Raw genomic sequence first — 49,693 nt, 5'->3', positions numbered from 1 at the left:
ACCGTCCGCCGCGCCTCGTTGCGGCTGCTCACCAGGCCGGCCGCGATGAACAGGTCGGCGACCGTGGACCCGGCCGGCGCCTGCACCAGGCCGGCCTCGACCAGGGCCGCGCGCAGCGTCGACGCCGACAGCTCGCCGAGCGAACCCCGCCCGAACAGCGCCTGGCTGGCCGCGATGACCTGCGCGGTCTCCTCCGGCCCGTGCACCAGCTTGGACATCTCCTCCGCCAGCCGCCGCTGCCCGATCCGGGCCGCGGGCCGCTCGGCGGTCTCCTTCTCGATCGCCTCGATCTCCTCGCGCTCCACGAACGTGAGCTTGCGCAGCAGCCCGCCGACCAGCGAGTCCTCGAGGTTCACGAAGTACTGGTACAGCGCGTACGGGCTGGTCATCTCCGCGTCCATCCACAGGCTTCCGCCGCCGGTGGACTTGCCGAGCTTCTCCCCGGCCGAGTTCACGAGCAGCGGCGTGGCCAGGAGGTGTACCGAAACACCTTCCACGCGATGGATCAGGTCGGTGCCGGCGGTAAGGTTGCCCCACTGGTCGCTGCCGCCGGTCTGCAGCTTGCAGCCGTAGCGCCGGTAGAGCTCCAGGAAGTCCATGCCCTGCAGGATCTGGTAGCTGAACTCGGTGTAGCTGATGCCGGCGTCCGAGTTCAGCCGGGCGCTCACGGCGTCCTTCGTGAGCATCTTGTTGACCCGGAAGTGCTTGCCGATCTCGCGCAGGAAGTCGATTGCCGACATCGGCGCCGTCCAGTCGTAGTTGTTCACGATCCGGGCGGCGTTGTCGCCGGTGAAGTCGAGGTACGGCTCGATGTGCCGCTTGATCCGTTCGACCCACTCGGCAACGGTGTCCGCCGAGTTCAGCTGGCGTTCGGCCGACGGGCGGGGGTCACCGATCAGTCCGGTCGCCCCGCCGACCAGCGCGAGCGGGCGGTGGCCGGCCATCTGGAGCCGGCGAACCGTCAGCACCTGCAGCAGGTTGCCGATGTGGAGGCTCGGCGCCGTCGGGTCGAAGCCGCAGTAATAGGTGATCGGCCCCTTCGCCATCTCCGCGCGGAGTTCGTCGAGGTCGGTCGAGAGCGCGATCAGGCCGCGCCACTGCAGATCTTCGAGCACATCGGTCATAGCCGCGATTGTCCCACTCCTCCCCGCTCGAACCTGACCGGGTTTTGTCGTACCCGGCGGCTAGGGTTGGGTCATGGCAGTCGTGAAGATCAACGCGATCGAGGTTCCCGAGGGCGCCGGCCCTGAGCTGGAGCGCCGCTTCGGTGCAAGGCACGGCGCGGTCGAGGGCGCCCCGGGCTTCCTGGGCTTCGAGCTGCTGCGCCCCGTGGCGGGCGAGACGAGGTACTTCGTCTACACGAAGTGGGAATCCGAGGAACATTTCCAGGCCTGGTCCACCGGCCCGGCCCGCGAGGCCCACTCGGGCGAGCGCGCCAAACCCGTCGCGACCGGCTCGAGCCTGCTCGAGTTCGAGGTCGTGCAGCACGCGGACCCACAGGCCTGACCATGGCGCGCTTCGTCCTCTTCCCCGGCCGGCACCACCTGGTGACGCGTTTCCAGGCGGTCTATCTGCGCGGCCTGGCCGAGGGCGACCAAGCCAAAGACCTTCCAAGCCCCGGGTTCGGTACTGCGTATCCGGCGCCCGATCCCGCAACGATCGTCTGGGCGGTCACCAGCGCGAACCACCAGAACACCAAGCGAAACCCCGTCGCCTACGACCGCCGCGAGGCCGCGATCGAGCGGTTCAGCCTGCAGGAGGGCCTGCGCTCCCTGGTCGTGCCGGTCTTCGACACCGCACACACCGACCGCTTCGCCGAGGTGACGCTGAAGAGCGTCGAATCGGTCCTCGGCCGCCGCCTCACCCCGCAGGACACCATCGTGGCGTGCTCGACCCCGGAGGTGGCGGCCCTCTACGAGACCATGGGCTTCGAGATCGCCCTCGTGGAGGCCGACCCCGCCTTCTCCATCGCCGCACCGGTCCCGGAGGCGGCCGGTGTCACGCTCTCGGCCCACGCCACTCCCGCCGCCGGATCCGCGGGCGCCGTTGCCACGGCCTCTGCGGCTGGCGCCGTTTCCGCCACCTCCAACGCGTCCACTGTGCACTCGGCCATCGCGGACCCGGGCGGCGACGTGCGCGGCGACACCGCTCCGTCGGCCACAGCGAGCTCCGCCACCGGCCCGGGCGAGGGCGCGGCCGATCGGGCGGCGAGCCCGGAGCGGCCCTGGGACGTGCTGCTACGGCTCGCGGCCGGCGACCCGGCATGGCGGGGGCTGGCGCACCCGGCGACCTTGGACGTGTACGACCGCTATCGCCTCGACGAGCAGGTCGCCATGGTCGTCAACGACCCGGTCGTCGGCGAGGAGGGCGGCCTGACCACGACCCGCGACTACCGCACCTATGCGGAGGCGTTCGAGGCCAGCGCCGAGCGCAAGTGGGACATGGTCCGCCGCCACGTCCGCCCCGGCCGCATCGTCGACATCGGCTGCGGCGCCGGCGCGGTCCTCGCCCTGGCCGACCGCGAGTCAACGCTGCGCGAGAGCGACCTCATCGGCGTCGAGGTCGCCCGCCACCTCTACGAGGAATGCGTCCACCGCAAGGCCCAGGGCTGGTTCACCAACCCCAACGTCTACTTCTACTGCCGCAACGTCCTCGGCGGGGCCGTCTTCCCGCCGCGGTCGATCGACACGACGCTGACCTTCGCCCTGACGCACGAGATCTGGTCGTACGGCAAGCGAATGTCCTCCCTGCGCGCCTTCGCCGAGGCGATCTACGAGCACACCGTTCCCGGTGGCGTCTGGATCAACTCCGACGTGTGCGGCCCCGACGGCCGCGACCGCCAGGTCCGCCTCACCCTCCAGGGCGCCCCCACCCACCGCCCGCCCGCCGGCGCCCCGGCCACCACTCCTATGCCGACAGCCGCGGCCACGCTCACGCCGACCGTCGCGGCCACCGCCCCCGCGCCTACCGCGGGTCCCACCGCCGACCCGTCCGCCGCCGTCACTGCGAACCCCGCCGCCGCGGTCGCCTCGCTGGAAGGGCTGTCGCGGGACGAGATCGCCGCGCTGGTCGAGGCGCTGCCGACGCGGGCCCGGCTCGACCGGTTCGCCGCCGACTTCCACTTCCCGCTCGCGTACAAGGATCTGGGCGACCCGTCCGATCCGGGCGCCGTCGAGATCGCCCTCGGCGACGCCATGGAGTTCCTCACCCACAAGGACTACCCCGACAACTGGCTGTCGGAGGCGCACGAGCAGTTCTGCGGCCTGGAGTTCGCCGACTGGAAGGCCCTGCTGACCGACGTCGGCTTCGAGGTCGACCCGTCCTCCCACGCCTGGCGCAACGACTGGATCGTGGACAACCGCATCCGGCCCTACGCACAACTGTCCACACTGGACGGCGCCCCGCTCGACTGGCCGGACACCCATGTCCTGCTCGTCGCCCGCCGCCCGCTCAACACCTGACCCGCTCACCTACGACGTCACCCGCCGACCGACATCACCCGGGCTCCGCACGCACATCGCCCCTGGACAACGGACGGGTTCCACACCGGCACCACGCTGCGAAACGACAGACTGACGACTGGGCGCGTTCATCAGCCGGCGCGCGGCCAACAACTCACGATCCGGAGCAGATCTTGAAGGCGTTGCAGTATTCCGAGTACGGGCCGTCGAGCGTCCTGCACGTCGTGGACCTGGACGAGCCGCAGGTGGCCGCCGGGCGGGTCCGGATCGCGGTCCGGGCCGTGGGCGTCAACCCGTACGACTGGAAGGTGCGCAGCGGGGCGTTCGGGGACACCAGCCCCACGCGGCTGCCGGTCGTGCCGCACTCGGACGCGGCCGGGGTGGTCGACGCCGTCGGGGACGGGGTGGAGGGCGTCGTCGTCGGTGACGAGGTGTTCGGGGTGGCCGTGGGCGGGGCCTCCGCCGAGTACGCGGTGCTGCGCTTCTGGACGCCGAAGCCCGCCGGGATGTCGTTCGCCGAAGCGGCCGGGATGCCCAACGTGGTGGAGACGGCCGGGCGCGCGCTGGCGCTGCTCGGGCTGGAGAAGGGGCAGACGCTCGTGGTCAACGGCGCCTCCGGCGGCGTGGGCATCGCGGCGGTGCAGCTGGCGGTCGCGCGCGGCGCGGCGGTGATCGGCACGGCGAGCGAGCGCAACCACGAGTTCGTGCGCGGCCTGGGCGCGGTCCCCGTCACGTACGGGGCGGGCCTCGCCGACCGCATCCGTGCCATCGCGCCGCAAGGCGTCGACGTCGCCCTCGACACCGCGGGCCGCGGCGCCGTTGCCGAGCTGGTCACGCTCACCCCGCGGCCGGCGGACGTCGTGAGCATCGCCGACTTCGAGGCGCCGAGCCACGGCGCCCGGGTCACGAACGGCTCCGAGGGCCGCTCGTGGTCGACCCTGACCGAGGCCGCCGCGCTGTACGTCGAGGGACGCTTCACCATGCCCGTCGACCGCACGTTCCCGCTGGCCGAGGCCGCCGCGGCCCACGACCTGAGCGAGTCCGGCCACGTCCGCGGCAAGATCTTCCTGACGCTCTGACCAGCACGCGGACGGCTCCGGGGGCCGCGACGACATCGGCCGGATCCTGAGGGCTCACGCGGATCGGCGGCGTCACGCCGGCGACCGCGGCCGGGCGCCGCGTTGTCGCGGTAGCTGCCGCACGGGTCGGCGGCCGGCTGATCGGCGACGGCGAAGGAGCCGCGCCGAGGATCGGCGGCGTCTGCGGGGCCGCCCGCGATCGAGCGCCGGCAGAGCCGCGGGTCAGCCGCCGCTGCAGGGTGCGTCAGGGGTCGATGAGGACGACCGGGGACGGGGTGGCGCGCTTGCACACCCGGTTGTCGCCCGACGAGCGGCCCAGCAGGTGGCGGCCGGCCCACGGCAGCATGTGGCGGCGCATCCACGCGAGCTCGGCGGCGACGGTCTGGTGGCGGCGCACCCGCGGCGGTGGCGGGAGCTCGGCCGTCCAGGACTCGTCGAAGCCGGGAAGGCCCAGGGTGTACGCCAGCGCGGCGCCGATGCGTTCGTGGCCGGCGCTGTTGGCGTGCAGGCGGTCGTCGCTCCAGAGGCGGGGGTCGGAGGCGACCGCGTACGCGCCGAGGTCGAGCAGCGTCGCGCCGCTGTCCGCCGTGGTCTTGCGGATCGCCTCGTTCAGGGCCAGCACGCGGCCCCGCAGCGGGCGGGCCATCGGCATGACGGGGGCGGGATCCGGCAGGGTGAAGGTGAGGACGGTGGCGCCCTGGGCGACGAGGGCGTGCTGCATCGCGTAGATGTCGCGGGCCACGGCGGCCACGTCGAAGGAGCCGCGCATGATGTCGTTCATGCCGGCGACGACCGTGGCGAGGTCGGGGGCCATGTCCAGGGCCGGCTGGAGCTGCTCGGCGCGGATGCGGGACGTGGTGCGGCCGCGGATGGCCAGGTTGGCGTACTCGAGCGGGGACTCGGGCTGGGCGGCGGCCACGTGGTGGGCGAAGCGGTCCGCCCAGCCGCGGTAGCCGCCGGCGCCGTCGGGGTCGTCCATGCCCTCGGTGGTGCTGTCGCCGATGGCGACGTATCGGCGGTACCGCTGCGGGATCATGGCGGGCGTCATGCCGTGCGCCCGGCGTAGGAGGCGCGGGCCGCCTCGAGCGCGGGGAGGTGCTCGGCCGCCCAGGCGCGGCAGGCCTCGATGGCCGGGAAGAGGGTGCGGCCGAGGTCGGTGATGGCGTACTCGACGCGGGGTGGCATCTCGTCGTACTCCGTGCGGGTGATCATGCCGTCGCGCTCAAGGGCGCGGAGGGTCTCGGTCAGGACCTTGGCGGAGACGCGGTGCAGCGGCACGCGGAGCTCGCCGAAGCGGCGCGGGCCGTCGGCCAGGCAGACGAGGACCATGCCGCCCCACTTGTCGCCGATCTGGAACGGGGTCACGGCCGACGGGCAGGCGGGGTCGAACAGGTCCGGCGGGAGCGGGGCGCGCATCGGCCCACGGTAACGCGGACATCAGTAACGTTGCAGTTACCGAGGTCTCGGGTTCTACGGTCCGGCACATGACTTCACTGGTGGTGTTCGGGGCGGGCGGCAGGGCCGGGCGGCGGATCATGGCCGAGGCGGCGCGGCGCGGGGTCGATGCGACGGGCGTGGTGCGGGATCCCGCGAAGTATCCGCACCTTTCGGGCACGATCGTCGCCGGGGACGCGACCGACGCGGACAGCGTCGTGCGGGCAGCGGACGGGCACGACGTGGCGGTATCGGCGGTGTACGGCGCGGACCTCGACCCGGCGCAGTACGCCGAGGCGATGAAGGCGCTGCTGCAGGGCCTCGAGCGGGCCGGCGTGGGGCGCCTGCTGATGATCGGCGTCGCCACGACGCTGCCGGCCGAGCACGGGGAGCACCGCCTGTTCGAGGCGCCGGACTTCCCGGCCGAGTGGCGCCCCTTCTCGCAGGCCCGGGCCGACGAGCTGACGGTGCTCGACGCCTATACCGGGCCGATCGACTGGGTGGTGTTCACGCCGCCGATGGAGCTGACGGACGAAGAGGCCGATTCGCGGTACAAAATCGGAAATTCCGGGAATCGCCTGACCTACGCCGCCCTCGCCGCCGCCATCCTCGACGAAGCGACTGAGAAGACCCACCAAAGGGTCCAACTCGCAATTTCCGGCATCTAGCCGATAACCGAAAAATCCGAAATATCCGGATGCGCCAGCATCCGGATATTTCGGAACACAAGCGATCACAAGAGCGCTACACCGACTTCTGATACGCCCGGAACGTTCGCGAAGACAAGTACACCAACGCCGCGGCCAAGAGCAGCAGCGCGGCGCCGTAGGACAGAGCGTGCGGCCAATTTGCCGAGCCCAGCAGCGCGGTCCGGCAGGTCTCCAGCGCCCAGTTCACCGGGTTCGCCTTCGCCACCGTCTGCATCCACGACGGCATCAGGCCGGGGGCCATGAACGCCGAGGACAGGAACGTCAGCGGCAGCAACAGCAGCGTGTTCAGGCCGATGATGCTCTCCCGCTGGCGGACCAGCATGCCGGCCGTGTTCGACAGGGCGCTGAACACGACGCCGAGCAGCGCCGCGGAGGTGACGAGCAGCAGGACGCCGCCGAGCGGGTACCGGGCGCCGGCCGCGAGACCGAGCAGCACGATGATGACCGACTGGATGGTGACGCTGAGCGTCTGCTCGATGACCACGGCGTCGAGGACGGCGCCGCGGCGGACCGGGGTGATGAGGAAGCGGTTCATCGTCCCGCGGTCGATCTCCTCGAGCACGCCCATGCCGGACCACATGCTCGACGAGACGGCGCTCATGACGACGACGCCGGGGACGAGATAGGTGAGGTAGTTGCCGGAGCCGAAGCCGGGCAGGTCCACGATCTTGCGGAACAGGTTGCCGAACAGGAACAGCCAGATCGCGGGCTGGATGAGCGTCACGAACAGGAACGCGGGCTGCTGGACGAAGACCTTGAGCCGGCGGCCGGTCAGGTAGGCGAGGTTCACGCCGCCACCTCCATCCGGCGGCCGGCGTGCTTGAGGTACACGTCGTCGAGGCTCGGGCGGGCGACCGTGACCGTGGCGACCCGGATCCCGCCGGCCTCCAGCGCGGCGAGCGCGGCCGGCACGGCGGCCGCACCGTCGTCGGCGCGCGCGGACAGGCGCGAGCCGTCGAGCGTGACCTCACGCAGTCCGGGGAGCCCGGTCAGCGCCGCGCGGGCCTGCGGCCCTTCCGGAGTTTCCAGGATTTCGATGTGTACGGCATCCCCGCGCAACTCCCCCTTGAGCCGATCCGGCGTCCCCTCGGCGACCACTCGCCCGCCGTCGACGATGACGAGCCGGTCGGCGAGGCGGTCGGCCTCGTCGAGATAGTGCGTGGTGAGCAGGATCGCCATGCCGGTCAGGCCTCGGATCTCGCGCCAGAGCGCGGCCCGGCCCTCGGGGTCCAGCCCGGTGGTCGGCTCGTCGAGGAAGAGCACCGCGGGGCGGTGGACGAGGCCCATGGCGACGTCGAGGCGCCGCTGCATGCCGCCGGACCAGTCGCGCGTACGCCGGCCGGCCGCCCCGGTCAGGTCGAAGCGCTCGAGCAGCTCGTCGACCCGCGCGCGCAGCCGGGCGCCGCGCAGGCCGAACAGGTGGCCCTGCAGGGTGAGGTTCTCGCGGCCGGTCGCCGCCGGGTCGAGGCCGGAGCGCTGGGCCACGACGCCGATCGCGGTGCGCACGCGGTCCGGGTCGCGGGCGACGTCGTGGCCCATGACCTCGGCGTGGCCGGAGTCGGCGCGGGCGAGCGTGGTGAGGATCTTGACGGTGGTGGACTTGCCGGCGCCGTTGGGGCCGAGCAGGCCCACGATTTCGCCCGGTTCCACGGTGAGCGAGAGGCGATCGAGGGCGCGCACGCCCTTGGGATAGGTCTTGACGAGGTCGCGCGCCAGGACGGCGGGTGGCATGAAGGTCTCCGATCGGTTCGGCAACCGTTCACGCGGGTTGGGTATCCTGGCGTGTGCAGACACCAAGGCCGGATCCGTTCCCGCGGATCGGTTGAGGTCGTTTCCGGGGTCACGGTGTTCCCGCACCGTGACCCCGGGTCCAGCTATTGGTGGTACTGCCGCCAGATGTCCAGTCCGGAGAGCTCCCCGGACTCGATCTCGGCGACCAGGCCCCGCAGCCAGTCCGCCTCGGCCCGCAGCAGGGCCAGGCCGTATTCGGCCTCGACGGTGAACAGGCGCGGCACCGTCTCGGCGGACGCCTCGAGGGCGGCCACCTCGGTCTTGATCTGGTGGTCGAGCACGTCGATGCGCTTGCGCAGCAGGTACAGCGCCTCGTCCGGCGGCAGGATGCCGAGCACCGACAGGCCGGAGCGCAGCCTCGGGTACTCCCGCTCGGGCACCCCGACGATCTCCCGCATCCAGTCGACGATCTCCTCGCGGCCGGCCTCGGTGATCTCGTACACGGTCCGCTCGGGGCGACGGCCTTCCCGGGCCGTGTGGGCCGCCTCGACCAGCCCGTGCTTCTCGAGGTTCTGGACCACGGTGTAGAGCGAACCCCACTGGATCTTGACGTCCTGCTCCTTGCCGCGGCCGCGCATCTCCGCGGCGATCTCGTAGGGGTGCATCGGGCGCTCGTACAGCGTCGCCAGCACGTGCAGCCCGAGGAGGTTGCTCACCTTGCGACGCTTCGCCATCACACCTCCTCGGCCACGGGTACTCGTCCACGAGTATAGGCAAATACTCGCGGACGAGTAAAGCGGCCCAGCGAGCCGAGCACGTCGACCGGCCCGCGCGCAGGCAAAAGCGGGCAACGTGCTCCCCGCGCTCCGGCGCCTCGCTCGGCAGCCGCGCCATGTCGCCCAGGTTGCCGATGGCAAGCGTCGTCCTGGGCGACGTAGAACGTAAAGCTCGCAAAGCTGGCAAAACCGGCCGGGAGGGCGCATAAAGCGCGCAAAACAGGCAGGCGAAAGCGGGTGACCGCGGCAAACGCGCGAAAGCGCTACGCCGCGGCGCGGGGACGGGTCAGTCGCTGGCGGCGGCGAAGGCCTCGAAGCGCTCGGCCACCGCCGTCAGATCCTCCCGATCCTCCTCCGCGCGGGTCTCGTCGCCCACCGTGGTGGAGACCCGCCACGTGCGCTGATGCGGCACGAACGCGACCCGGATCGACGCGCCGTCCTCCCGCCACAGCTGCGCCGTCGTGTTGTCCTCGTCCAGGCGCCCGATGAAGTCGCGGATGTCGTCCCCGGTCGGGTGGTGGGCCAGGGAGCCGTCCTCGGTCGTCATCCGCGGCACCGGTACACGCAGCAGCCGCCTCGGCTGCCACAGCGCGGCCGGCTGGTGGCGCCCCGGCCGCTGGAAGCACAGCAGCTCGCATTCGTCGGCGAGCTTGTGCAGGAACTGCAACGCCTCGTCGGGCGCGTCGCCGTGCAGGGCGAGCAGCACGTGCGTGCCGCCCCCGGCGATCGGCTCGGCCCACAGGGCGGGGTCGACGCCCGCGCGCGCCTCGCGCTCGAACCGTTCCACCCCGGGATTGACCACGGCCCATTCCGCGTCGCCGCGCCGTAGCGCTTCGTATCGGTCGACGCCCTGGTCAACCGTGATCGGTCGGGCCTCGTACCAGACACCAACCTCGATCAACTCCGCCATGGAACACCACCGTACGGAACCGCCAGAAACCGGCGCAACTCAGCCACGCTGGGTGCCGACTCAATCACCCGTTCCTCTTTTCACCATCGGCGCCCCGTCCGGTCGTCTATCTTGTGCGCCGCTATCGAATCGACGAGCCCGGCGGCGTCGTGGGTTGTCACGACGATGGACCCGCCCGCGCCCGGCGGCAACTCGAGCGTGACGGCGGTCAGCGGCAGCACGGCGACGCCGCCCCACTCAGTAAACCGCCCGGCCGGCTCGGCCCGCACGCCGACGATGTCGGACCACAACACAGTCACCGGCGGGTGACGCCGCGACGCCGGCCGGCGCAGCCCGATGGTGAGCCCGCCCGGCCCGGCGGTGACGGCCACCGGCACGCCGCCGCCGAACAGCAGCGCGAAGCCGGCGCCGAGGTCCCAGATGACGGCCGCGCGGGGCAGCGGCAGACGCCCGATCCAGCGCTGAGACCCGGCCGCGTGCTCGGCGCGCTGGCGCCGCCGCGCCCACCACTGGGCGAGGAAGAGGGGTCCGATCGCGGCCGCGGTGAGGCCGGCGAAGGCCATTGCGGCCCGCCACCGGCCGAGCAGCGGCAGCAGGACGGGCACCGCGGCGGCGAGGAACAGCCACCAGCCGCGCCCCCGCACCTTTTCCAGGCTAACGCGGCCCCTGGTGGTGACGGGGTTTGTGCCTGTCGCCCCGGCCGGTCACCATGGTGCGATGCCCTCCGCGACCGCCGTCCGCCTGCTCATGGTGGCCACGTTCCTCGCCCTCGCCGCCGGTGTGGCCGGCTGCGGCGGCCAGGGGGAACCGCCCGCGTCCGCGCCGCAGGCCGCGTCGGCGGCCGAGCCTTCCGCCGGGCCGCCGCCGGGCGTGTCGTCCGTGGGCGCCGCACCGTCCGCGCCCGCTTCCGCAGTTTCGTCGGTACCCGTACCCGCCGGGGTGACCGCGGGCATCGTGATCTACGACCGGCAGGCCGGCGCGTACGTGCTGCAGCAGAAGGCGAGCTGGCGCTTCCGGTCGGCGTCGCTGGTCAAGCTGCTGATCGCGCTGGACTACTTCTGGGACAAGGGCCCCTCCTACGACGTGCCCGCCGACGACGAGCCCAGGCTGCAGATCATGCTGCGCAGCAGCGACGACGCGGCGGCGACCGCGTTGTGGAAGGCCAACGGGCAGCGCGACATCGTCACCCGCATGGTGGGCCGGCTCGGGCTGCAGGACACCGCGCCGCCGCCCGTCAGCCAGCCGGGGTACTGGGGCTACACGGCGGTCAGCGCCGCCGACCTCGTCCGGGTGTACCAGTACATCCTGGACAAGGCGCCCCCGGCCGTCCGCGACTTCATTATGGGCAACCTGCACGCCACCACGAAGTGCGGCACCGACCAGTACGACCAGTCGTTCGGGATCCCGAGCACGTTCAAGGCGCCCCGCTCGGCCAAGCAGGGCTGGTCCGGCTTCGGCGACAGCCCGGCAACGCCGTGCGTGGCCAACGCGGACCTGCCCGCCGCCGCGGCGCCCGCGTTCGTGCCGGCGGCCGCCGAGCCGAACAAGCCCGACATGCTGGGCGACGTGCTGCACACCACCGGCACCGTCGGCGCCGACGACCGGTACATCGTCGCCGTGCTGAGCGTGCACCCGGACGGCACGCCGTTCGCGAAGGCCGCCGCCAACCTGACGAAGATCACCAAATCGCTGCCGTTGCCGGCGTCAACGAAGCTGTGACTCCCGCAGTACACCTGGAAGCTCGAACGCCTCGAACAGCGCCGCGTCGAAGGTGGTGAACTCGGCGACCCGCCCGCCGTCCATCCGGATCACGTCGAGCTTGAACGCGCGGAACTCGGTGCCGCCGGGCTCGCGCAGGTAGCTGGCGGCGGCCGGCAGGCGGTTGGCGCTCGTCGGCACCAGCCGCCAGTCACCCATGCCGGATTGGAACGCCCGCTCCAGCAGCGGACGGAACTCGGCGAGCCCGTTGTACTGCATCGGCAGCGGCGGCATCGTGACCCGCACGTCCTCGCGCAGCAGCGCGACGGTCGCGCCGACGTCGGCGCGGTCGTGCGCGGCGATGAGCCGGTCGAGCAGCTCCCGTTCCTGTCGGGTGGGCGCGGCCGGCCGGCGGTCGCGCTCCGGCGTCGCCTTCAGCGTCGCCCGGGCCCGCTGCAGGGCGCTGTTGGCCGCGGGCACGGTCAGCTCGAGCGCCTCGGCGGTCTCCGCGGCCGACCAGTCCAGCACGTCGCGCAGCAGCAGGACCGCGCGCTGGCGGGCCGGCAGCATCTGGATCGCGGTCAGGTAGGCCAGCTCGATCGTCTCGCGGGCCACGACCACCGCGTCGGGCTGCTCGTCGGGCGGCGCGACCTGGTCCAGGAGGCGGTCGGGGTACGGCTGCAGCCAGCTGACCTCGGTCGACGTCGACGGCGGGCGGCGGTTGTTGCGCCGGATCGCGTCGAGGCAGGCAGTGGTGGCGATACGGTACAGCCACGCCCGCGCGTTCGTCCCCGGCACGAAGTCGTCGCGGCCCCGCCAGGCCCGCAGGAACGTCTCCTGCACGGCGTCGTCGGCGTCCGTGAACGAGGCGAGCATGCGGTAGCAGTGCACGTGCAGCTCCCGCCGATGCCGCTCGAACAGCTGCTGAAAATCCACGTCCCCAATGTAGAGATCGGCCCGGCGGCTCCGACCACTGGCTGAAACCGACGTCACGAAGGAGTTTTGCCATGAAGTACCTGCTGCTGATCCACATGAACCCGGACGTGTGGCAGACCCTCACCCAGGCCGACATCGACGAGGTGATGACCGGGCACGAGGCGTTCATCAAGACGATCAAGGAGTCCGGCGAGCTGATCCGCACCGACGCCCTCGGGCAGCCGGCGGAGAGCGCCGTCGTGCGCGTGCGGGCGGGTGCGCAGACCGTCACCGACGGGCCGTACGTCGAGGCCAAGGAGTTCCTGGCCGGCTTCTACCTGGTCGAGTGCGCCTCGAAGGAGCGGGCGTACGAGCTCGCGGCCATGATCCCGGACGTGAAGTGGAACGCGATCGAGGTACGGCCGATCGTGCACACCGAGGAAGCCTGACGCAGCGTGTCGACGCGGCGCCGGTCCGTCACCGCACGGATCGGCCGCCGCGGTTTTGTCGGGGGTGGTCCGTAGAATCGCCGGCGTGGACAGCGGGATGGGTGCGCTCGATGTGTTACGCAGGGTGTTCGGCTACGACGAGTTCCGGGGCAGCCAGCGGGACATCATCGAGCACGTGATCGGCGGCGGCGACGCGCTGGTGCTCATGCCCACCGGCGGCGGCAAGTCGCTGTGCTACCAGATACCGGCCCTCGTGCGGCCCGGCACCGCGGTCGTGATCTCCCCGCTCATCGCCCTCATGCAGAACCAGGTCGACACGCTGCGCGAGCTCGGCGTCCAGGCCGGCTTCATCAACTCCACCCTCGACCCCGACGAGCGGCGCGTCGTCGAGGCCCAGTTCGCCGCCGGCGAGCTCGACCTGCTCTACATCGCCCCCGAGCGCCTCGCCACGCCCGCCGCCCTGCGCCTGCTCGAGCGGGGCCGGATCGCGCTGTTCGCGATCGACGAGGCGCACTGCGTGTCGCAATGGGGCCACGACTTCCGCCCCGACTACCTCAACCTGTCGATGCTGCACGAGCGCTGGCCCGACGTGCCGCGCATCGCGCTCACCGCGACCGCGACCTCGGCCACGCACAAGGAGATCGCCACCCGGCTGGGGCTCTCCGAGGCGCGGCACTTCGTGTCGAGCTTCGACCGGCCCAACATCCAATACCGCATCGTCGCCAAGCAGGACCCGCGCCGGCAGCTGCTGGAGTTCCTGCGCGGCGAGCACCGCGGCGAGGCCGGCATCGTCTACTGCCTGTCCCGCAACTCGGTCGAGAAGATCGCCGAGTTCCTCAAGGACAACGGCATCCCCGCGCTGCCCTACCACGCGGGCCTCGACGACCGCACCCGCGCCGACAACCAGGACCGGTTCCTCAAGGAGGACGGCCTGGTCATGGTGGCCACCATCGCGTTCGGCATGGGCATCGACAAGCCCGACGTCCGCTTCGTCGCCCACCTCGACCTGCCCAAGTCGATCGAGGGCTACTACCAGGAGACCGGCCGCGCCGGCCGCGACGGCGAGCCGTCCGTCGCCTGGCTGGCCTATGGGCTGCAGGACGTCGTCCAGCAGCGCAAGATGATCGACACGTCGGAGGGCGACGCCGCCCACCGCCGCAACCTGTCCCAGCACCTCGACGCGATGCTCGCCCTCTGCGAGACGGTGGCCTGCCGCCGGCGCCAGCTGCTGGCCTACTTCGGCCAGGAGCTCGACGGCAACTGCGACAACTGCGACACCTGCCTCGCCCCGCCCGAGTCCTGGGACGGCACCGTCGCCGCGCAGAAGCTCCTCTCGACCGTCTACCGGCTGCAGAAGGAGCGCAACCAGAAGTTCGGCGCCGGCCAGTGCATCGACATCCTGCTCGGCAAGAAGACCGACAAGGTCGTGCAGTGGCACCACGACGAGCTCAGCGTCTTCGGCGTCGGCGCCGACCTGCGCGAGGCCGAGTGGCGCGCCGTCGTCCGCCAGCTGCTCGCCCAGAGCCTGCTCGCCGTCGAGGGCGACTACGGCACCCTCGTCCTCACCGACGCCAGCGCCGACGTCCTCGGCCGCCGCCGCCAGGTCATGCTGCGCCGCGAGCCCGACCGCCCGATCTCCGCCGCGAAGGCCGCCAAGACCGCCCGCCGCGACGCCACCGCCGGCGCCGACCTCTCCCCCGAGGCCGCCCCGGTCTTCGAGCACCTGCGCGCATGGCGCGCGGCCACGGCCAAGGAGCAGTCCGTCCCGGCCTACATCATCTTCAACGACGCCACACTGCGCCAGATCGCCGCCGAGCGCCCCCGCACGCTGGCCGAGCTGTCCGGAGTCAACGGCGTCGGCGAGAGCAAGCTGGCCAAGTTCGGCCAGCAGATCCTGGACATGCTGTCCGCGCTCGACCTCCCCTCGTCGCCCGCCTCACCCGCTTCGGCCACGCCTCCGCGCCCGCTTTCGCGCCCGGCCTCGGACCCGGCTCCGCGCCCGCTTTCGCGTCCAACCTCGGACCCGGCTGCGGGCCCGCCTTCGCGGCCGGCCTCGGAGGCGGCGCTGCCCGGCTTGGACCCGGCTGAGGCCGCCTCGGATCCGGCACCCGCCTCGACATCGGCGTCCGCCTCTGCGCCGCCTCGGAGCGCGCCTGCTCGGAGCGCGGCAGTGCCCGCTCAGAGCGACGCCGCACATGCTCGGAGCGCGGCCGCACCCACCCGGAGCGAGGCCGCTTCTGCAACGAGCGAGACCGCCCATGCTCGGGGCGGGACCGCACTCACCCGGAGCGAGACAGCGCCTGCTGGAAGCGCGCCGGCTCCCTCGCGCGGCGGCGCCACGGACGACGCGGTGTTCGAGCGGCTCCGGGCCTGGCGGGCGGCGACGGCCCGAGCCCAGGCGGTCCCGGCCTACGTCGTCTTCCGCGACGTCACCCTGCGCCAGATCGCGGCCGAGCGACCCGGCACCGTCGCCGCGCTCGCCGCCGTCAGCGGCGTCGGGCCGGGCAAGGCGGCCAAGTTCGGCGACGAGGTCCTGGCCGCGCTCGCCGAGTTCGACTCCGCCGCGGCCTCGGGGACCGCTTCGTCCGCGTCCGCTTCGCCTTCGTCCGCGTCCGCTTCGCCTTCGTCGGCGTCCGCTTCGTCCACGTCCGCTTCGACCGTTGCCATCCGGGGCCGCGCCGCCGCGCCCGACCGCACCGCCGGCACCGCACCAGCCGCCCGGGCCGCCGTCCCGGGGCGCGACGGCTCCGGGGCTCGCGGCGCCGTCACGGCCGTGCGGCCGACCGGGTCCGTGTTCGACGAGAGTCCGCTGTTCGACGACGAGGAGCCGCCGTTCGACGACGAGCCGCCCTACGACTACGAGCCCTGACGGCCGAGGGCCATCGCTCCCTATCCCGCCGCCACGCCCGCGCCCTGACGAGCCCGGGCCGTAACCCCGCCGCCGCGCCCGCGCCTTGACCCACGCCCGTGCCGTAACCCCGCCGCCGCGCCCGCGCCTTGACCCACGCCCGGGCCGTAATCCCGCCGCCGCGCCCGCGCCTTGACTCGCGCCCGGGCCGCGGCGTGCCGTGACGTGCTCACGCCGCGACCGGGCCTTGGCTTGATCCGCTGCCGGCTCGTGCCTCAGCCCGCTGCCGTGCCCTGGCCCGCGACCGTCCCGGTGCCCTGGCCGGTCATCGTGCCTGTGCCCTGGCCCGGCATCGCGCCCGTGGTCCGGGACGGCGCCGGCTGGCCTTGCGCCGGCGGGGTCGCGGGGCGGGTGCGGGGCTCCGCGTGCGGTACGGGGATCGAGCCGTCGACGAAGATCCCGTGCCACAGGCAGAACGACAGCACGATCCACAGCTTGCGGGCGTGGTCGGCCTCGCCGCGTTCGTGGGCCTTCAGCAGGTCGTGGGCGTATTCCAGGTCCAGGAGGCGGCCGGCGCCCGAGGTTGACAGGACGTGGTGGGCCCACTCGGCCAGGTCGGTGCGCAGCCAGCGCTTGGCCGGGGTCGGGAAGCCCATCTTCGGGCGTTCGGTGATGAAGTCGGGGACGATGCCGTCCATGGCGCGGCGCAGGGCGTACTTGGTGGTTTGGCCGCGCTTCGGGACCTTCAGGCGGTCGGGCAGCCGCGACAGTACCTCGAAGACGCGGCGGTCCAGGAATGGCACGCGCAGCTCGAGGGAGTGGGCCATCGACATGCGGTCGGCCTTCGTGAGGATGTCGCCGGGCAGCCACGTGTTGACGTCGATGTGCTGCATCGTGGCCACCGGGTCCAGCGCGGCCGCCTCAGCGTAGAGCGGCGCCGTCACGTACGGGTGGCCGACGGCGGGGGCGCCCCGCAGGAGCCGGATCTTCTCGGCCTCGCCCAGGACGCGGGCGTTGCCGAAGTACCGCTGCTGGATCGGGGTTGTCGCCCGCTGCAGGTAGCTCTTGCCCCGCACGCCGTCGGGCAGGGCCCGGGCCAGTGCGCGCAGGCCGCGTTGCAGCGGGGCGCCGAGGCGGGCGACCGGGGCGAGGGAGCGCGGCTCGCGGTAGATCGTGTAGCCGCCGGCCAGCTCGTCGGCGCCCTCGCCGGAGAGGACCACGGTGACGTGCTCGGCCGCGGTCCTCGCCAGGAAGTACAGCGGCACGATCGACGGGTCGGCGACCGGGTCGCCCAGGTGCCAGATGATCCGGGGCAGCGCCTCCATGACCTGCTCGGGGCGCACGACCGTCGGGAAGAGCTCGACGCCGAGGTGGCGGGCCGAGCGCTCGGCGGTCTCGATCTCCGAGAAGGCGGTCGAGGTGTCGAAGCCGGCGGTGAACGCCTGCAGGCGCGGGTGCAGCTCGGCGGCCAGGGCCACGATCGCGGTCGAGTCGATGCCGCTGGACAGGAACGCACCGACCGGGACGTCGGCGCGCATGTGGGCGCGGACGCTGTCCCGCAGGGCGGCGCGCAGGTCGGCCACGACGGCGGCCTCGTCGGCGGCCGGGTCGGGGCGGAACGTCGGACGGGCGTAGCGGCGCACGCTCGCCACGCCGCCGAACTTGCGCACGAGCAGGCCGCCGGCGGGCAGGCGCAGGACCTCGCGGTGCAGGGTGTACGGCTCCGGGACGTACTGCATGGTGAGGTACAGCGACAGCGCCATCGGGTCGAGGTCGGGGGCGGCGTGCTCAAGCAGCGGCGCCTTCTCGCTCGACAGCCACAGGCCGCCGGGGATCTCGACGTAGTACAGCGGCTTGATGCCGAACGGGTCGCGGGCGGCGTACACGGTCTCGGTCACGTCGTCCCAGATCGCGAACGCGAACATCCCGCGCAGCCGGTCGAGGGACGCCTCGCCCCAGTAGTGGAACGCGGCGGCGAGGACCTCCGAGTCGCCGTCGGTGGCGAACACCGCGCCGTGCTCGCGGACGAGCTCCTCGCGCAGCGCCTCGAAGTTGTAGATCTCGCCGTTGTAGACCAGCGTCCACCGGCCCGCCTCCGGGCCCGACGGCGGGTACGTCAGCGGCTGGCGGCTGCCCTGCCGGTCGATGATCGCGAGCCGTTTGAAGCCGGCCGCCACGCCGGGCCCGACCCGCTCCAGCGCCATGTCGTCGGGGCCCCGATGGTCGATGAGGCCGAGTTGGCGCTCCATGGCGCCGAGGAGTTCCGCGGAAATGGTGGCGTCCGCGGTGTACATGAGGAAGCCGCACATGACGTCGTGTCCCTTCGCTCGTTCGGCCACGCTGCGTCGCGCTTCCAGCCGAACAGAGGCCCCGCCGCCGGACCGGCGGATGTGCGACCGGCCATCCCCGGACTCGCCCAGCCGGCGGCATGGGTGATCTTCGCCAGGCGGCGGTTTACGGCACGGCGGCCGGGTTACCGGTGCTCGGCCAGCGAACCGCCCGCCGTTGCCAGGGAGACCACCGCATGCGCCTGCGCCGCCGCCCCCGCCCGCGTCCCCGGAAGCGGTTCCGGTTTTTTCGCGGCGTACTGAAGCTGCTGCTGTGCGGGGTGCTGGCCGGGCTCGTGCTCTCGGCCGCGTCGCTGCCGCTCGCGCTCGCCGGCGGCGGCCTGGCGAAGGCCGGGGCCGACACGTGGGAGAACCTGCCGACCCAGCTCGCGACGCCGCGGCCGGCGCAGACGACGTACGTGTACGCCAGCGACGGAAAGACCCTCCTCACGACCTTCTACGACGAGAACCGCCGCGATGTCGGCCTGGCGCAGATCTCGAAGCTCATGCAGCAGGCGGTCGTCGCCGCCGAGGACACCCGCTTTTACCAGCACCACGGCGTCGACGCGCGCGGCGTCTTCCGCGCGTTCGTGTCCAACAGCCGCGGCGGCGCGCAGCAGGGCGCGTCGACGCTGACGATGCAGTACGTCCGCAATGTGCTCAAGAACGACCCGAGCCTCACCCCGCAGCAGCACCTCGACGCGCTGGCCGACACCCCGGACCGCAAGCTGCGCGAGATGAAGCTGGCGATGGCCTTGGAAAAGAGGATGAGCAAGGGCGAGATCCTGCAGCAGTACCTCAACATCGCCTACTTCGGCTCCGGCGCCTACGGCATCTACGCGGCGAGCCAGACGTACTTCGGCAAGGAGCCGTCGGACCTCACCCTCCCCGAGGCCGCTCTGCTGGCCGGCCTGCTGCAGTCCCCCGACGCCGACAACCCGCTCACCGGCGACCGCGCCACAGCGCTGGCCCGCCGCGAGTACACGCTGGACGCGATGGCGAAGACGAAGGTCATCACCCCCGAGGCGGCCGCCGCGGCGAAGGCGACCGAGCTGACGCTGACCCAGCGCCGGCTGCCGAACGACTGCACCGCCGTACCGCAGGAGCACAACGACTGGGGCTTCTTCTGCGACTACTTCCGCCTGTGGTGGAACTCCCAGCCCGAGTTCGGCGCCACCCCGACCGACCGCGACGAGCTGCTGCGCACCGGCGGGTACACCATCGTGACGTCGCTGGATCCCGGGGTACAGGCGGCGGCTCTTTCGCAGTCCCTCGGTGTCTACGGCTATGACAACGCCCGCTCACTCCCCCTGGCCGTGGTGACGCCCGGCAGCGGCCGGGTCCTGGCGTTGGCGGTGAACCGCCACTACAGCCTGGAGGCCAACCCGCCCCAGCACCCGAACTACCCGAACACCGTGAACCAGCTGGTGTCCGGCGGCGCCGGCGTGGCCGGCTACCAGGCCGGCTCGACGTTCAAGATGTTCACGATGCTGGCCGCGCTGGAGAGCAACCGCCCGCTGAACACCCACTTCAACGCCCCGGCCCGCCTGGTGACCCACTGGCCCGGCGGCGGCACCGGCCCCGGCAACTGCGGCGGGCGGTGGTGCCCCGGCAACGACACCCCGAGCTGGATGGACGGCGACCGCACGATGTGGAACGCGTTCGGCCGCTCGGTGAACACGTACTTCGTCTGGCTCGAGGAGCAGGTGGGCGCCCGCAAGGTCGTGGAGATGGCCCAGCGCCTGGGCATCACGTTCCGCGCCGAGTCGGACACGACCATGGCGGCCAAGGCCGACGAGTGGGGCTCGTTCACGCTCGGCGTGGCCTCGACGACCCCGCTGGACCTGGCCAACGCCTACGCCACGGTGGCGGCCGGCGGCGTGTACTGCCAACCGCTGCCCGTCCTGTCCATCACCGACCCGGACGGCAAGCCGGTCGACGCGGCCGGCCCGAAGTGCCGCCAGGTCCTGGACCCCGACGTGACCGCCGCCGCGACGGACGCCGCGAGGTGCCCGGTGGGCAAGGGGTCGGCGTACAACAAATGCGACGGCGGCACCGCCGAGGCCGTGTCCGGCATCCTCGGCGGCCGCCCGGTCGCCGGAAAGACGGGAAGCTCGGAGTACAACGCGACGGAGACGTTCGTCGGCTTCACCCCGCAGATCGCGGCCGCCGCCATCGCGGTCAACGTCGACAACCCGAACGACCAGGTCGGCGGCGGCGTGTCAAACTCGGTAGACGCGGCGGTGGCGCAGACCATGGCCGCCGCGCTACGGGGCCAGCCCGTGAAGCAGTTCGTGGCACCGAGCCGGGCCAGAGCGCTGGGTTGACGTGCCGACACGGACGGTGACCGCTTTCGGCCACGATTTGGCGACGTCCGGTACCGTGAGAAGGGCCAAGACCGGAAGCGGCGCCGCCTCGTGACGCTCGATGCGCACCTCGGCAGGCACCTCCGGGACGGCAGTGCAACGACCTCAACGAACCACGAGCCGGAACACGCGCGCGTACGTGTTTTCCGGTCTCGCCCCCAATCACGCCCTCGCGGAGGCCGCACCCAGCGAGCCGCGGCACCGTCGCCCAGCCCGGGTTCGCGACACGGTCCGTGGACTCGCGACGAACGAATCACGGACGCGCGAGGACGAGCTCGCGAACCCGCGAAGGCGAACTCGCGGACCCGCGAGGAAGACGCGGGTCCGCGGGCGAGGCTCGGGAAGGGTGTCAGGCGGCGTAGCCGCGCTGGGCGATCCAGTCGGCCATCTTCGTGACGGGCAGGGTGTACGAGCCGACGCCCTGCGCGTCGGCGGGATCCGCGATCTTCACCGTGGCGCCGCCGTCCCGGTAGCCGACGATCGTCAGGTAGTGGCCGCCGTCGTACGAGTGGCCGTGGCCGGCGTCGTCGACCGTTGAGCCGGCGATGTTCGCGACGACCGCGTAACCCTGTGAGATCGCCGACACCACCGACGACCGCAGCTCGTCCACGTCCGCCGGCGTGGCCGTCGAGCCGCGGATGAAGTGGGCCTCGTAGAAGTTGGTGCCAGTAAAGGCGTTCAGGGCGCGGGCCGTGTCCTCGGACGAGTTCGTGCCGCTCTCCGTGGTGCCCAGGCGCTGGGCGACCTCCGACTGCGACGGGAACAAGCCGCGCGCGGTCAAGGCGATCCGGGTGGCCGCTGGGCCGCAGAAGTAGTAGTTTTCCTGCCACGCGAACTGGTACGAAATGTCCTTTTGGACCGGAGGTGTTGCAGATTGCGAAGCGGACGGCGACGGGGATGACGAACCCGCGGCCGACGTTGGCGAGGACGGCTTCGTGGGGGCCGCATCGGCGGGCTGCTTCCCGCGAGCGGCGCCGGCGGCAGCGCCCGGAGTCGAGCCGCCGGATGTCGACGATGCGTCGACCGAGGACTCGGCGCCGACCAGTGCCTGGGCGTCCGCCGGGGTCGGCGAACCCTGCTGCAGCGCGACCACGCCAAAACTCGCGGCCGCGGCCAGGCAGGCCGACGCGGCGACCACCGGCAGCCGCCGGCGGACGAAGGACGGGGTGCGTTGCGAGTGCCGGGATGTGTAGAAGTACGACAACGGGGGTACCACCCTTCCGCAGCCGCCTACCGGGTTAGCTGACGGGTTCGGACGGGAAGGCCGCCCTACCGCGCGACAAGCGCGCGGATTCACCCCAACTGGCGCGTGGGTCCCCGGCTCGTGCGCAACACGGACTCGCCGTGCGCAACACGACTCAGCGGATTCGCATCGGCGTCACCCACCGTGAGTGACTTCAGGGCCGAGGCGAACGGATCGACGGTAAACGCGCCGCTCAGGGCGCTTTTAACCACCCGCGAATTCAGCCACAGGGCGTGACGCCCGCACGAAGGGTGACCGTGCGCACACCGCCCGGGCGCCATTTCTCATGCCCAAAATCACCCCCTCGCCGGCCCGGTCCTAGTCTCGCCGGATGCTCGACGGTGCCGACGAAAACCCGCATCCCAGCGCGGTGGGAACGACCGAGACCGAGTCCAAGTCCGGTCCGCGCCATCTACGGCCTTCCCGCGGCCGCCATGCGGCCCACCTCCGCGTTCTTGCCGCCTCGCTCGCCACACGCCTCACGGAGGCGCGACGCGAGGCGCACTCATTTGCCACGCGCCTGACGGGGGCGCGACGCGAAGCACACTCACTCGCCACACGCCTCAACGGGCCACAGCGCGAGGCCTACCTGTTGCCGGTCGACCCGGGCGACCGGCGACCCCGCGGCCTGGCCGCCGCGGCCGTGCTCGCCGTGGCGGCGCTCGCGCTGACCGCGGTACCGATGTCCGAGAAGCAGAGCCCCGACGGCGGCACCGCGATGAGCCTCGCCAACGAGTCCGAGCGGCCGACGAACGACTCGGTGGCCTCCCGAGGCCGGGAGCGGGCCCCGCGGCCCGCCGCCACCACGAAGGCCCCGAAGGCGACGCAGGGCGCCAAGCCCGCGCAGAGCCCGAAGGCCGCGCCGAGCAGCAGCCCGGCACCGAAGGCGCCGCCCGCGCCCGTGGGCGGGCTCAGCCAGATTGAGATGGACAACGCGATCGCCATCGTCGACGTCGCCAAGCGGGAGAACCTGCCCAAGCGCGCGGCCATCGTCGCGCTGGCCACCGCGCTGCAGGAGAGCCACCTGCGCAACCTGGCCAACGGGAACCTGCCGCAGTCGCTCAACCACCCGAACCAGGGCGTCGGGTACGACTACGACTCCGTCGGGCTGTTCCAGCAGCGCCCGAGCTGGGGCTCGATCGACCAGCTGATGGACCCGCACGAGTCGGCCCGCCGGTTCTACGCGGCGCTCCTGCGCATCCCGGGCTGGGGCGACTACGCGGTCACCGTCGCTGCCCAGATGGTGCAGGGCTCCGCGTTCCCCGACGCGTACGCGAAGTGGGAAGGCCTGGCGACCCAGATCGCCGACGCCACAATGCAATAGCCCCCGAAGTCATTCGTTTGCCGGCCCAGGCTCGCCCGGGCCGGCACGACGATGCGGGGATAGACAGAGCAATAGCCCCCGGAGTCATTCGTTTGCCGGCCCAGGCTCGCCCGGGCCGGCACGACGATGCGGGAATGGACAGACAACGAAGGTCCGTGGCCGCGCTGCTTGCGCTCGCAGTCGCCGCGGCGCCGGGGTTGGTGGCCTGCGACGGTTCGTCGCACCGAAAACCCACCGCGGCGAAGAACACCGCTCCCCCGCCGACACCCGTCGGCCTGACGATCACGCCGTCGACGGACGGCGGCAGCGGCGACGTACCGATCAGCACCGAAATCGGCCTGAAGGTCAGCGCCGGCAAGGTGACCGGCGTGACGCTGACCGACGCGTCCGGCCAGCCGGTCGCCGGCGCGCCAAGAGACGACGGCAGCTCCTGGGTGCCCGCCACGGCGCTGCGCTACGGCACGAAGTACACCGCGAAGGTCACCGCCGTCGGCGTCGACGGCAAGCCGGTGACGAAGGAGACGACGTTCACCACGGCGGCGAAGGCGCCCGGCCAGCAGATCAACTCCGACCTGCAGCTCACCAACGGCGGCACCTACGGCGTCGCGATGCCGATCGTGGTCGACTTCGGCAGCGACGTACCGCCGGCCGATCGCGCGGCCGTCCAGCAGCGACTGTTCGTCACGAGCGATCCGCCGCAGCCGGGGGCGTGGCACTGGTTCAGCGGGCACGAGGTGATGTACCGCCCGGAGCACTACTGGCAGCCGGGCACGAAGATCACCGCGCGCAAGGCCCTCAACGGTGTGCGCATCGGCAACGGCCACACCGATGAGGACATCACGGCGTCGATCACGATCGGGCGCAAGCTGACGATCGACATCGACAACGCCACCAAGAAACTGACGGTGTACCAGAACGACGCACCCATCAAGGAAATGCCGGTCAGCCTGGGCAAGTCGTCGACCCCGACATCCAGCGGCACGACGGTCATCATGTCGCGCGAAGCGGCGACGGTGTTCCGCACGGCCGAGTACGTGGCGCCGGTCCAGTACGCCATGCGCCTGACCTGGGGCGGCCAGTACATCCACGCGGCGCCGTGGTCCGTCGGCGACCAGGGCGTGCGCAACGTCTCGCACGGCTGCACCAACGTGTCCACCGCCAACGCCCGCTGGCTCTACGAGTCCGTGCTGGTCGGCGACCCGGTGACGACTCGCGGCACCGAGGTGGCGCTGGACCCGGGCGACGGCTGGACCGCGTGGGACATGTCGTGGGCGGACTACCAGAAGGCCTAGAGGGGAGTCATCGCATGGAGGTCATACGCGCACCCAGCACGAGCCGCCCGGCGCCGCAGCAGCGGTACTCCGGCGTGGCCTGGATCGGCCGGGACGTGACCGCAATGGAGCCGTCCCGCCTGGCGACGTTCCACGCCCAGTTCAACCCGTGCGCGCGCACCGCGTGGCACCGCTGCCCGTACGGCCGTGTCCTGCACGTCCTGCACGGCGTCGGCCGCGTCCAGCGCCGTGGCGGCCCGGTGCACGAGGTCCGCGCCGGCGACACGATCGTGGTGTCGGCGGGCGAGTGGCACTGGCACGGCGCCGGCCCGCACACGTTCGTGGCGATGGTGTCGACGCACGAGATCGACCCGGACGGCGCCGAGACGGAGTGGGGTGAGCAGGTCACGGACGGGGAGTACGCGCGGGCGCCCCAGTCGTCCGCGATCCGCCCGCCGGACGGGGATCGCCTGCCGGACCGGGAAGCCTGCTGGTGATTCGTGGCCCCGCCGCCGTCGCGCGGCGGGGCCTCACCATGCCCGAAGAGACGCAATCCGCCGACACCGATTTAACATATCAACCCTATCGGTGAAGTAGGATATGCTCCATGTTGGTACTGTCGCGAGCCTCATCGCGCCCGCAGCGGCGCCGCGCGGTCAGCGTCGGATCGCTCCTGCGCGTCGTCCTGGAGCACGGGCCACTGCCCCGCAGCACGATGGCCCGCCTCACGGGCCTGTCGCCGGCGTCGGTGACCGGCCACACCGCCGAGCTGCTGGCGCTCGGCCTGCTGACCGAGCTGCCCGAAGCCACGGCCGCGAACGGGATGGGCCGGCCGTTCCTCCCGGTCGACCTGGACACCTCGGTGGGCATCGTCGCCGGCATCCACTACGCCATCCCGCACGCCACCGTCGCGCTGCTCGACATCCGCGGCCGCGTGCTGGTCGAGCGCCGGATCCCGCACGGCGACGCCGGCGCGGACCGCATCATCGAGCGCAGCGCCGACGCGCTGGCGGGCCTGCTGTACGAGCATCCGCAGGGCGACCGGCTGCTGGGCATCGGGATCGCGACCGGCGGCTGGGTCGACCGCGACCACGGCACGATCATCGAGCACCCGATGCTGGGCTGGCGCCAGGTCCCGGCCGGCGCGATCTTCTCCCGCCGGTTCGGGGTGCCGGCGCTGGCCGACTCGCACTCCCGGGCGCTGGTGCGCGCCGAGCAGCTGTTCGGCCATCCCCGCTCGCGGGAGAGCGTGCTCGCGGTGTTCGTCGGCAACGTCGTCGACGCCGCCTTCGCGCTCGGCGAGCAGGTCCACCACGGGCCCCGCTTCCAGGCCGGCAGCATCGCGCACCTGCCCGTCGCCGGCAGCACCGAGCCGTGCTCGTGCGGGCGCGTGGGCTGCCTGCAGGCGACCGTGTCGGAGCGCCGCCTGGTGCGCCGCGCGCACCAGGCGGGGCTGATCGCCGAGCGGTCGGTGTTCGAGCTCGTCGACATCGCGGCCGCGGGCGACCCGGCCGCCCGCGAGCTCTTCCGCCGGCGGGCCGAGGTCGTCGGACGGGCCATCGCGCCGATCGCGGACCTTTTGAATCCGGAGTTGGTACTCCTGGTCGAGCCCGGCCTGGCCCGCCTGCCCGACTGCCTGGCGACGCTGCGCGAGGCGGTCGCCCGGCACAGCGCGACGGTCACCGACCCCGACCGGACCGTGCTGATGTCGAGCTTCATGGACGCGCCGCTGGCGATGGCCGGCGGCGCGGTCATGCTCGACGCCCTCTACACCGATCCGTTCACCGTGCTGGCGTTCGCCGAGGCGTCCTGATCGGAGTACCGGTTCGCGGGGCGGGCCAGCCCGTAGTGCTCGCGCAGCGTGGTGCCCTCGTACTCGGTGCGGAACAGGCCGCGCTCGCGCAGGATCGGCACGACCTGGTCGACGAAGTCCTCCAGCCCCGACGGCAGGGCCGCGCCCATCACGTTGAAGCCGTCGGCCGCGCCGTTGCCGAACCATTCCTGCAGGACGTCGGCGGTCTGCTCCGGGGTACCGATGAAGGTCCAGTGGCCGCGGCCGCCGCCCAGCCGGCCGATGAGCTGGCGCACGGTCAGCCGCTCGCGGCGGGCCAGGCTGACGATCAGGCCGGACCGGCTCTGCGCGCCCTCGATCGAGGCGCTGTCCGGGATGTCGTCCGGCAGCGGCTCGTCCAGGACCAGCCGGTCGACCGGCACCTCCAGCGTCTCCGAGAGCTGCCCGAGCCCGAACTCCGGCACGATCAGGTCCTCGAGCTCCTGGGCCTTGCGCTGCGCCTCGGCCTCGGTCGAGCCGAGGATCGGCACGATGCCCGGCAGGATCTTGACCGCCTCCGGGTCCCGGCCCAGTGCGGCCGCCCGCGCCTTCAGGTCCGCGTAGAACTGCTGGGCGTCGGCGATGGTCTGCTGCGCGGTGAAGACGGCGTCGGCGTAGCGGGCGGCGAAGTCCTTGCCGTCGTGCGAGGAGCCGGCCTGCACCAGCAGCGGGTGCCCCTGCGGCGGGCGCGGCACGTTCAGCGCCCCCGCGACCCGGTAGTAGTCGCCGCGGTGGCCGATGGCGCGCACCTTGGCCGGGTCGATGTAGCGGCCGCGGGCCTTGTCGGCCAGCCGGGCGTCGTCGTCCCAGGAGTCCCACAGCTTGCGGGAGACCTCCACGAACTCGGTCGCCCGGCGGTACCGGTCGAGGTGGTCCGGGCGGTCGCCGAGGCCGAAGTTGCGCGCGGCAGCCCGCCCGGCCGTGGTGACGATGTTCCAGCCCGCGCGGCCGCCGCTGACGTGGTCCAGGGAGGCGAAGCGGCGGGCCAGGTTGTACGGCTCGTTGTACGTCGTCGAGGCGGTGGCGATCAGCCCGATCCGGCTCGTCGCGGCCGCGAGGATCGCCAGCAGGATCGTGGGCTCCAGCTGGCCGGCGGGGCGATACTCGATGCCCTGCCACAGCGCGGGGCCGTCGGCCAGGAACAGCGAGTCGAGCCGGCCCCGCTCGGCGATCCGGGCCAGGCGGATCCAGTGCTGCACGTCGACGTCGGCGTACGGGTCGCTCTCGGGCAGCCGCCACGCCGCCTCGTGATGCCCCGAGCTCATCAGGAACGCGTTGAGATGCATTCGCCGGGTCATGCGCCCTCCGCTTCGCTCCGGCCGCACGACCTCCGAACTGAGCCCATGATGCCCGGCCCCTCCGCTCCGCTCCGGACCGGTCATGCTCGCCACCTCAGGACCTTCGACTCGATGAACACCAGCAGGTAGTTGAACGCGACGCCGAGGATCGACACGGTGAGGATGCCGGCGTACATCTCGGGGATCTGGAAGTTGAACTGCGCGGAGATGATCATGTAGCCGAGGCCGGCCTTCGCGCCCACGTACTCGGTCGTGATGAGCACCAGCATGGAGGCCGCGCCGGCCAGCCGGACGCCGGTGAAGATCGTCGGCAGCGCCGCCGGGACGATCACCTTGGTGAAGAGCTTGAGGGGCGGCAGCCCGAGCGAGCGGGCCGACTTGATCAGCAGCGGGTCGACGTCGCGGGCGCCGCTGATCGTGTTGTACAGCACCGGCCAGAAGCAGGCGTAGGCGATGATCGCGATCTTCGACGTGTCGCCGATGCCGAGGATCAGGGTGAAGACGGGCAGCAGGGCCACCGCCGCCGTGTTGAGGAAGATGGCCAGCAGGGGCGAGAGGACCCCGGCCACCGCGCGGTACCAGGCGATGAGCAGCCCCAGCGGCACCGCGATCGAGATGGCAATCGCGAAGCCGGCCAGCGAGCGGTGCAGGCTGGCCCAGACGTCGGTCCACAGGTCGCCGCCGGACGCGAGCCGCCACCAGGTTGCCAGCACCTCGCTCAGCGGCGACAGGAACGCCGGGTCGACCCAGCCGACGCTCGGCGCGATCTGCCACAGGGCGAGGAAGGCGGCGATGGCGACGCTGCGCCGCAGGCCGGAGCCCAGCAGCCGGGCCGCCCGCCGTCCCGGCTTGGCCTCCGGCGCCGGTGGGCCGGCGGCGCGCGTGACGGGCTGGTCGATGACCGCGATCGAGGTCTCAGACACCGGCGCCGACCTCCTTGCGCACCTCGTCGTGCAGCAGCTGCCAGATCTCGCGGCGGTAGCGGACGAACTCCGGCGTGGTGCGGGGATCGCCGGCGCCGCTGTCCGGCAGGTCGATGTCGACGACGCGCTTGATGCTGCCCGGCCGCGCGGTCATCACCGCGACCCGCTGGCCGAGGTACACGGCCTCCTCGATGCTGTGGGTGATGAACAGCACGGTGGTGCCGGTGCGCCGCCAGATCGAGAGCAGGTCCTCCTGCAGCGCCTCCCGCGTCTGCGCGTCCAGCGCCGCGTAGGGCTCGTCCATCAGCAGCACCTCGGGCTCGTAGGCCAGGCTGCGGGCGATGGCCACCCGCTGGCGCATGCCGCCGGAGAGCTCGTGCGGGTACCGGTCGGCGAAGCCCGTCAGCCCGACGAGCGCCAGCATCTCCCGGGCCCGCTCGGCCCGCCGCCGGCGCGGCACGCCCTTGACCTCGAGGCCGAACTCGATGTTGGCCTGCGCGGTCCGCCACGGGAACAGGGCGTACTGCTGGAAGACCACGCCCCGGTCCAGGCCCGGCCCGGTGACGGGCCGCCCCCCGATGCTCAGCTCGCCCGAGGTCGGGCTGGTCAGCCCGGCGATCAGGTCCAGCAGCGTGGACTTGCCGCAGCCGCTGGGGCCGACCAGCGCGAGGAACTCCCCGGTGGCGATGTCGAGGCTGACGCCGTCCAGGGCGGTCAGCGCGGCCGCGTTGCGGGCGGGGAAGGTCTTGGTGAGGTTGCCGATCCGGATCATCCGCCGCTCCTCGAGGGAGCCGGGAGCGCGGGCGAGGTCGCGTTCGGGTTGAACTCGTTGGTGTAGAGGTCCGACGGCTTCGGGGGCTGCTTCACCGACCCGGTGGTGAGCAGCCAGTCCTGCCACAGCGTGAAGTCGCCGTCGACGATGTAGCCGTGGCTGGACGGCACGCCGACGCTCTGCCAGTACTTCAGCGTCGCCGTCGTCTCGTTGGGCCGGGCCCGCCCCTCGACGATCTTCGTGAACGTGGCGATGACCTCGTCGCGCGGCGTCGTGCGCTCCCACTCGATCGCCTTGCCGACGCCGTCGACGAAGGCGCGTACCGCCGCCGGGTTCTTCTTGATGAAGTCGTTGCGGAACACGTACTGCCCGCCGTTGAACGCCCCGTACAGGTCCACCTGCGTGAACAGCGGGCGCAGCCCGCCGGCCGCCTCGGCCCGCTGGCGGAACTGCCCGGACAGGGCGACCGCGTCGATCTGGCCCTTGCGCAGCGCGTCCTCGGCGTTGGGCGGCGGCAGCGTCACCAGCTCGACCTTCTTGGCCTCCGCCGGGCTCGTCCCGGCCTTGTGCAGCACGTTGAAGATGTCCGCCTCGTTCTGCCCGCCGAGGGTGTTCACCCCGACCTTCCGGCCGATCAGGTCCCTGGGCTCCTTGAGCGGGCTGCCGTCCAGCACGTAGTAGCCGGTGAACTCCTTGTTGTCGCTGCCGTAGTAGTTGATCACCGCCTTGATGCCGGCGCCGGAGCTGACGAGCTTCTCCACGGCGCCGCCGAAGGCACCCCCGAACTCCGTCTCGCCGGTGGCCGCGGACTGGATGTCCTGGGGCCCGCTGATCGTGTTGCCGACCCACTTGAGCCTGACCTTGCCGCCGAAGAAGCCGAGGTGCTCGGCCACCTCCGGCAGCGTGACCTGGTTGGCCCAGCCCTGGTACCGCAGCGTGGTGACGCCCGAGGCGTCGGGCGCGCTGCCGCTGGCCTCGGCCGAGCCGCACGCCGACAGCGCGGCCACCGCGGCGACGGCGAGGACCGCCCTGTACCCCGCGCCGGCCTTCATGCGGCGGCCGGAACAGCAACGGCCGGCGTGTAGTGCGAAGCGTCGCCGGAAATGGAGTAGCTCGCCTTTCCGTCCACGCCGACCGGGATTTCACCGGCGACCGTGACGCGATTCAGGCGGCGCGGAAGGCCGTCGTAGTTGTCGATTGCATAATGCTGGGTGATGCGGTTGTCAAAAATGACGAGCTCATTCGGCGACCACCGCCACCGCAGCACGTTCTCGGGCCGCGTGACATACGACTGCAGCAGCCGGAGAATGTCGCGCGACTCGGTGCCGGAAAGCCCGATGATCCGGCTGGCGAAACCGCCGATGAACAGGCCCCGTTCGCCGGTGAGCGGATGTACGCGCACGACGGGGTGCACCGTCTCGTAGCGGATGGAGGTGAACTGGGCCCGGCGCTCCCGCGCGCCCTCGTCCAGCGACTCCGGCGGCACCGCGTAGTCGTAGTCGTTGGTGTGCACCGCCCACAGCGTCTCGGCGAACGCGCGCAGCGGCTCCGGCAGGTCCCGGTAGGCAGCGGCCGCGTCGGCGATCAGCGTCTCGCCGCCGTACGGCGGCAGCACGATGCTGCGCAGCGTGCTGACCTGCGGCGGGCTGAGCACGAACGTGACGTCCGTGTGCCAGTGGTTGGCCCGGCCCCGCTCGCTGTCGACCGGCAGCACGTTGGGCGCGCCGGGCTCCGCCGGCACCGTCGGGTGGGCGGTGGTGAGCTCGCCGAAGTTGCGGGCGAAGCGCTCCTGGGCGGCGTCGTCGAGCTCGACGCCGGAGAACACGAGCGCCTTGTGCTCGTTCAGCGCGGTGCGGATCGCGGCGACGGTCTCCCCGTCGAGCTCGTCGCCGATGTTCACGCCGCGGATTTCGGCCCCGATTCGGGCGGTGATCTTTCGGACGGAAAGCGCGGTGCGACTGGCTGTTGTCATCGCGATTGCTCCCTCAGATCGGGAATTGGACACGCGGACAGCATCGTGGCCGGCCCGGACAGGGCCGCACGATGGCTGAAAAAGAGATCCGGAAACGACAGCGTCGGTCAGCGACACTGCATGGACATCGACAACATGTTGTCGATGACGCGTCGCCTCGTGAAGGCGATGTGTCGGGGCGAGAATCCTCGCCCGGGTCCGGTCATGCATCGATCGTCGCCGTGCGCCGATATGCGTGTCAACTTTCCGCGGAACTGAATTAAGTCGACTCCTTGCGGCGCGGGGTGTGGCGGCGGTACTCGCTGACGGTGGGGTCGCCGGTGAGCCAGAAGCGCCACGGAATGTCGTGGGCGCCGGTCACGCCGACCCGCGGGCCGGCCGAGATCGCCACCGGCGCGGTCTCCGGCTCGGTCAGGTGGCCGTCCAGCAGGTAGGTGCCGTAGAAGTCGCGGCCGATCGCCAGGGCGCTGCACAGCCGGGCCGGGCCGCGGGCCAGGTCGGCGTCCGTGCGGGAGGCCGGGCGGCGCCCGCGGGCCGTCTCCAGGCCGGCGACCACCTCGCCCGCGCGCAGCAGCACGGCCGAGGCGGTGCCCTCCGTGCCGGTCACGATGTTGACGCAGTAGTGCATGCCGTAGGTGAAGTAGACGTACGCGTAGCCGGCCGGGCCGAACATGATGGCGTTGCGCGGGGTGCGGCCGCGGTGGGCGTGGGAGGCGGGGTCCTCGCCCGTGCCCGAGTACGCCTCGACCTCCGTCAGGCGCACCGTGACCTCGCCGACCGTGAACCGGCAGCCGAGCAGGGCGCGGGCGGCCGTCTCGACCGGGGCCTCCAGGCGCGACAGCAGCGTCACGGGCGGATCAGGCCGATGCGGTCGACCAGGTCGGCGACGGCCCGCTCCAGCGGCGGGAACCCGGGGAAGCCGGGGACGAACTGCCGCATGGTGACGGCGCCGTGCAGCGAGGTCCACAGGGTGGTGGCGTCCGCGTACGGGTTGGTGCTGCCGGACCGGCCGGCCTTGACGCAGCCGTCGAGCCCCTCCACCAGGGTCATGAATGCCTCGTGCCGGCGCTGCCAGACCGCCGAGAGGCCGGCGCCGGGCACGGGCGGGTCGGCGCGCCGGCGGCCGAACAGGACGCGGTAGCGCGCCGGCTCCTCAATCCCGAACCGCGCGTACGCCCGGCAGCCGGCGTGGAGCCGCTCCACCGGATCGGCAATGCCCGCCGAGGACTCCGTGACCACCCGGCGCAGGCGCTCGAAGGCGATGTCGAGCACGGCGTCGAGGATCGCCTCGCGGTCGGCGAAGTGGGTGTAGATCGACGGGGCGGAGATGCCGGCCTCGCGGGCGACCGAGCGCAGCGACAGCGCCTCCTCGTCGCCCTCGCGCTCGAGCAGGCGCTCGGCGGCGGCCACGATCTCGTCGCGCAGCAGGGCGCCCTCGCCGCGGCGGTTGCGGGTCCGGCCACCCCCGCGAGCGGGGGCGGCCGAATCGGTCGATTCCGACTTCATAGCTTCATCATGCCGTCTGCAGCGCCGGCTCGGCGGCGGGGACCTCGGAGGCCGGCGTCGCGACCCGGCGCGGGCGGACGACCAGCACCGCGAGCGCCATCAGCAGGGCGATCCCGGCGGCGATCAGGGCGCCGCGGTCCATGGCGTCGGTGAAGGCCTTGTCGGCGACCTCGATGACCTGCCGCGCGGCCGGGGCGGGCAGCGTCGCCGCCATCCCGTGGGCCGTGGGCAGGTCGTCGTGGGCCGGGCCGAGGTCGGTACCGACGGCGGAACGGTAGGCGGAGGAGACGACGGTGCCCAGGACCGCGATGCCCAGCACGCCGCCCAGCTCGCGGATGACGCTGTTGAGGGCGCTGGCCATCGAGGCGTACTGCGGCGGGACCGACCCGCTGATCTGCAGGCTGGCCGGCGCCATCATCATGCCCATGCCGAGGCCGATGACCGCGGTGCCGACGGCGACCCGCCAGAAGGCGGTGTGCACGTCGGTGGTGGCCAGCTCCAGCAGGCCGACGGTGGCCAGGAACAGGCCGAGCGCCAGGGTGCCGCGCACGCCGAGCCGGCGGGTGATGAGCGGCGAGGTGGCCGAGGTGGCGGCCATCGCGACGGCGAAGGGCATGGCGCCCAGGCCGGCGACGAGCGGGGTGTAGCCGTGGACCAGCTGGAGGTACTGCGAAAGCTCGAACAGCGTCCCGAAGAGCACGAAGAACACCACGGCCAGCGACAGCGCGGCGACGGCGAAGGTGCGGTTGGCGAACAGGTCGAGGCGCACCAGCGGCGACGCGGCCCGGCGCTGCCACAGCACGAACACGAGCACCAGCACGGCCGCGGCGGCGAACTCGGCGAGGGTCACCGCGCCGGTCCAGCCGCGGGCCGGGGCCTGGATGACGGCGTCGACGAGGGCGGCGACGGCGGCGGTGGACAGCACCGCGCCGAGGAGGTCGAGCCGCCCGCCGCGCACGGCCGGCACGGTGGGGACGACGGCGAACACGGCGCCGATGGCGAAGGCGACGAGCGGCACGTTGATCCAGAAGGCGCTGCTCCACGAGAAGTGCTCGAGCAGGGCGCCGCCGGTGACGGGGCCGATGAGCACACCGATGCCGGCCGCGGCGGACCAGGCGCCGAACGCCTTCGGGCGCTCCACCGGCGGGAAGATCCGGGTGATGATCGCCAGCGTCGCCGGCATGACGAACGCGGCGCCGAGGCCCATCACCGCCCGCCAGGCGATGAGCTGGGCGGGCGAGTCGGACAGGGCCGCGATCGCCGAGCCGCCGCCGAAGACGGCCAGGCCGCCGAGGAGCGCGTTGCGGGAGCCGAGCCGGGCGCCGAGGGTGCCGGCCAGGATCAGGGCCGAGGCGAAGACCAGGGTGTACGCGTCGGTGATCCACTGCAGGTCCGCGGTGCCGGCGCTCAGGGCGTGGGCCAGCGACGGCAGCGCGGTGTTGAGCACGGAGTTGTCGAGGGTGACGGCGACCAGGGTCAGGCTGAGCACCGCGAGAGCGGCCCAGCGGCGCGGGTACTCGGTCATGGCGCAGGCTCCTTACGGGCGTGTGTTTACGCCCGTAAGGTTATATGCGTCAGCTAACGGTTGTAAAGTTAATCCACTCTGTCGCCGTCGTCACAGCGTCGAGGACGTCGCGGACCGGGGTGACGCCGATGCCGGGCTCCTGCGGGACGGCCACGTGCCCGCCCTCGAGCTTGAACGGCTCCGTGATGTCCTGCGCGTAGTAGCGGTCGGACGCGGACGTGTCGCCGGGCAGCGTGAAGCCGGGCAGCGCGGCGAGCGCCACGTTGGCGGCCCGCCCCAGGCCGGTCTCCAGCATGCCGCCGGCCCAGACGGCGACCCCGTTGGCGGCGCACACGTCGTGGATGCGGCGGGCCTCGAGGTACCCCCCGACGCGCCCGGGTTTGATGTTGACGATCCGGCAGGCGCCCATCGCGATCGCGTCGGCCGCCGCCCGCGCGCTGACGATCGACTCGTCGAGGCAGATCGGCGTGCGGATCTGGGCGGCGAGGCGGGCGTGGCCGCGCAGGTCGTCCTCCGGCAGCGGCTGCTCGATGAGCAGCAGGTCGAACGGGTCCAGCCGGGCCAGCCGGTCGGCGTCGGTCAGCGTGTACGCGGTGTTGGCGTCGACCTGCAGCAGCACCTCGTCGCCGAAGCGCTCGCGCACGGCGCGCACCGGCTCGACGTCCCAGCCGGGCTCGATCTTGAGCTTGATCCGCAGGTAGCCGGCGCCGAGGTAGCCCTCGACGGCGTCCAGCAGCGCCGGGATCGAGTCCATGATCCCGACCGAGACGCCGGCCGGCACCCGGTCGCGCACCGCGCCGAGGAACGCGCCCAGCGGCATCCCGGCCGCCCGCAGCTGCGCGTCGAGCACCGCCGTCTGCACCGCCGCCTTCGCCATCGGGTGGCCCTTGAGCGGCTCGAACAGCGGCTCCAGGGCGTAGGCGTGGCCGTCGAAGCGCTGCAGGAGCGGCACGATGTACCGCTTGATGAACGCCTCGGCGCCGTCGACGTACTCGGCGGAGTACAGCGGCGCGCTGAGCGCCACGCACTCGCCCCAGCCCTCGGCGTCGGCGGTGACCGCGCGGACCAGCAGCACGTCGCGGGCGTGCTCGGTGCCGAACGACGTGCGGAACGGTGCCACCAGCGGCATCGCGATCCGCCGCAGCTCCAGGCCCTGCAGGCGCCGGCTCATCGGGCCCCCTCACTCAGCAGGTAGCGGTCGTCGCGGCACACGCCGGCGATGCGGTAGCCGGCGGAAAGGCGGCCCATGAGCGCGTCGCGCACGGCGTGCCGCCAGCGCAGCGCCGCCGCCGGGTCGCGGCCGCGCAGCGCCTCGATGTCGGCGGGGACGGCGACGGTGAGCGCCGGCGGGCGCACAGCCTCGGTCTCGGTCTCGGCCTCCGCCGGGCCGGGCTCGTGCACGACCGGCTCGTCGCCGTCGCGGGAGACCAGCGGCGCGGCGGCCGAGGCGTCGACGTCGTCGTTCGGCGCGCCGCCGGCCAGCGCCGCCACTCGCGGGTCGGCGAGGCGCCACACGACGAGGATGCGGTCGGTCAGGTCGCCGCTGTTGATGCCGTCGGTCATCCGCCCGTAGAACCCGGGCAGGTACTCGGCCGCCTCGGCGCCGAGCTTCTGCAGGTTGAAGTACGCGTTGCGGCCGATGAGCGGGTCGTACGTCCAGTGCACCTCGCCGACGTCGCGGGCGAGGGTCCAGGCGCGCTGGTGCAGCTTCAGCGCCCGCCCGACGCCCTGGCCGAGGCCGCCGCGCTCCACGCCGGCCAGGTGGGAGTGCAGGTGCGGGCCGCGCTCGTCGCGGCCGAAGAAGCCGACGGCGGCGCCGGCGAGGACACCGGCCCGGTAGGCGCCGGCGACGTAGTTGCCCGAGTGGGCGTACGTGCGAAGGATCGACGGCGACGCGATCTCCGCCGGATGGCCGGCCCGCCACACCCGCTGCAGCAGCGCCGAGCACTCGTCGAGCTCGGCGATCGAGGACAGCTCGACGACCTTGACCCCGACGCGGTCGGCCGCCTCGGCGGCGGCGCTCCACGCCGCGGCGGCGGCCGGGGCCGTCACTCGGCCCGCCCGATCGTCGCCGCCAGCGCACTGACCAGGGCCGCCCGGTCCGGCAGGCTGGACAATTCGATCCACTCCCCCTCCGCGTGTGCATTGCCGCCGACCGCGCCGAGCCCGTCGAGGGTCCGCACGCCGACGCCGGCCGTGAGATTGCCGTCCGATCCGCCGCCGACGGCCTCGCCGGTCACCGGCCGCCCGGTCAGGCCGGCCGAGAGCCGCTGCGCCAGGGCGAACAGCTCGGCCGACGCCGACTCCGGCATCGCGGGCCGGGCCGGCCCGGCCTCGACCCGCACGGCCGCACCGGGCAGCACCGGCGTCAACGAGTGCAGGGCCTCGTCGACACGGCGCAGCTCGGCCGGGTCGAAGGAGCGCACGTCGACGCTGACCCGCGCGGCGGCCGGCACGGTGTTGCTCGTCGTGCCGGCCGTCGCGTCGGTCGGCGTGACCGTGGTACCGCGATCCGGGTCGCCCAACGCGGCGATGCGCAGGATCTGGTGGGACAGCTCGACGCCGGCGTTGATCCCGCGGTGCGGCGCGTTGCCGGCGTGCGAGGCCCGGCCCGTCACCCGCACCGAGTAGTGCGCGATGCCCTTGCGGGCGACCTTGAGCCGGCCGGCGGTGCTGCCCTCGAGCACCAGCGCGCCGGCCGCGCCGCGGGCGGTGTCCTCGATGAGCGCGGTGGACGTCGGCGAGCCGACCTCCTCGTCGGCGTTGACGACGACCGCGACGCCGTCGAGGTCGTCGAGCACCGACAGGGCGTGGAAGAGCATGACCAGGCCGGCCTTCATGTCGACCACGCCGGGGCCGGTGGCCCGGTCGCCGTCGACCGAGAACGGCCAGCGGACGAGGGTGCCGCGCGGCCAGACGGTGTCGTAGTGCCCGACGAGCAGCACCCGGGGCGGCCCGTCGCCGAAGCGCCAGCGCAGGTGGGGCCGGTCGCCGATCACGACCCGCTCGGGCGCGCGGCCGATGCACCGCTCGCCGAGGGCGGCCACCACGTCGGCGCAGCGGGCGAGGGCGTCGGGATCGGACGACGGGGACTCGACGCCGACCAGTTCGGCGAGATCGTCGAGCATCTGCGGGGCGGCCGCCAGCAGGCCCGCCCGTAAGGTGTCAAACGCCGTCATCCACTCACCGTAGCCGCCGGGCCGGGCGAACCCGAGGGCAGCTTCGCGCGCACCGTGGCCGCCTGCGCGGGGTCGAGCTCGTCGAGGATGTCGAGGCTGCGCCGCCAGGCGTCGGCGGCGGCCGCGGCGTCGCCGGTGTCGGTGTGGGCGTCGCCGAGGTGGGACAGCACGCACGCCTGGCCGGGCCGGTCGCCGAGCTCGCGGTAGGCGCGCAGGGCGTGGCCGTAGCAGGCGATCGCCTGGCGAGGGTCGCCGAGGCGGTGGTGGGCGTAGCCGACGGCGTCCCAGGTGCCGGCCTCGCCGTGGCGGTCGCCGGCCTCGCGGTTCTCCACGAGCGCGTCGCGGCACAGCCGCAGCGCCCGCTGGTACTCCCCGAGCTGCCCCATGATCCAGCCGGTGGCGTTGAGGGCGCGGGCCCGCCACAGCTTGTCGCCGAGCCGCTCGAACAGCTCCAGGGCCTGCTCGCTGTGGCTCAGCGCGTCGCGGTAGCGCCGCTGGGCGTGCTGCAGCCAGCCGAGGTGGTAGTGGGCGCGCGCCAGGCCCGGCGCGTCGTCGAGCTGCTCGAAGAGGCACAGCGCGGTCCACAGGTACTGGTGGGCCTCGTCGAAGCGGCCGATGCGGGCGTACACCTGGCCGAGCTCGCAGGATGCCGCGCCCTGCCCGGGCCGGTCGCCGAGGCGGCGCAGCGCGCGCAGGGCCGCCTCCTGCACGCCGGCCAGCTCCTGCCACTGCCCGTGCCAGTCCAGGAACGTCGTCATCGCCGCCGCGAGGCGCCACGTGTGCTCGTCCAGGCCGCGCTCGGCGGCCAGGCGCACCGCGGCCAGCAGCGCGCGGTGCTCGTCGGCGAACCACGCCTGGGCCTGCTCGCGCGGCGGCTGCGGCACCGCGGTCGCCGGTTGCCGGGCGGCCCGCGGCGCCGGGCCGCGGGCCGGGTCGAGCCGCAGCGCCGCGGCCTGCGCGGTGGTGAGGTAGTGCTCGAGGAGCCGGTGCACGGCGGCGGCCCGGCCGGGCTCGGGGTCGTGGGTCTCGACCAGCTCGGTGGCGTAGGCGCGCAGGAGGTCGTGGAAGGTGTACCGCCCGGGGCGCTGCTCGACCACCAGCCCGGCCCGGTCCAGCTCGGCCAGGCTGGTGCGCACCGCCGCGGCGGTCACGCCCGCGAGGGCCGCGACGGCGTCGATGCCCAGGTCCGGGCCCGGCCCGAGGCTCATCCGGCGCAGCACCTCGGCCGCCGGCGCGCTCAGCGCCCGGTACGACCAGGAGAAGACCGCCCGCACGTCCGAGGCCGGGTCGGCGCCGGCGATCGCGTCCAACGTGGAGCGCACGCCCAGCTCGTCGGCCAGCGCCGCCAGGGGCAGCTCGGGCCGGGTGGCGGCGCGCCCGGCGACCACGGCCAGGGCCAGGGGCAGCCGGGCGCAGCAGCCGACGATCCGCTCGACGGCGGCCGGCTCGGCCGCGACCCGCCGCGCGCCGAGGCGGCTGATCAGCAGGTCGCGGGCCTCGACGTCGGTGAGCAGGTCGACGGGGACCGGCACGGCGCCCTCGATCGCCACCAGCGAGGTCAGCGGGTCGCGGCTGGTGACGACGACGAGGCAGCCGGGCGCGGCCGGCAGCAGCGGGCGGACCTGCTCGGCGTCGCGGGCGTTGTCGAGCAGGATCAGCGCCCGCCGGCCGGCGAGCCGGCTGCGCAGCAGGCCCGACAGGCCGGCGAGGTCGGCGGGGATGCGCTCGGCCGGCACGCCGAGCGCGTCGAGGAAACCGCGCACGGCGTCGGCCGGGTGCATGGGCCGGTTCGCCGGGTCGAAGCCGCGCAGGTTGACGTACAGCTGCCCGTCCGGGAACCGGTCGGCGACCCGGTGCGCCCAGTGCACCGCGAGCGCGGACTTGCCGACCCCGGCGGTGCCCGACACGATCGCGACGAACACGGCGCTGCCCGGCGGGGTCCACTCGGCCGGCAGCAGCGCGTCGAGCCGGGCCAGCTGCCCGGACCGCCCGGCGAAGGTGCGCACCGCGAGCGGGATCTGCGCGGGCACCGGCCCGGCCACGGCCTCGGCCTCGCGCCCGGCCGGCCCGGGAGCCGCCCGGACCGGGGGCGGCGGCGGGTCCAGCGCGGCGTCTTGGCGCAGCATCGCCGACTCGAGCTCGCGCAGCGCCCCGCCCGGCTCGATGCCGAGGTCGTCGCGCAGGGTCCGGCGCAGCCGCTGGAAGGCGTTGAGCGCATCGGCCTGGCGGCCCATGCGGTACAACGCGAGCATCAGCTGGCCGTGCAGCTGCTCGTCGAACGGGTGCTCGCGGGTGATCTGCTCCAGCTCCGGCAGCAGCTGGGCGTGCTGACCGAGCCCGAGCCGGGCCTGCAGCAGGGCGCGCTTGCCCTGCAGCCACAGCTGCCCGAGCCGCTCCGCCTGCTCCTCCAGCCAGGTCACGCCGCTCGCGTCGGCCATCGGCTGGCCGCGCCACAGCTCCAGCGCCCGCTGCAGGTCGCGGGCCCGGGCCGCGTCGTCGCGGTCCTGCAGCCCGGCCGCGATCAGCCGCTCGGCGACCGCGACGTCGGTGCCGTCCGGGCCGAGGTCCAGCAGGTAGCCGGGCGGGCGGGAGCGCACCGCCGCCTTGTCCGACAGGGTGCGGCGCACGTACGACAGGTGCGACTGCAGCGCGTTGACCGCGTTGGGCGGCGGGGCGCCGTCCCAGACCAGCTCGACGAGGCGCCCGGTGCTCACCACCTCGCCGGCGTGCAGCCCGAGCACGGCGAGCACGGCCTTGCGACGCAGCCCCTGCACCGGCCGCGGTTCATCACCGACCATGACGTCGATCGGCCCGAGAAGCCGCACCCGCACCGTGGCCGCCCCCCAACGGTTGATTGACCGCAACCTATTCTCGTTGCTCCACCGTCACAAACCAGGCCGAACAATACCGCTACAAAACTCTTCTGTATGTCTTGTTCCCATCACCGGGGGCCACGCCGCCGTGCCGAGGTTGATGGCCTTGGCTACGTTGAAGGCATGGCACAGCAGGCGAAATACGACCGGCGCGAGCAGTACGAGCAGATCGTCTCGGGGCTGCTACCGGGCGAGAACGTCATCGCCGTCTACGACGCGGTCGGGGTCGGCACCGGCTTCATCGGCCTCACCGACCGGCGCGTGATCCTGCAGGACCGCTCGTTCGTGGGCAAGCGCGTGGCGATCACCTCGATCCCGTACGGCAAGGTCACCGCGGTGTCGGTGGTGAGCAACAAGTCGTGGGCGGGCAGCTTCTTCAGCAGCGGTACCATCGCCGTGCACGTAGGCACGCACACCTATGAGGTGGACGTGCGCGGCGTGGAGAAGACACAGCACATCCACAACGTGATCCTGCACTACGCCGGCCGATGAGCAGGCGAGCCCGATAACCCGGAGGACCTCCGTTGCCGATTCTGTTTCGCAAGGCGTTCCGCATCGGACCGCTGGTGCTGAACTTCACCCCGAAGGGCTTCTCGTCGTGGGGGCTGAAGATCGGCCGCTGGTCGTGGAACTCGCGCACCCGGGCGCACCGCTACGACCTGCCGGGGCCGTTCTCGTGGCGCAGCAAGGGCAAGCGCAGCCGGGACTAGCTCGGCCGCGCCTGCCCCGGGGCGACGTGCTTCGGCCGGTACCTACAGCCGGTAGAAGTCGGTGTAGTGGTTCGGCGAGTACCAGGTCGCCCCGGTGCTGCGGTTGATGATGATGCGCTTCGCGTCGCGCGCCGCGCCCTTGTTGCGGGGGATCACGTCGTACTCGTAGTAGGTGGCGCCGGCGGGCAGTTCGCCCTCGTTGTTGTAGTACTGGCCGCCGGCGAAGTTGTACTTGCCGTAGGGCCAGGCGTACCAGTTGCGCGACGTCGGGAAGCCCAGGCTGCTCCAGCCGGACCGGGCGGTGCGCGCGTCGGCGCACCCGGAGATGTTGCAGGAGGAGTACACCGAGGCGCTGGCGGCGGTGGCCGGGGCGACCAGCAGCCCGGTCAGCAGCACGACGGCGACGGCGAGTCGGCTCAACAAGCGGGTCATGCAGACATCGTCGTCGACGAATATCGACGCGCGGAAGATTACTTATGAACGGGTACCGCCGCGATATGTAACGACACGACGGGCAGCGACCGCGGGTCGACGCTCCACTCCCCCGCGATGCGGAACACGTCCCGCTCGTCGACCAGCGCGTCCTCGTCGGACATGAAGACGTCCGCGCCGTAGGCCCGCGCCCAGCGGTGTATGACGAGGCTGCGGTCGGTGGCGAAGTACTGCACCTCGGCCCCCAGCCGCATCGACAGCGCGGCGATCCCGCTCCAGCGGAACAGCCACTTGCCCGCCACCAGGCACCACTGGTCGACGACCGCGACCACCACCCGGTCGTCGGTGAAGTGGGCCAGGTCCAGCCCGGTGCGCGGCTCCACGACGCCGAGGTCCTTGAGCTCGAGCGCGTCCATCACCAGTTGCGGCTCGGCCCGCACGGCCAGCCACGCCATCTTGGGCCCGAAGCCCGCTGTCGCCATGTCACGAACATAGCCCTTGACACCCGTCGTCGCCGGTTGCATGGTTAGTTACATGAGTAATGAACCGACGAACCTGGACGACTGATGGATGACGGGCGGCCGATCTTCCTGCAGATCGCGGAGCAGATCGAGAACTCGGTGATCGACGGCAGCCTGCCGGAGGACGCCCAGGTGCCGTCCACCAACGAGCTCGCCGCCTTTCACCGCATCAACCCCGCGACCGCCGCGAAGGGCGTCAACCAGCTCGTCGACGACGGCATCCTCTACAAGAAGCGAGGCATCGGCATGTTCGTCTCCCCCGGCGCGCAGGCCAAGCTCCGGCAGCGCCGCCGCGACCAGTTCGCCGTGCAGTACCTCCAGCCGCTGCTCGCCGAGGCGGCGAAGCTCGGCATCCCCACCGCCGAGCTCAAGGCGATGATCGAGCGGTACGAGGAGGGTGCCCGATGACCCCGGTCGTGCGCGTGTCCGGCCTGACCAAACGGTTCGGCCCGGTCACCGCCCTCGACGGCGTGAGCTTCGAGCTCGAGCGCAACGGCATCTACGGCCTGCTGGGCCGCAACGGCGCCGGCAAGACCACCCTCATGCAGATCCTGACCGGCCAGCAGATCGCCACCGCCGGCACGATCGAGGTGTTCGGCGCCCACCCCTACGAGCACGAGCCGGTGCTGCGCCAGATCTGCTTCGTCAAGGAGAGCCAGCGGTACCCCGACAGCTTCCGCGTCCGCGACGCCCTCTACGCCGGCCGCCTGCTCTTCCCCGGCTGGGACGAGGCCTTCGCCCGCCGGCTCGTGAGCGACTTCGCCCTGCCGGAGAGGCGCGAGATCAAGAAGCTCTCCCGCGGCATGCTCTCGGCGCTGGGCGTGATCCTGGGCCTGGCCTCGCGCGCCCCGCTGACGTTCTTCGACGAGCCGTACCTGGGCCTCGACGCCGTGTCCCGCCAGCTCTTCTACGACCGCCTGCTGGCCGACTACGCCGAGTTCCCCCGCACGGTCGTGCTGTCCACCCACCTCATCGACGAGGTCAGCGACCTGATCGAGCACGTGCTGCTCATCGAGCGCGGCCGCATCGTGCTCGACGAGCGCGCCGAGACACTGCGCGGCCAGGTCGTCACCCTCACCGGCCCGGCGAACGCGGTCGACGCCCTCACCGCCAACGCCGACGAGCTGCACCGCGAGCACCTCGGCCCGCTGACCCGCGCCACCGTCCGCGGCCCGGTCGAGCCCGGCCGGGCCCGCGCGGCCGGCGTCGAGCTGCAGCCGGTGTCGCTGCAGCAGCTGGTCGTGCGCATCACCACCCGGGTCGACCCGAAGGAGCACGTGTCATGAACCGCATCGCCGCGATCGCCCGCCTGCAGCTGCGGGGCCGGCGCGACGCGCTGCTGTGGCCGGTGCTGATCCTGGCCTTGGCGTTCGCCGCCAACCTGGCCGTCTTCGCCTCCATCGCCGACCAGATGACCGAGGAGCCGGTCACCGGCGCCCTGGCCAGCATCTACTGCACGTCCCTGGCCTTCGGCGCGGTCGCCGTGACCCAGCACTTCCCGTTCGCCCTGGGCCTGAGCGTCACCCGCCGCGAGTTCACCGCCGGCCTGGCCCTCTTCGTGGCCGCCCAGACCCTCCTCTATTCGGTACTGCTGGTGCTCCTGCAATCCATCGAAAGCGCCACGAACGGCTGGGGCCTGCGCCTGCGCTTCTTCGGCCTGGGCCTCTTCGACGACTACTCCCCACCGGTCCAGTTCGTCATGTACGCGGTCCCCCTGCTGTCGATGACCCTGATCGGCACGACGGCCGGCGCCCTGTACCTCCGCTGGCGCGTCAGCGGCCTCCTCACGGCCACGGCCGCCCTGATCCTGGTACTCGGCGGCACGGCCGCGGCGCTGGGCTACTTCTCGGCCTGGCCGGCGGTCGGCCACTGGCTGACGCACACGAACCCGGTGGCGCTGTTCGCGGGCTGGCCGCTGCTGCTGGCGCTGGCCCTGGCGGCCGGCTCCTGGCTCGCACTACGCCGCGCCACCCCCTAGCCACCGGCCTCCATCCCTCGACGCGCACTTCCGTATCTGAGCCGCGCTTCTCGCAAAACCGAAATTTACGAAAAATCCGGCGCCTCCGGCGCCGGATTTTTCGGACTTATCATCATTTAGAGGGTCATTGGCCCACTCGAGGCGCTCAATGCCCTCCCGCCCCGCGACGAGACCACCGACGACATGCCCGCCACGCCAACGCCCCACCTCGCCGCTCCCCACCAACGCCCCCGCACCGCACCACCACTCGGCCCCGACACGGCGGCCCACGTCGCGTGCCAGCGCCAACCCACCGCCCACGTCCCGCCACTTCACGCAAGCACCCCCCACGCCACGCCAACGCACCCGCGACGTCGCGCCGCTCAGCCCAACACGGCCGCCCAGGTCACACGCGCAGGACCAACCCACCGCCCACGTCCCGCCCCTCCACACCAACGCACCCACCACCTCGCGCCGGCCCACCAAGGCGCCCACCCACGTCGCGTGCCCAGCGCCAAACCACCACCCACGTCGCGTGCCCAGCGCCAAACCACCGCCCACGTCGCACCGCTCCACGCCAACGCACCGCCGCGCCGCTCCACGCCAGCACACCCGCCCACGTCAGCCGCTCCGCGCCAAACCACCGCCCACGTCGCACCGCTCCACGCCAATGCACCGCCGCGCCGCTCCACGCCAGCACACCCGCCCACGTCAGCCGCTCCGCGCCACGACCTAGAACGCGATCACCGCTGGATGCCGCTCGGCGCGCCGACGAAGCTACCCATCCGCGCCGTTGCCGGATTTATCCCCCGTCAGGGTATAAATCCGACATGTCGCGGCGCGGAGCGCCCGACATGTCGGAGCGGTACAGCAGCTCACGGCGTCAGAACCAGCTTGCCCGTCGTATGGCCGGCCTCGCCCACCTCGTGTGCCTTCGCCGCCTCCGCCAACGTGAACACCCGCTCCACGAACACGCGCAGGTGGCCGGCGAGGACGTGGGCGGCCAGCGCGTCCAGGCCCGCGCGGTCCGGCTCCACGAGCAGGAACACGCCCTCGGCGTCCGTGGCGGCGCGGGCGTCCGGGGCGTTGAGCGCGATCACCAGGCCCTCCGGGCGCAGCATGGAGGCGAGGAGGGGGATCTGGCCGGGTACCGCCGCCAGCGCCACATCGATGTCCCGCACCGCGGCGAGGTCGTCCGTGTGATAGTCGAGCATCTCGTCGGCGCCCAGCGACAGGACGAGGTCGTGGTTGGCGGGCGATGCGGTACCGATGACGTGGGCTCCGCGCAGCTTCGCGATCTGGACCGCCAGGTGGCCGACGCCGCCCGCGGCCGCCGCGACGAAGACGCGCTGGCCGGGCATCACCGACGCCGTCTCGACCAGGGCCTGCCACGCGGTGAGGCCGGCCAGGGACAGGCCGGCCGCCTCGCGGAACGTGAGCTCGGGCGGCTTGGTGGCGAAGTGCCGGGCGGGGCCGGTGACGTACTCCGCGTAGGCGGCCGCCTCGCCCGGGAACCGCGGCAGGCCGAAGACCTCGTCGCCGACCGCGAACCGGGTCACGCCCGGGCCCGTGGCGGCCACGACGCCGGCGACCTCCCAGCCGATCGTGAACGGCGGGTCGCCGAGGTAGCCGCCGCTCGCGCGTACCTTCCAGTCGACCGGGTTCACGCCGATCGCGCGGGTCTCGACCAGGATCTCGGCCGGGCCCGGCACCGGCACCTCGGCCTCCACCAGCCGTAGCACCTCGGGCCCGCCGAGAACGTCCTGCGTGATCTTCCGCATGACCGGATTGTCACAAATTCAGTCGCGCGGGATGACCTGCTCCGCGGACCAGTCGCGCCAGCGGTCCAGCTTGTCGGCGGCGCTCGCCAGCTGGTCGGAGACCGGGCCGGGGCCCGTGGAGCCGGGGGTGGTGCGGGCGGCGAGCGCGCCCGGTACGGAGAACACCTCGCGCACCGCCGGGGTCAGGTGCGGGCTCACCGTGGCGAGGTCCTCGTCGCTCACCTCGTCGAGGCCGACCTCGCGGGCGGCGCAGATGACGACGAGCTTGCCGGTGATCTCGTGCGCCTCCCGGAACGCGACGCCCTGTCGCACGAGCCACTCGGCGACCTCGGTCGCGAGGGTGTACCCGACGGGGGCCTGCGCGGCCAGCCGGTCGACCCGCACGGTCATCGTCGAGATCATGCCGGCCAGCGCGGGCAGGACGAGCTCGAGCGTGTCGACGGCGTCGAAGACCGGCTCCTTGTCCTCCTGCAGGTCCCGGTCGTACGCGAGCGCCAGCCCCTTCAGCATCGTGAGCACCCCGGTGAGGTGCCCGACGAGGCGCCCCGACTTGCCGCGTGCGAGCTCGGCGATGTCCGGGTTCTTCTTCTGCGGCATGATCGACGAGCCGGTCGCGAAGGCGTCGTCGAGCTGGACCCAGCCGAACGCGGGCGTGGTCCACAGGACGACCTCTTCGCCGAGGCGCGACAGGTGTACGCCGGTCAGCGCCGCCACGAACAGGAACTCCGCGACGAAGTCCCGGTCGGCGACGGCGTCGATGGAGTTGGGCGCGGCGGCGGCGAAGCCGAGCTCCTTGGCGACCTGCGTCGGGTCGAGCGGCAGCGAGGAGCCCGCGAGCGCGCCGGCGCCGAGCGGGCTGACCGAGGCGCGGGCGTCCCAGTCGCGCAGCCGGTCGAGGTCGCGCAGCAGCGCCTGGACGTGGGCGAGCAGCTGGTGGCCGAACGCGATCGGCTGGGCCGGCTGCAGGTGGGTGAAGCCCGGGGCGGGCGTGTGCACGTGCCGGGCGGCCTGCTCCATGAGCGCGTCGGCCAGCTCGACGATGCGGGAGGCGACGCCGCGGGCGTGGTCGCGCAGGTACAGCCGCAGGTCGGTGGCGACCTGGTCGTTGCGGGACCGCCCGGCGCGCAGCTTGCCGCCGAGCGTGCCGAGCCGCTCGAGCAGCCCGCGCTCCAGCGCCGTGTGCACGTCCTCGTCGTCGACGGTGGGCCGGAAGTCGCCGGCCGCGCAGGCCGACTCGAGGTCGTCGAGCGCGGCGAGCATCCGCCCGAGCTCGTCGGCGTCGAGCAGCCCGGCGCGGGCAAGGACGCGCGCGTGGGCGCGGGAGCCGGCGATATCGTACGGGGCGAGCCGCCAGTCGAACTGCACGCTCACGGACAGCCGGGCGAGGGCCTCGGCCGGGCCGCCGGCGAAGCGGCCGCCCCAGAGGCGGGTCGGGGTCTCAGAAGCCACGCAACGATCCTTCCACAACGCAAAACCCAAGATCACCGCGCCGTAGGGCCATCAGTCGCGGTACAAAATCATGAAATGTCCGATAAAAGATCCGAGCTACCGCGGCGTCCGCCGTGGATGCGGCCCGTGACTCCCGGGCCTGCCACGTCCGCGCGCAGTCACCCCCGGCAGCGCCCGCGCCGCCCCGGGCCGCCGCGGCCCGCCGGCCAGTCGCAGGCCGCCAAGCCGCCCCGAACCGCGAGCCGCCCCAGACCGCCCAGCCGCCGCCAACCGCGGAGCCGCTGCAGGACACCGGCCCGTCGCGAGCCGCCACAGGCCGCCAAGCCGCCGCGAACGCCCGAGCCGCCGCGGGACATCGAGCCGCCGCAGGCCGCCGGGTCTGCGCCGCGCGGGCCCGGATCAGGCGGTGTCCTCGGGCGGCTGGCTCCACGTCGTCAGCTTCGCCGCCAGCAGCTCCCCGGCCGCCGGCCGGGCCGGGTCCGGGGCCTCGCGCGCCACCACCAGGATCGTGTCGTCCCCCGCGATCGTGCCGACGATGTCCGGCAGCCCGGTGCGGTCGATCGCGCTGGCCAGGAACTGCGCCGCACCCGGCGGCGTGCGCAGCACCACGAGGTTGCCCGACCAGTCCACGCCCGTGAGCAGCTCCCGCAGCAGCCGGATCAGCCGCGTCGGGGCCTCCTCGGCCGGGCGCAGGGCGCGCTCGCCGTCCTCGGGGATGAGGTACGCGCCGCGCACCTTCACCGCCCGCAGCTCCTCCAGGTCCCGCGACAGCGTCGCCTGCGTGACCTGGAAGCCGTCGCCCGCGAGCAACTCGGCGAGCTCGGTCTGCGAGTGCACCGCGGCGCCGCGGATCAGCGCCGCGATGCGGTCCAGCCGCGCCGCCTTGGTGCCGGGCGCGCTCATCGTCGTTCCGGCGCGGGCGGAGACCCCAGCAGGAACGCCAGCAGCGCCTTCTGCGCGTGCAGGCGGTTCTCCGCCTCGTCCCAGATGGCCGACTGCGGCCCGTCCATCACCTCGTCGGTGATCTCGTCGCCGCGGTGGGCGGGCAGGCAGTGCAGGACGATCGCGCCCGGCTTGGCGTTCGCCAGCAGCGCGCCGTTGATCTGGTACGGCCGGAAGGGCGTGCGCCGATCCAGCCCGTCGTCCTCCTGGCCCATCGACGTCCACGTGTCGGTGACGAGCACGTCGGCGTCCTTGGCCGCCTCGGCCGGGTCGCCGATCACCTCGACCACGCCCCGTTCCCGCGCCGCGGCCAGGATCGCCGGGTCGGGCTCGAACCCGGCCGGCCCGCAGAGCCGCACCCGCATCCCCGCGGTCGTGCCCGCCAGGGCGTAGGAGTGCGCCATGTTGTTGGCGGTGTCGCCGAGGTACGTCATGATGCGCCCCTGCGTCCCGCCCAGCCGCTCCCGCACGGTCTGCAGGTCGGCGAGCAGCTGGCAGGGGTGGAACCCGTCGGTCAGGGCGTTGACGACGGGCACGGCCGACACGGCGGCGAGCTCGCCCACGCGGGCGTCGGAGTTGGAGCGGATGACGATCGCGTCGACGTACCGGGAAAGGACCTTGGCGGCGTCGCCGATGGTCTCGCCGCGCCCGAAGTGGGTCTTGCTCGCGTCGATGATGATGGGCGCGCCGCCGAGCTGGGCGATGCCGACCTCGAACGAGACCCGCGTGCGCAGCGACGGCTTCTCGAAGATGACCGCGACCGAGCGGCCGGCCAGGGGCGTGAAGCCGGTGCGGTCGGCCTTCATCGCCGCCGCCAGCTCCAGGACCTGCAGCTGCTCGGCCGGCGTCAGGTCGTCGTCGCGCAGGAAGTGCCGGACGCCGTGCCCACTGATCGCGGCCCCTGCGCTGCGCTCCGGGCCGCTCATGACGGCTGCACCGCGTTGAGCGCCGGGCCGAGGGCCGCGACGAATGCGTCCGCCTGCTCCTCGGTGAGGATCAGCGGCGGGGCGATGCGCAGCACGTCCGGCTGCGCGGCCTGGGCCAGGAAGCCCTTGTCGCGCATGACCGCGGCGAGCGCGCCGGCCGCCGGGCCGCGCAGCACGATGCCGAGCAGCAGGCCGGCGCCGCGCACGCCGGTGACGAGCGGGTGGCCGAGGCCCTCGACGCCGCGGCGGATGCGCTCGCCGAGCCGCTTGGTCGCGTCGAGCAGGTGCTCGGACTCGATGGTGTCGAGCACGGCGAGGGCGGCGGCGCAGCAGACCGGGTTGCCGCCGAACGTCGAGGCGTGCATGCCGGGGCCGAGCAGCGTGGCGGCGTCGTCGAAGGCCATCATCGCGCCGAGCGGCAGGCCGCCGCCGAGGCCCTTGGCCAGGGTGACGACGTCGGGGCGCACGCCCTCGGCCTGGTGGGCGAACCAGTAGCCGGTGCGCCCGATGCCCGTCTGCACCTCGTCGAGGGCGAGCAGGGCGCCGTGCCGCGA

Annotated in this window: 47 protein-coding genes, 1 pseudogene and 1 riboswitch (2 of these 49 only partly in view); of the genes and pseudogenes, 18 read left to right on the top strand and 30 right to left on the bottom strand. The window is 72.7% G+C overall.

The window, feature by feature from the left end; all coding sequences use genetic code 11:
- On the bottom strand, positions 1 to 1,124 hold the 5' portion of the coding sequence (gene tyrS / locus ACQEVU_RS06410; protein WP_433321608.1) for a tyrosine--tRNA ligase. It extends 145 nt beyond the left edge of the window; 1,124 of the gene's 1,269 nt are visible here — the first part of the coding sequence; its start codon is at positions 1,122 to 1,124; the stop codon falls past the left edge of the window.
- Between the two features lie 73 nt (positions 1,125 to 1,197).
- On the opposite strand from tyrS, the gene ACQEVU_RS06405 reads away from it, so the two are divergent.
- The 3 genes from ACQEVU_RS06405 to ACQEVU_RS06395 all read left to right on the top strand — a co-directional run bounded on the left by ACQEVU_RS06405 (position 1,198) and on the right by ACQEVU_RS06395 (position 4,540).
- Positions 1,198 to 1,506 (top strand): antibiotic biosynthesis monooxygenase family protein, encoded by a 309-nt coding sequence (locus ACQEVU_RS06405; protein ID WP_433321607.1) that lies wholly within the window; start codon positions 1,198 to 1,200, stop codon positions 1,504 to 1,506.
- A 2-nt stretch (positions 1,507 to 1,508) separates the two neighbouring features.
- Positions 1,509 to 3,461, top strand: a complete 1,953-nt coding sequence (locus tag ACQEVU_RS06400) for a class I SAM-dependent methyltransferase (protein ID WP_433321606.1) — start codon at positions 1,509 to 1,511, stop codon at positions 3,459 to 3,461.
- 173 nt (positions 3,462 to 3,634) lie between these two features.
- Positions 3,635 to 4,540: an NADP-dependent oxidoreductase gene (locus tag ACQEVU_RS06395; protein ID WP_433321605.1), complete on the top strand. Its 906-nt coding sequence runs from the start codon at positions 3,635 to 3,637 to the stop codon at positions 4,538 to 4,540.
- 244 nt (positions 4,541 to 4,784) lie between these two features.
- On the opposite strand, the gene ACQEVU_RS06390 is transcribed toward ACQEVU_RS06395, so the two are convergent.
- Both ACQEVU_RS06390 and ACQEVU_RS06385 read right to left on the bottom strand, forming a co-directional pair.
- Positions 4,785 to 5,588, bottom strand: a complete 804-nt coding sequence (locus ACQEVU_RS06390) for an SGNH/GDSL hydrolase family protein (RefSeq protein WP_433321604.1) — start codon at positions 5,586 to 5,588, stop codon at positions 4,785 to 4,787.
- Positions 5,585 to 5,956, bottom strand: coding sequence for a winged helix-turn-helix transcriptional regulator (locus ACQEVU_RS06385; RefSeq protein WP_433321603.1), 372 nt, complete (start codon positions 5,954 to 5,956; stop codon positions 5,585 to 5,587). Before ACQEVU_RS06385 ends, ACQEVU_RS06390 begins: the two co-directional genes overlap by 4 nt.
- A 68-nt stretch (positions 5,957 to 6,024) precedes the next feature.
- Here ACQEVU_RS06385 and ACQEVU_RS06380 point away from each other — a divergent pair, with 68 nt between their 5' ends.
- Positions 6,025 to 6,642 carry an NAD(P)-dependent oxidoreductase gene (locus ACQEVU_RS06380; protein ID WP_433321602.1) on the top strand — a complete coding sequence of 206 codons (618 nt, stop codon included), beginning with the start codon at positions 6,025 to 6,027 and terminating at the stop codon, positions 6,640 to 6,642.
- A 76-nt stretch (positions 6,643 to 6,718) separates the two neighbouring features.
- Here ACQEVU_RS06380 and ACQEVU_RS06375 read toward each other — a convergent pair whose 3' ends face one another.
- From ACQEVU_RS06375 to ACQEVU_RS06355, 5 genes are all read right to left on the bottom strand, one after another.
- Complete coding sequence (locus tag ACQEVU_RS06375; protein ID WP_433321601.1) at positions 6,719 to 7,474, bottom strand: ABC transporter permease; 756 nt, start codon at positions 7,472 to 7,474, stop codon at positions 6,719 to 6,721.
- Positions 7,471 to 8,415, bottom strand: a complete 945-nt coding sequence (locus ACQEVU_RS06370) for an ATP-binding cassette domain-containing protein (RefSeq protein ID WP_433321600.1) — start codon at positions 8,413 to 8,415, stop codon at positions 7,471 to 7,473. The genes ACQEVU_RS06375 and ACQEVU_RS06370 overlap by 4 nt, the downstream gene beginning before the upstream one ends.
- Positions 8,416 to 8,558: 143 nt before the next feature.
- A complete protein-coding gene (locus ACQEVU_RS06365; RefSeq protein WP_433321599.1) occupies positions 8,559 to 9,149 on the bottom strand; it encodes a PadR family transcriptional regulator in 591 nt (196 codons plus the stop codon).
- 328 nt (positions 9,150 to 9,477) lie between these two features.
- Complete coding sequence (locus tag ACQEVU_RS06360) at positions 9,478 to 10,101, bottom strand: hypothetical protein (protein ID WP_433321598.1); 624 nt, start codon at positions 10,099 to 10,101, stop codon at positions 9,478 to 9,480.
- Positions 10,102 to 10,181: 80 nt separating this feature from the next.
- A complete protein-coding gene (locus ACQEVU_RS06355) occupies positions 10,182 to 10,745 on the bottom strand; it encodes a hypothetical protein (RefSeq protein ID WP_433321597.1) in 564 nt (187 codons plus the stop codon).
- A 73-nt stretch (positions 10,746 to 10,818) separates the two neighbouring features.
- On the opposite strand from ACQEVU_RS06355, the gene ACQEVU_RS06350 reads away from it, so the two are divergent.
- Positions 10,819 to 11,820 (top strand): hypothetical protein, encoded by a 1,002-nt coding sequence (locus ACQEVU_RS06350; RefSeq protein ID WP_433321596.1) that lies wholly within the window; start codon positions 10,819 to 10,821, stop codon positions 11,818 to 11,820.
- Here ACQEVU_RS06350 and ACQEVU_RS06345 read toward each other — a convergent pair.
- Positions 11,806 to 12,735, bottom strand: coding sequence for an RNA polymerase subunit sigma-70 (locus tag ACQEVU_RS06345; protein WP_433321595.1), 930 nt, complete (start codon positions 12,733 to 12,735; stop codon positions 11,806 to 11,808). The genes ACQEVU_RS06350 and ACQEVU_RS06345 overlap by 15 nt on opposite strands.
- A 71-nt stretch (positions 12,736 to 12,806) precedes the next feature.
- Here ACQEVU_RS06345 and ACQEVU_RS06340 point away from each other — a divergent pair, with 71 nt between their 5' ends.
- From ACQEVU_RS06340 to ACQEVU_RS06330, 3 genes and pseudogenes are all read left to right on the top strand, one after another.
- The gene (locus tag ACQEVU_RS06340) at positions 12,807 to 13,163 is read left to right on the top strand and encodes a YciI family protein (RefSeq protein ID WP_433321594.1); all 357 of its coding nucleotides are present in this window, start codon (positions 12,807 to 12,809) and stop codon (positions 13,161 to 13,163) included.
- 97 nt (positions 13,164 to 13,260) lie between these two features.
- Positions 13,261 to 15,081: pseudogene (gene recQ, locus ACQEVU_RS06335) on the top strand (DNA helicase RecQ); the annotation flags it as partial.
- On the top strand, positions 15,064 to 16,032 hold the full coding sequence (locus ACQEVU_RS06330; protein WP_433334820.1) for an HRDC domain-containing protein: 969 nt from the start codon (positions 15,064 to 15,066) through the stop codon (positions 16,030 to 16,032). The pseudogene recQ and the gene ACQEVU_RS06330, both read left to right, overlap by 18 nt.
- 254 nt (positions 16,033 to 16,286) lie before the next feature.
- Here the strand turns inward: ACQEVU_RS06330 and asnB are convergent, their stop codons facing one another.
- Positions 16,287 to 18,350, bottom strand: coding sequence for an asparagine synthase (glutamine-hydrolyzing) (gene asnB, locus ACQEVU_RS06325; RefSeq protein WP_433321593.1), 2,064 nt, complete (start codon positions 18,348 to 18,350; stop codon positions 16,287 to 16,289).
- A 185-nt stretch (positions 18,351 to 18,535) separates the two neighbouring features.
- Here asnB and ACQEVU_RS06320 point away from each other — a divergent pair, with 185 nt between their 5' ends.
- Positions 18,536 to 20,665 (top strand): transglycosylase domain-containing protein, encoded by a 2,130-nt coding sequence (locus tag ACQEVU_RS06320; protein WP_433321592.1) that lies wholly within the window; start codon positions 18,536 to 18,538, stop codon positions 20,663 to 20,665.
- A 388-nt stretch (positions 20,666 to 21,053) separates the two neighbouring features.
- Here the strand turns inward: ACQEVU_RS06320 and ACQEVU_RS06315 are convergent, their stop codons facing one another.
- The gene (locus ACQEVU_RS06315; protein WP_433321591.1) at positions 21,054 to 21,908 is read right to left on the bottom strand and encodes a C39 family peptidase; all 855 of its coding nucleotides are present in this window, start codon (positions 21,906 to 21,908) and stop codon (positions 21,054 to 21,056) included.
- Positions 21,909 to 21,916: 8 nt separating this feature from the next.
- A riboswitch (cyclic di-AMP (ydaO/yuaA leader) is annotated at positions 21,917 to 22,078 on the bottom strand.
- Between the two features lie 461 nt (positions 22,079 to 22,539).
- On the opposite strand from ACQEVU_RS06315, the gene ACQEVU_RS06310 reads away from it, so the two are divergent.
- The 4 genes from ACQEVU_RS06310 (at position 22,540) to ACQEVU_RS06295 (ending at position 26,355) form a co-directional block, all read left to right on the top strand.
- On the top strand, positions 22,540 to 23,271 hold the full coding sequence (locus tag ACQEVU_RS06310; protein WP_433321590.1) for a hypothetical protein: 732 nt from the start codon (positions 22,540 to 22,542) through the stop codon (positions 23,269 to 23,271).
- Positions 23,272 to 23,426: 155 nt separating this feature from the next.
- Complete coding sequence (locus ACQEVU_RS06305; RefSeq protein WP_433321589.1) at positions 23,427 to 24,563, top strand: Ig-like domain-containing protein; 1,137 nt, start codon at positions 23,427 to 23,429, stop codon at positions 24,561 to 24,563.
- 14 nt (positions 24,564 to 24,577) lie between these two features.
- Entirely contained in the window at positions 24,578 to 25,039 is a 462-nt protein-coding gene (locus ACQEVU_RS06300) for a cupin domain-containing protein (protein ID WP_433321588.1), read from the top strand.
- A gap of 110 nt (positions 25,040 to 25,149) precedes the next feature.
- Positions 25,150 to 26,355: an ROK family protein gene (locus ACQEVU_RS06295; protein ID WP_433321587.1), complete on the top strand. Its 1,206-nt coding sequence runs from the start codon at positions 25,150 to 25,152 to the stop codon at positions 26,353 to 26,355.
- On the opposite strand, the gene ACQEVU_RS06290 is transcribed toward ACQEVU_RS06295, so the two are convergent.
- The 12 genes from ACQEVU_RS06290 to ACQEVU_RS06235 all read right to left on the bottom strand — a co-directional run bounded on the left by ACQEVU_RS06290 (position 26,310) and on the right by ACQEVU_RS06235 (position 40,379).
- A complete protein-coding gene (locus tag ACQEVU_RS06290; RefSeq protein WP_433321586.1) occupies positions 26,310 to 27,671 on the bottom strand; it encodes an LLM class flavin-dependent oxidoreductase in 1,362 nt (453 codons plus the stop codon). The two genes, ACQEVU_RS06295 and ACQEVU_RS06290, sit on opposite strands and share 46 nt — an antisense overlap.
- A gap of 80 nt (positions 27,672 to 27,751) precedes the next feature.
- On the bottom strand, positions 27,752 to 28,594 hold the full coding sequence (locus ACQEVU_RS06285) for an ABC transporter permease (protein ID WP_433321585.1): 843 nt from the start codon (positions 28,592 to 28,594) through the stop codon (positions 27,752 to 27,754).
- Positions 28,587 to 29,366, bottom strand: coding sequence for an ABC transporter ATP-binding protein (locus ACQEVU_RS06280; protein ID WP_433321584.1), 780 nt, complete (start codon positions 29,364 to 29,366; stop codon positions 28,587 to 28,589). The genes ACQEVU_RS06285 and ACQEVU_RS06280 overlap by 8 nt, the downstream gene beginning before the upstream one ends.
- Positions 29,363 to 30,418, bottom strand: a complete 1,056-nt coding sequence (locus ACQEVU_RS06275; protein ID WP_433321583.1) for an ABC transporter substrate-binding protein — start codon at positions 30,416 to 30,418, stop codon at positions 29,363 to 29,365. The genes ACQEVU_RS06280 and ACQEVU_RS06275 overlap by 4 nt, the downstream gene beginning before the upstream one ends.
- On the bottom strand, positions 30,415 to 31,548 hold the full coding sequence (locus tag ACQEVU_RS06270) for a TauD/TfdA dioxygenase family protein (RefSeq protein WP_433321582.1): 1,134 nt from the start codon (positions 31,546 to 31,548) through the stop codon (positions 30,415 to 30,417). The genes ACQEVU_RS06275 and ACQEVU_RS06270 overlap by 4 nt, the downstream gene beginning before the upstream one ends.
- A 49-nt stretch (positions 31,549 to 31,597) precedes the next feature.
- Positions 31,598 to 32,188, bottom strand: a complete 591-nt coding sequence (locus ACQEVU_RS06265) for a DNA-3-methyladenine glycosylase (protein WP_433321581.1) — start codon at positions 32,186 to 32,188, stop codon at positions 31,598 to 31,600.
- Complete coding sequence (locus tag ACQEVU_RS06260; protein ID WP_433321580.1) at positions 32,185 to 32,844, bottom strand: TetR/AcrR family transcriptional regulator; 660 nt, start codon at positions 32,842 to 32,844, stop codon at positions 32,185 to 32,187. The genes ACQEVU_RS06265 and ACQEVU_RS06260 overlap by 4 nt, the downstream gene beginning before the upstream one ends.
- A gap of 7 nt (positions 32,845 to 32,851) precedes the next feature.
- Positions 32,852 to 34,369, bottom strand: a complete 1,518-nt coding sequence (locus ACQEVU_RS06255; protein ID WP_433321579.1) for an MFS transporter — start codon at positions 34,367 to 34,369, stop codon at positions 32,852 to 32,854.
- A 49-nt stretch (positions 34,370 to 34,418) separates the two neighbouring features.
- A complete protein-coding gene (menC, locus tag ACQEVU_RS06250; protein WP_433321578.1) occupies positions 34,419 to 35,540 on the bottom strand; it encodes an o-succinylbenzoate synthase in 1,122 nt (373 codons plus the stop codon).
- On the bottom strand, positions 35,537 to 36,421 hold the full coding sequence (locus ACQEVU_RS06245) for a GNAT family N-acetyltransferase (RefSeq protein WP_433321577.1): 885 nt from the start codon (positions 36,419 to 36,421) through the stop codon (positions 35,537 to 35,539). The genes menC and ACQEVU_RS06245 overlap by 4 nt, the downstream gene beginning before the upstream one ends.
- Positions 36,418 to 37,548: a M20 family metallopeptidase gene (locus tag ACQEVU_RS06240; protein ID WP_433321576.1), complete on the bottom strand. Its 1,131-nt coding sequence runs from the start codon at positions 37,546 to 37,548 to the stop codon at positions 36,418 to 36,420. Before ACQEVU_RS06240 ends, ACQEVU_RS06245 begins: the two co-directional genes overlap by 4 nt.
- On the bottom strand, positions 37,545 to 40,379 hold the full coding sequence (locus ACQEVU_RS06235; protein ID WP_433321575.1) for an AfsR/SARP family transcriptional regulator: 2,835 nt from the start codon (positions 40,377 to 40,379) through the stop codon (positions 37,545 to 37,547). Before ACQEVU_RS06235 ends, ACQEVU_RS06240 begins: the two co-directional genes overlap by 4 nt.
- Positions 40,380 to 40,544: 165 nt before the next feature.
- Between ACQEVU_RS06235 and ACQEVU_RS06230 the strand changes: the two genes are divergently transcribed.
- A complete protein-coding gene (locus ACQEVU_RS06230) occupies positions 40,545 to 40,913 on the top strand; it encodes a PH domain-containing protein (RefSeq protein WP_433321574.1) in 369 nt (122 codons plus the stop codon).
- Positions 40,914 to 40,945: 32 nt separating this feature from the next.
- A complete protein-coding gene (locus tag ACQEVU_RS06225) occupies positions 40,946 to 41,131 on the top strand; it encodes a DUF4236 domain-containing protein (protein ID WP_433321573.1) in 186 nt (61 codons plus the stop codon).
- A 42-nt stretch (positions 41,132 to 41,173) separates the two neighbouring features.
- Here ACQEVU_RS06225 and ACQEVU_RS06220 read toward each other — a convergent pair whose 3' ends face one another.
- The gene (locus tag ACQEVU_RS06220; protein ID WP_433321572.1) at positions 41,174 to 41,563 is read right to left on the bottom strand and encodes a ribonuclease domain-containing protein; all 390 of its coding nucleotides are present in this window, start codon (positions 41,561 to 41,563) and stop codon (positions 41,174 to 41,176) included.
- Between the two features lie 38 nt (positions 41,564 to 41,601).
- Positions 41,602 to 42,045, bottom strand: coding sequence for a hypothetical protein (locus ACQEVU_RS06215; protein WP_433321571.1), 444 nt, complete (start codon positions 42,043 to 42,045; stop codon positions 41,602 to 41,604).
- Between the two features lie 84 nt (positions 42,046 to 42,129).
- Between ACQEVU_RS06215 and ACQEVU_RS06210 the strand changes: the two genes are divergently transcribed.
- The 3 genes from ACQEVU_RS06210 to ACQEVU_RS06200 are packed head-to-tail and all read left to right on the top strand — an operon-like array spanning position 42,130 to position 44,062.
- The gene (locus tag ACQEVU_RS06210; protein ID WP_433321570.1) at positions 42,130 to 42,492 is read left to right on the top strand and encodes a GntR family transcriptional regulator; all 363 of its coding nucleotides are present in this window, start codon (positions 42,130 to 42,132) and stop codon (positions 42,490 to 42,492) included.
- The gene (locus ACQEVU_RS06205) at positions 42,489 to 43,370 is read left to right on the top strand and encodes an ABC transporter ATP-binding protein (protein ID WP_433321569.1); all 882 of its coding nucleotides are present in this window, start codon (positions 42,489 to 42,491) and stop codon (positions 43,368 to 43,370) included. The genes ACQEVU_RS06210 and ACQEVU_RS06205 overlap by 4 nt, the downstream gene beginning before the upstream one ends.
- Positions 43,367 to 44,062: a hypothetical protein gene (locus ACQEVU_RS06200; RefSeq protein ID WP_433321568.1), complete on the top strand. Its 696-nt coding sequence runs from the start codon at positions 43,367 to 43,369 to the stop codon at positions 44,060 to 44,062. Before ACQEVU_RS06205 ends, ACQEVU_RS06200 begins: the two co-directional genes overlap by 4 nt.
- Before the next feature lie 854 nt (positions 44,063 to 44,916).
- Here ACQEVU_RS06200 and ACQEVU_RS06195 read toward each other — a convergent pair.
- From ACQEVU_RS06195 to ACQEVU_RS06175, 5 genes are all read right to left on the bottom strand, one after another.
- Complete coding sequence (locus tag ACQEVU_RS06195) at positions 44,917 to 45,822, bottom strand: NADP-dependent oxidoreductase (protein WP_433321567.1); 906 nt, start codon at positions 45,820 to 45,822, stop codon at positions 44,917 to 44,919.
- A gap of 18 nt (positions 45,823 to 45,840) precedes the next feature.
- The gene (argH, locus tag ACQEVU_RS06190; RefSeq protein WP_433321566.1) at positions 45,841 to 47,271 is read right to left on the bottom strand and encodes an argininosuccinate lyase; all 1,431 of its coding nucleotides are present in this window, start codon (positions 47,269 to 47,271) and stop codon (positions 45,841 to 45,843) included.
- 399 nt (positions 47,272 to 47,670) lie between these two features.
- Positions 47,671 to 48,174 carry an arginine repressor gene (gene argR / locus ACQEVU_RS06185; RefSeq protein WP_433321565.1) on the bottom strand — a complete coding sequence of 168 codons (504 nt, stop codon included), beginning with the start codon at positions 48,172 to 48,174 and terminating at the stop codon, positions 47,671 to 47,673.
- Complete coding sequence (gene argF / locus ACQEVU_RS06180) at positions 48,171 to 49,139, bottom strand: ornithine carbamoyltransferase (protein WP_433321564.1); 969 nt, start codon at positions 49,137 to 49,139, stop codon at positions 48,171 to 48,173. The genes argR and argF overlap by 4 nt, the downstream gene beginning before the upstream one ends.
- Positions 49,136 to 49,693, bottom strand: the 3' portion of a protein-coding gene (locus ACQEVU_RS06175) for an acetylornithine transaminase (protein WP_433321563.1). It continues 618 nt past the right edge of the window; 558 of the gene's 1,176 nt are visible here — the last part of the coding sequence; its start codon lies beyond the right edge, outside the window; its stop codon occupies positions 49,136 to 49,138. Before ACQEVU_RS06175 ends, argF begins: the two co-directional genes overlap by 4 nt.

Origin of the sequence: Dactylosporangium sp. CA-139066, assembly GCF_050936175.1 — a bacterium.
In the GTDB taxonomy this organism is placed as follows: domain Bacteria; phylum Actinomycetota; class Actinomycetes; order Mycobacteriales; family Micromonosporaceae; genus Dactylosporangium.
The sequence above is the reverse complement of the archived record's forward strand: the minus strand, read 5'-3'. Positions and strand labels throughout refer to the sequence as shown.

Coding starts and splice junctions, on each gene's coding strand:
- ACQEVU_RS06405 (WP_433321607.1), top strand. CDS start 1,198: ATGGCAGTCGTGAAGATCAACGCGATCGAGGTTCCCGAGGGCGCCGGC.
- ACQEVU_RS06400 (WP_433321606.1), top strand. CDS start 1,509: ATGGCGCGCTTCGTCCTCTTCCCCGGCCGGCACCACCTGGTGACGCGT.
- ACQEVU_RS06390 (WP_433321604.1), bottom strand. CDS start 5,588: ATGACGCCCGCCATGATCCCGCAGCGGTACCGCCGATACGTCGCCATC.
- ACQEVU_RS06385 (WP_433321603.1), bottom strand. CDS start 5,956: ATGCGCGCCCCGCTCCCGCCGGACCTGTTCGACCCCGCCTGCCCGTCG.
- ACQEVU_RS06380 (WP_433321602.1), top strand. CDS start 6,025: ATGACTTCACTGGTGGTGTTCGGGGCGGGCGGCAGGGCCGGGCGGCGG.
- ACQEVU_RS06370 (WP_433321600.1), bottom strand. CDS start 8,415: ATGCCACCCGCCGTCCTGGCGCGCGACCTCGTCAAGACCTATCCCAAG.
- ACQEVU_RS06365 (WP_433321599.1), bottom strand. CDS start 9,149: ATGGCGAAGCGTCGCAAGGTGAGCAACCTCCTCGGGCTGCACGTGCTG.
- ACQEVU_RS06360 (WP_433321598.1), bottom strand. CDS start 10,101: ATGGCGGAGTTGATCGAGGTTGGTGTCTGGTACGAGGCCCGACCGATC.
- ACQEVU_RS06350 (WP_433321596.1), top strand. CDS start 10,819: ATGCCCTCCGCGACCGCCGTCCGCCTGCTCATGGTGGCCACGTTCCTC.
- ACQEVU_RS06340 (WP_433321594.1), top strand. CDS start 12,807: ATGAAGTACCTGCTGCTGATCCACATGAACCCGGACGTGTGGCAGACC.
- ACQEVU_RS06330 (WP_433334820.1), top strand. CDS start 15,064: ATGCTGTCCGCGCTCGACCTCCCCTCGTCGCCCGCCTCACCCGCTTCG.
- ACQEVU_RS06320 (WP_433321592.1), top strand. CDS start 18,536: ATGCGCCTGCGCCGCCGCCCCCGCCCGCGTCCCCGGAAGCGGTTCCGG.
- ACQEVU_RS06300 (WP_433321588.1), top strand. CDS start 24,578: ATGGAGGTCATACGCGCACCCAGCACGAGCCGCCCGGCGCCGCAGCAG.
- ACQEVU_RS06295 (WP_433321587.1), top strand. CDS start 25,150: ATGTTGGTACTGTCGCGAGCCTCATCGCGCCCGCAGCGGCGCCGCGCG.
- ACQEVU_RS06290 (WP_433321586.1), bottom strand. CDS start 27,671: ATGACCCGGCGAATGCATCTCAACGCGTTCCTGATGAGCTCGGGGCAT.
- ACQEVU_RS06280 (WP_433321584.1), bottom strand. CDS start 29,366: ATGATCCGGATCGGCAACCTCACCAAGACCTTCCCCGCCCGCAACGCG.
- ACQEVU_RS06275 (WP_433321583.1), bottom strand. CDS start 30,418: ATGAAGGCCGGCGCGGGGTACAGGGCGGTCCTCGCCGTCGCCGCGGTG.
- ACQEVU_RS06270 (WP_433321582.1), bottom strand. CDS start 31,548: ATGCATGACCGGACCCGGGCGAGGATTCTCGCCCCGACACATCGCCTT.
- ACQEVU_RS06260 (WP_433321580.1), bottom strand. CDS start 32,844: ATGAAGTCGGAATCGACCGATTCGGCCGCCCCCGCTCGCGGGGGTGGC.
- ACQEVU_RS06255 (WP_433321579.1), bottom strand. CDS start 34,369: ATGACCGAGTACCCGCGCCGCTGGGCCGCTCTCGCGGTGCTCAGCCTG.
- menC (WP_433321578.1), bottom strand. CDS start 35,540: ATGAGCCGGCGCCTGCAGGGCCTGGAGCTGCGGCGGATCGCGATGCCG.
- ACQEVU_RS06240 (WP_433321576.1), bottom strand. CDS start 37,548: ATGACGGCGTTTGACACCTTACGGGCGGGCCTGCTGGCGGCCGCCCCG.
- ACQEVU_RS06230 (WP_433321574.1), top strand. CDS start 40,545: ATGGCACAGCAGGCGAAATACGACCGGCGCGAGCAGTACGAGCAGATC.
- ACQEVU_RS06220 (WP_433321572.1), bottom strand. CDS start 41,563: ATGACCCGCTTGTTGAGCCGACTCGCCGTCGCCGTCGTGCTGCTGACC.
- ACQEVU_RS06215 (WP_433321571.1), bottom strand. CDS start 42,045: ATGGCGACAGCGGGCTTCGGGCCCAAGATGGCGTGGCTGGCCGTGCGG.
- ACQEVU_RS06210 (WP_433321570.1), top strand. CDS start 42,130: ATGGATGACGGGCGGCCGATCTTCCTGCAGATCGCGGAGCAGATCGAG.
- ACQEVU_RS06205 (WP_433321569.1), top strand. CDS start 42,489: ATGACCCCGGTCGTGCGCGTGTCCGGCCTGACCAAACGGTTCGGCCCG.
- ACQEVU_RS06200 (WP_433321568.1), top strand. CDS start 43,367: ATGAACCGCATCGCCGCGATCGCCCGCCTGCAGCTGCGGGGCCGGCGC.
- ACQEVU_RS06195 (WP_433321567.1), bottom strand. CDS start 45,822: ATGCGGAAGATCACGCAGGACGTTCTCGGCGGGCCCGAGGTGCTACGG.
- argR (WP_433321565.1), bottom strand. CDS start 48,174: ATGAGCGCGCCCGGCACCAAGGCGGCGCGGCTGGACCGCATCGCGGCG.
- argF (WP_433321564.1), bottom strand. CDS start 49,139: ATGAGCGGCCCGGAGCGCAGCGCAGGGGCCGCGATCAGTGGGCACGGC.